The organism is Thalassolituus alkanivorans, assembly GCF_020447205.1.
Classification (GTDB): Bacteria; Pseudomonadota; Gammaproteobacteria; order Pseudomonadales; family Oceanobacteraceae; genus Venatoribacter; species Venatoribacter alkanivorans.
Map to the genome: position 1 here is coordinate 174,731 of NZ_JAJAEL010000037.1, position 57,671 is coordinate 232,401.

The window sequence follows — 57,671 nt, forward strand, 5'->3', positions numbered from 1 at the left end:
TTTCACTCCCACGCGGAGCGTAGGAACGAGAAAAAGCAAAATGCTCGCAACAGAGCGGGCACACCCGGCTCCCACGTTCTACGTGTTAGCCTTTGCGGGCACAGTTGCATTCACACACGGAGTGTAGGAGTTGCATTCCCACGCGGAGCCTGGGAACGAGAAAGAAGGAACGGGAAAAGGTAACATCTGGCTCCCACGCTCTGCGTGGTAGCCCCTGCTTGTACAGTGCATTCATACATGGAGCGTAGGAGTTGCATTCCCACGCGGAGCGTGGGAACGAGAAAGAAGGAACGGGAAAAGGTAACATCTGGCTCCCACGCTCTGCGTGGTAGCCCTTGCGGGTACAGTTACATTCCCACGCGGAGCGTGGGAACGAGAAAGCGGAGCGTTAGCCCTTGCGGGCACAGTGCATTCATACATGGAGCGTAGGAGTTGCATTCCCACGCGGAGCGTGGGAACGAGAAAACGAGAAAAGGGCGGGTATTATCGGAGCATTTTAGTGGCTTACTTTTGATGCATTCAGTACCCAGTCTGGGCACTCGCCTTGTTTATTGTAAGCGGCTGGGGCTTCAAGTAGCAGATTGATAACCTCTTCGACTTTAAAGTCGTGACAGGCTTTGTCCAGGCGATTCAGCAAGTTGTGTGTCTCGGGCCAGGATAGGTGTACTTCGTTTGCCGTCATAATTCGTGGATGATCAGTGCCCTCTACATTGTCGCCAATTAGCAGCTCTTCATAGAGTTTTTCGCCTGGGCGTAAGCCGGTAAATTGCAGCTCTATATCGCCATGAGGGTTCTGGTCGGTCTTTTCGCTCAGGCCAGAGAGGCGAATCATTTTCTTGGCCAGGCTGGTAATTTTTACTGGTTCACCCATATCCAATACGAACACATCACCACCTTTGCCCATGGCACCTGCCTGAATAACCAACTGTGAGGCTTCGGGTATAGTCATAAAATAACGAATAATGTCTGGGTGGGTAACGGTAATCGGGCCGCCATCTTTAATTTGTTTGCGGAACAAAGGCACGACCGAACCGGATGAGCCCAGTACGTTGCCAAAACGCACCATGCAGAACAGAGTGTCGCTCTGGCGGTTTGCCAGTGCCTGCAAAACAAGTTCCGCCATACGCTTAGAAGCCCCCATAACATTGGTGGGGCGAACGGCTTTATCGGTAGAGATTAATACAAAGCGCTCTACGCCGGCAGCTATCGCCGCTTCAGCACAATACCAGGTACCAAATACATTGTTACGCACACCTTCAACCACGTTATGTTCAACCATGGGCACGTGTTTATAAGCTGCGGCGTGGTAGATGGTTTGTACGCAGAAGGTGCGGAAAATGGTTTCCAGACGATTCTGCTTTTGCACTGAGCCGAGAATAGAAACAATGTCAGTAGCTAATTGGTGGGCGCTTTTCAGTTGTTGTAGTTCCTGCTCAATGGCATACAGGCTGTATTCGTTTAATTCAAACAGAATCAGTTGTTTTGGCTGTTGCAATAGGGCCTGTCGGCATAGCTCCGAGCCAATTGAGCCTCCTGCTCCGGTAACTAATACGACTTTATTGAGGATATTGTTTTGCAATAGCTCTGTTCTGGGATTAACGCAATCCCGGCCCAGCAGGTCTTCGATTTCTACTTCACGAACTTCTTCTATGCGTGCTTTACCACTGACGATATCGTTTACTGAGGGAGCGGTAAGAACCTCCAGCTTGCTTTCCGTTAGCTTTTCAATCAGCTGCTTACGTTCAGATATACTGGTTCGGCCGAGAGCCAGTAAAACTTTTCTAATATTATGATGTTCAATGATGTATTCTATGTTGTTGGCATCATAGACTTTGAGTCCATGAATATTCATATTTTGCTTTTTATTGTCGTCATCAATAAAAGCAAAGGGGCGATAGTGGTCGCTGCCCGCTAGTGCTTTGGCTAATGCTACCCCCTGCTGCCCCGCACCATATATCAGAACCGGTTCACATTGGCCTTTGCTTAACTGACCAACAATGCTGCGTATAAATAATCTGGGGGTGCCCAGAAGTGCGAAGGCTGTGAAGAAATAAATAATCAGGCTGGAGCGGGGGACGTTTGCATGCGTGAAGAATGAACTGCTGGCCAGTGCAATGGCAGAAATAGCGATTCCCAGAGCCATGGTCGTAAACGCCTGGCCGGCCATAAAACGGACAACAGCACGATACAGGCCGAGTCTGACAAAGACAGTCAGCGTAAGAAGGGTTGTGATCAGCGCTGCTGAAATAACCGCGTTGTCTATTCTCGGCGTAACGGTTCCATAGCGCAGAGCCAGAGCCAGGTAAATAGCAACAGGAATTGCTATAAGGTCATAGGATACAGAAATGAAACGCTTAGTCGGGCGGGGAGCATTCAGCAGGAAATTAATCATGGGGCTGAAATTCATTTTATGGTGGCTTCCCTGAAGTTTAACAATTTTTACCGCTTCTGTGCTGCAGCGGACTGTAAATTATAACGGTACTTTCAGGGTGCGATAGTCTTTGTCTCATCCTGAGATTATGCGTATGCATTAGGAAGGTAGTCGCTGAAATGGCTCCCCGAGTTGGACTTGAACCAACGACCAATAGATTAACAGTCTACTGCTCTACCGACTGAGCTATCGGGGAACATCAGCAAGTGCGCGCATTATGCTGATGCAGATTTTCTCTGTCAAGCATCTGTTTGATTTTGTTGGCTTTTAATTTTTAGCGTCAATAGTGAGGAGGCTGATTACAGGACGATTAACAACCTCGGAGATGCTTTATCTGTCATAAATTTAAGGTATTCTTGGCAATCAGATTTCGCTTTAGTGCAATGGAGCTCGTATGAACCAGCAATACCCCTCTAATTCTGCGGTTACGACCCCTGTCGTCGGCCCGGACGATGAAATTAATTTGACGGATCTGTTCCGTAATATCTGGCGTCAGCGGGGACTGGTGATCGGAGTTGCCTTGTTCGTGGGATTGGCTGTTGTGGCATTCCATTTTTCCAAGGCGTCTTTTTCTGTATCGCAGCAGGTTGAATACCCCATTGCACTGACTTTCCTGAGTGACGGTAAATATCCGAACGGAACAGTATTCAGTCCCCGTGATGTTATCGCCCCGGCAGTGATCAACGCACTCGCTGCACGGGGCGAAATTGCAGTATCAGCCGACAAATTGGTGAATGCGCTGAACGTATCATATTCTAATTCCCTTTATCAGGAGAGTGAAGACAAGCTGAACGAGTTATTGGCGAACGCCAAAACACCGCAGGAAATACGTACCGCTGCCGATACGGCTTTGACTGAACTGCATGATAAATCCCATGGGTTTCTTACCCTCAGTCTGAATCTTCAGAAGTCTGGGCTTACTGCGACGCAAGGCGCAGAGGTGCTGGCTGATGTGGTGGATACCTGGGCACAGCTGTCGATTGAGCGCGGCTTAACGAATGTCGATATTGACCGGCCTTTGGTTGCTTTCAGTACGGCTGAAGGCATGAATCTGATCGACGTCTACGATGGTGCTACCACCTATCTGGAGGCGCTGCGTTCCGCAGTAGGTAAGTTGTCCAAAATGCCTGGTTCCGGCAGCATGGTTGTCGATGGGCGCACTCTGGATGATGTACGCCGCCAGTTGGTGATGCTGGAGGGTAGTGATATCGGCCCTTTGCGTGAGTTTGCCTATTCAAATTCTTCTGAATTGGCTGCGAAAGATCCGGCAATCATGGTACGTCTGTTTTCCCGTCAGCGTTTGTTGCGTCTGGAGCATGAGCGATTAACGAAGTTAGTTGCATCCTACGATGCCGCACTGAATCAGCTGTCGAGCACCAGCACTCAGGATCTGAATAAAACGGCTGGCAGTAATGAATCTTCCGGGGCGCAGTTTGACCAGTCATTTTTAGACTCCCTGTTGGCGCTGGGTAATAAACTGGGTGGTGTAGAGATGCGTCAGGATTTATTCAAGCGCCGTACGGCTGCGACCGAAGAGTTGCTGGAACTTGAGAAAGAGATTGCGATTCTGGCGGGATCTGATGATAAGACCTATGGCAACCTGGATTCACAGTCAATTTTAAAGGCTGCTTTGGAAGGAGTTGAGACCAATCTGAACACAATCCAGCAGCAGCTCGATAATTTTATCGGAGCTTATCGCGAGCAGACATTGCAAAGTGGTGGGCAATTGTTTGTGGCAGATGCTGCGCCGGTAGTGCGTGGTGGAAGCTTTCAGATGGGGCGGAAAATGGGGCTGCATCTGGCGCTGGGAATTATTCTGGGCGGAATGCTTGGGGTTATGCTGGCATTGATCCGGGCGGCTATGCTGTCTTCACGCGTAAAGGGTTAAGGCTGCACATCCTCAGGTGATGGATACAAAAAGCCCGGCAATCTTGCCGGGCTTTTTTATGCCTGTTATCTGAAGGTCAGTCCTTCGCAATCCGGCTGAAGGTAGCCCCTTTCTGATCGCGATACTTGGCGTTTTCACGCTTGTTATAAGGGCGCAGCGCCGGGCTTGAAAGCATCTCAAACGACATGGCGCAGATCACCATACCCGGACGTAGCGCCAGTGGCAGTTTGCCGTTGTTATAGAACTCCAGCACGATCTGCCCCTGCCAGCCCGGATCAATACGCCCGGCGGTCACATGCACCATCAGGCCGAGGCGGGCGAGGGAGCTGCGGCCGTCCAGCCAGCCAACCAGGTCTTCGGGTACGCTGACCGATTCCAGTGTTGCGCCCAGCACCAGTTCGCCCGGGTGAATAAACAAAGCGTCATCGGCTTCAATCTCGATCTCTTTACTCATAATACGGTTGATATCGCGTTCAAGCTGAATGCGGTCACCGGACAGATCGAGGTGGGTCACTGAGTTGTTGTTGAATACGCGGAAGCGGTGGTCGAGGCGCAGATCTACGCTGATGCCGGCAATGGCATCGCTGGCTGGCTTTGGATCGATAACAATGCTGCCATCGGCAATGCGCTGTTCAATATCGCCGTCGCTGAGTCGCATGCTGTGCTTCCTGTTGAGTAAAAAAGAGGGCGCAGTTTACCTGAAAAGCGCAGCAGCGCGAAGCAGGCGAAATGTTCAGCCCTTGAGGTCGGTAATATCAATCTGATAGCGGGTTTTACCTTTTTCTTTATCGACCAGGCGTACCAGCTGATAGCCGCGATCGATGGCAAACCAGGCAAAGACTTCGCGGCCTTTTTTCTGACGTATCTGTTCAACCTTGATGGTTTTCAGCTTACCTATCCGGGTACTCAGCTGCTCTTCGCCGATAATTCTGAACTGGAAATCTTTAACACGTTTTTTCTCAAATACGGGGTAGCTCAGCTCATGATTGTTGGCTCGGTTCTCAGGGCTGCCTGTGTCTTTTCTGAGGGTAGAAAGATCGAGACTGGCCTGCAGCATATAGGTTAGGTTGTCATGAACCTCGTTTTTCCATGCCTTCGGATAGTCTTTGTTGTTTTCCAGGTCTTTGATCAGCTTCAGTTGTGGGGAAAATAACAGCGTGCGGTCAGCCTCGTTAAACAAGCCGGTGGCACGGTAGCGATATTCCAGCGGTTTTATCTGGCCGTCATCAAAGCTGAATTCGGATGTTTCTTTCAGTGCGGCGGCGCTGGTTTCTGCTTCAAACGTTAACAGCCAGTGGCCACTGGGGAGTTGGCGTAAGTTGCGTTCGGCTTCTACATCAATGCTGAACCAGCCGAGTTTCCACTCTGTTTTATAGCGTGCAGAAAAAGGCTTAAGGGTTGTGACTTCACGATGGCTGGCAGCAGATTTTTCTTTGTCAGCAGTCTCTTCTGCGGCTGTTGCAAAGGAAAAAGTGGGGCAGGTGATCAGGGCGAAGGCCAGCAGGCGGGGAAGCAAAAAGGAAGTCATAAAGGTCAGCCAAGTCCATTTGGCCAACAGTATATCGGAGCAAAATCAGGACGTCAGTTGCAATCCGGTGGCGGGAATCACATTTCCATCCAGACGGGCATTGTTGCCGACCATGGTCAGGCGGCCTTCAACAAACCATTTAACCGCAATCGGATAAATCACGTGTTCCTGAATTTGTACGCGTTTCTGCAGGCTGGCGGCATCGTCGCCGTCGTATACCGGCACCACGGCCTGAATCACGTTAGGTCCGCCATCCAGTTCTTCGGTCACAAAATGCACCGTCACACCATGCTCACTCTCGCCATCATCAAGGGCGCGCTGATGGGTATGCAGGCCCTGATATTTCGGCAGTAATGACGGGTGAATATTCAGCATGCGGCCATGATAATGAGCGACAAAATCCGGCGTCAGAATGCGCATAAATCCGGCCAGCACCACCAGATCGGGAGCGTGCTCGTCGATTTCTGCCATCAGTGCACGGTCGAAGTCTTCACGGCTGCTGAATTCTTTGTGATCCAGTACGGAGGTCGGCAGATCGCGGTCGCGGGCTTTCTGCAGGCCCGCGGCTTCCGGACGGTTACAGATAACCGCAGCGATTTCGGCTTCCATACTGCCACTTTTAATGGCATCGGCAATGGCAACCATATTGCTGCCACTGCCGGAGATCAGAATCACGATACGCGGTACGGCAGGCTTATCGTGGGTGCTGCTGTCGTTCATAGACTGCGGTTACCGGTAAATTCAACCTGTTCGTCAGCCTCACCTTTGGCCTGAACTTCACCAATCAGCCATGCCTGTTCGCCTTCGGCGTTGAGCAGGGCGATAGCGGCATCGGCTTTTTCTTCCGGCAGCGCGACAATCATGCCGACACCACAGTTAAAGGTGCGAAACATTTCTGCGGTTGCCACTTTGCCGTTGCTCTGCAGCCATTCAAAAACCGCAGGCCATTTCCAGCTGTTGGTATCGATAACGGCTTTGCAGTCGTCAGGCAGTACGCGCGGAATGTTTTCCTGGAAACCGCCGCCGGTGACGTGGCACATAGCGTGTACGTCAGAGGCGTTAATCAGCTTCAGTGCGGATTTTACATAAATACGGGTTGGCGCCATCAGCGCATCAGCAACCGGCTGGCCATCCAGATCGGCACTCAGGTCTGCACCGGATACTTCGATAATCTTACGGATCAGCGAGTAACCATTGGAGTGCGGGCCGCTGGACGCCATAGCGATCAGCTTGTCGCCGGCTTTTACTTTGGAGCCGTCGATGATGTCGTCTTTCTCAACGATACCTACGCAGAAACCGGCCAGATCGTAGTCTTCGCCTTCGTACATGCCCGGCATTTCGGCGGTTTCGCCACCGACCAGAGAGGCACCGGCCTGCTCACAGCCATCACCGATACCGCTGACAACTGCGGCGGCTACGTCCACGTTCAGTTTGCCGGTGGCGTAGTAGTCGAGGAAAAACAGCGGCTCAGCGCCGGCAACCACCAGATCGTTCACACACATGGCCACCAGATCGATACCGATGGTGTCGTGCTTTTTCAGATCCATTGCCAGGCGCAGCTTGGTGCCTACACCGTCAGTGCCGGATACCAGAACCGGTTGGCGGTAGCCCTGTGGCAGCTCGAACAGGGCGCCGAAACCACCCAGTCCGGCCATCACTTCCGGGCGGCGGGTACGTTTGGCAACGCCTTTGATGCGTTCGACCAATGCATTTCCGGCGTCGATATCGACACCAGCGTCTTTGTAGCTCAGGGATTGTTGTTCACTCATGCCGTCGTCACTGGGTGGCCCATAGAAAGGCGCGTATTCTAACGATTTGTGCGCCGTCCTGCATCATGGAAATGAGCAAATCTGAGAGTGGCTGAAAGCTGTCTGTATGGTCAGATTTTCGCACAGATGTTGTGAGTAAAGACGGCGGGAGGCGCATTCTTATTTTGCGGCCTGCGGCACAATTTCGGACGCAGTAGTGGTTATGTTGAACATTCGTGGCACAATACCGCCCGATTTGAATCTTCAGCTGTAAGGAACCTGTCTGTGCGTGCAGCCAGTCTGATTTTATTGTTGTTTCTAAGCCTTGGCAGTCATGCGGTGACCGTCTCTGACCTGTATCAGGTACGCGTGCCGGTTGCCGATCAGTCGCAGGACAGCCGCCAGAGCGGTATTCAGGATGCACTGCAGCAGGTGCTGGTGAAGGTCTCCGGCCAGACGGCCAGTGTGCAGAATGAGACAGTACAGGCTGCGGCGGCCAATGCTGACCGCTACGTAAAAAGTTTTCGCTACAGCCGTGACGAAGCCGACGACAGTCTGCTGCTAGAAGTTTTATTTGCCCAGAACCTGATTGATTCTCTGTTAAAAGACGCGCAGCAGCCGGTGTGGGGTAAAAGCCGTCCGCTGGTATTGCTGTGGCAGGGCGTTGAAGATGAATTACAGCGCAAGGCGCTGAATCAGAACAGCGGCGCGTGGCGTGCACGGCTCGAGCGCGCCATGAGTGAACGCGGAATTCCCCTGTTATGGCCAGCGCAGGATCTGGAAGACGAACTGGTGTTGCCGGTGGAGCGCCTGTGGGGCCTGTTTAAAGACGACGTGCAGAAAGCCTCCGCCCGTTACGCCGCCGATGCCTTTATGGCCGGGCGTTTGTCTCCGGGGCGCGATAATGGCTGGCTTTATCAGGGCTTTATTCAGCATAAGGGGGACTGGCTCGACCTGCAGGCCGAAGGCGATGACGTGAATGCGGTGCTGCTGCAGGTGGCCGATCAGGTGGCCGGTTTTCTCTCTGCGCGCTATGCCCTGCGCAGCGATGGTATTGCCGGTGGTCATCAGCTGATGATTCAGGGCGTGCAGAATTTTCGCCAGTATCACGATGTGATCAGTTATCTGAACGCCAATGTGGCGGTGAATTCGGTACGTGTGCTGGCGGTTAATCAGCAGGATTTAACACTGGAGCTGGATCTGGCGGCCGACTGGGCGCAGGTCTGGAGTACTCTGGCCCTGGATAAGCGCCTGCTCGCCACGGAGCAGGAGCAGGTTTTTAGCTGGCAGCCGTAAATGCAGATCATGGATCATCATCAACAACTGACCCTGTCGGTCGCGGTGCGCGATGATGCGCGCTTTGCTAACTATTACGCCGGCCCGAACGAGCAGATCGTGCAATCGCTGCAGCAGCAGTGGACGGTGCATGGCGAGCCTTACCTGTATTTGTGGGGCGCGCCGGGGGTTGGCTGCAGTCATCTGCTGCAGGCTTCCTGCCATTATGCTGAAGGGCTGGGACATCAAAGCGTCTATCTGCCGCTGGACGAACTGGTGGAATACAGCCCGGCGGTTCTTGATGCGATGGAGCAGTTACCGCTGGTTGCGCTGGATAATATTCAGGCCGTTGCAGGTCGCCCGGATTGGGAAGAAGGGCTGTTTCATTTGTTTAACCGTATCCGCGACCGTCAGGGGCACTTACTGATTGCCGCCAGTCAGGCGCCGGGTCATATCGGTGTGGAGCTGCCCGATCTGTCATCCCGTCTCAGCTGGGGCATGGTGTATCAGGTCGAGCCGCTGGAAGATAACGATAAAGTACTGGCTCTGTTGCTGCGCGCCAAGCGCCGTGGTCTGAATATGAGTGATGAAGTGGCGCGCTTTATTCTGACCCGTGGTCCGCGTGATATGCAGGGCCTGTTTGATTTGCTGGAAACCCTCGATCAGGCCTCTTTGTCGGCCCAGCGTAAGCTGACCATTCCTTTTATTAAGGCGGAAATGGGCTGGTAAGCTTTTTTCTCGTTCCTTTCGCGTTATTCCTCGTTCCTACGCTCCGCGTGGGAATGCGACTGTGTCAGCAAGGGCTACCACGCAGAGCGTGGGAGCCAGGTGAACAGCAGATATAAAAAAAACCGCCAGTAGGCGGTTTTTTTATATGCGTGAACCGTGTCGTAAAAGCACTCAGCTGAGTGCTTTTTTGATGCGGTTCAGGGCATCTTCCAGAGTTTTCATGCTGGTCGCGAACGACAGACGCATATAGCCCGGTGAGCCGAAGGCAGAACCCGGAACCAGCGCGACACCGGCTTCCAGCAACAGTTTTTCGGCAAAGTCGACATCGTTATCGATACCGGCTTTATCCATCGCACCTTTGACATTCGGGAAGGCGTAGAAAGCGCCGTCGGCCGGGATGCAGCTGAAGCCCGGAATCTCGTTCAGGGTTTTCACCACGTAGTCGTGACGCTCTTTAAAGGCTTCAACCATTGGCAGAACGCAATCGCGGCCGCCATTCAGTGCCGCTTCTGCCGCTACCTGAGAAATAGAAGTCGGGTTAGAGGTGCTCTGCGACTGTACCTTCTTCATCGCGCCAATCAGCTTGGCCGGACCAGCGGCATAGCCGATACGCCAGCCGGTCATGCTGTACGCCTTGGATACACCGTTCAGCACGATGGTGCGGTCATACAGTTCAGGGCAGACGGTAAGAATGTTTTCGAAGGCAAAATCTGCCCACCAGATGTACTCGTACATATCATCGGTAGCGATCATGATCTGCGGATGCTTTTTCAGAACGGCGCCCAGGGCCTTCAGTTCGTCGGCGGTATAGGCCACACCAGACGGGTTGGACGGGCTGTTCAGCACCACCAGTTTGGTTTTATCGGTGATCGACGCTTCCAGCTGCTCGGCGGTGATTTTAAAGCGGGTGCTTTCATCGGTTTCGATAACCACCGGCACGCCACCGGCAATCACGACCATGTCCGGGTAAGAAACCCAGTATGGCGCCGGAATCACAACTTCATCGCCCGGATTGATGTAGGCCAGAGCCAGGTTAAAGAAGCTCTGCTTGCCGCCGCAGGACACCAGAATCTGGTTGGCTTCGTAGCTCAGGCCATTATCGTTCTGCAGCTTGTTAATAATCGCTTTCTTCAGACCCGGAGTACCGTCCACCGCGGTGTATTTGGTAAAACCGTTGTTAATAGCCTCAACCGCCGCCTGCTTGATATGCTCGGGGGTATCGAAATCCGGCTCACCGGCACCCAGGCCAATAATGTCTTTGCCTGCAGCCTTGAGTTCGGCAGCACGGTTAGTCACGGCCAGTGTTGGGGAGGGCTTGATCTGTTGAACGCGATCAGACAATTGCAGATCCAAAATGTGTATCCTCAATAACGCGATGGTCGGCGGCAGAAACGGGCGTAAAGCGCCAAGTCCTGCCGGTAAAAAAAACCGTATAATGCTACTTGATTTAACCTATAACTGGAATCCTGATGAGCAAGGCATTTGAGCTTTCTGCCAAATATTCTCCCGCCGGTGATCAGCCGGAAGCCATCCGCCAGCTGGTCGGTGGTGTAAATGCCGGTCTGCTGAAGCAAACCCTGCTGGGTGTGACCGGTTCAGGCAAGACCTACACCATGGCCAATGTAATCGCTCAGTGTCAGCGCCCGGCCATTATCATGGCGCATAATAAGACCCTGGCGGCTCAGCTGTACGGTGAGTTTAAAGAGTTTTTCCCCAATAACGCGGTTGAGTATTTCGTTTCTTACTACGACTACTACCAGCCGGAAGCCTATGTGCCATCGTCGGACACCTTTATCGATAAGGATGCTTCGGTTAACGAGCACATTGAGCAGATGCGGCTGTCAGCAACCAAAGCGCTGATGGAGCGCCGCGATGCAGTGATTGTGGCCACCGTATCGGCGATTTATGGTCTGGGTGATCCGGACTCCTATCTGAAAATGATGCTGCACATTGTGCGTGGTGACCGCATTGATCAGCGTACCGTGTTGCGTCGTCTGGCTGAGCTGCAATACACCCGTAACGATATGGATTTTCATCGCGGTACTTACCGGGTGCGTGGTGATGTGATTGATATCTTCCCGGCGGAAAGCGACGACGAAGCGGTACGTGTTGAACTGTTCGACGATGAAGTCGAGCAGATCAGCAGCTTTGACCCGCTGACCGGTGAGGTGCTGAACCGTCTGGCGCGGGTAACTATTTATCCGAAAACCCACTATGTAACGCCACGCCAGCGCATCCTTGATGCGGTCGAAGGCATTAAGGTCGAGCTAGAAGAACGCCTGCAGTATTACCGCGACAATAATTTACTGGTTGAAGCGCAACGGCTGGAACAGCGTACCCGTTACGATATCGAGATGATGCAGGAGCTGGGTTATTGCTCCGGGATTGAAAACTATTCGCGCTATTTATCCGGGCGTGAAGAGGGCGCGCCACCGCCAACGTTGTTTGATTATATTCCCGATGATGCGCTGGTGTTTGTCGATGAATCCCATGTGACGATTCCGCAGATCGGCGGTATGTACCGCGGTGACCGTTCGCGTAAAGAAACCCTGGTGCAGTTTGGTTTCCGTCTGCCATCGGCGCTGGATAACCGGCCGATGCGCTTTGAAGAATGGGAAGCCATTGTGCCGCAGTGCATTTTTGTGTCGGCGACGCCGGGTAATTATGAAAAAGAACATCAGGATGCCGTGGTTGAGCAGGTGGTGCGTCCGACCGGTCTGATCGATCCTGAAATTGAAGTGCGTCCGGCCACCGGCCAGGTGGACGATGTGCTGCATGAATTGCGCGAGCGCGTCGCCAATGGCGAGCGGATTCTGATTACCGTGCTGACCAAACGCATGGCCGAAGACCTGACCGAGTTTTTGCTCGAGCAGGGTATCCGCGTGCGTTATCTGCACTCTGATATTGATACGGTTGAGCGGGTGGAAATTATCCGCGACCTGCGTCTGGGCGAGTTTGACGTGTTGGTGGGTATTAACTTATTGCGTGAAGGTCTGGATATTCCGGAAGTGTCGCTGGTGGCGATTTTCGATGCTGATAAAGAAGGCTTCCTGCGTTCTGAACGCTCGCTTATTCAGACCATCGGCCGGGCTGCGCGCAACCTCAATGGTAAAGCGATTCTCTACGCTGACCGCATGACCGATTCGATGCAGAGAGCCATCGATGAAACCGACCGCCGCCGTGAAAAACAGGTGGCTTTCAATACCGAGCATGGCATTACTCCGGTTGGGGTGACCAAGTCGGTGGAAGACATTCTCGAAGCGGCGCCACCGCCGGGTAAGAAAGGCAAAGGCAAGACCCGTGGGCGTAAAGTGGCTGAAGATCAGGCCGGTTATGCGGCGGATGACTGGCAGGCATTGTCTGCCGCTGAGCTGGTTAAGCGCGTGGCTAAAGTCGAAGATCAGATGTTTAAGGCCGCGAAGGATCTTAATTTTGAAGAAGCGGCGCGTCTGCGTGACTTGCTGCATCAGATGAAAAATAAGGTGATCGAGAACAGCTGAGGCTGTTCTTGTTTCACTGGCGCAGTCTGATAAAAAGCCACGTGCAGAACTGAAGCAAAGTGCAGAAACGAAAAAACCGGCCAGAGGCCGGTTTTTTTAATTCTGGTAGGACTAGCCAGATTCGAACTGGCGACCTCTACCATGTCAAGGTAGCGCTCTAACCAACTGAGCTATAGTCCTGAAGTGGCGCGTATATTAACGATGCCTTTTCATGGGTGCAAGTGCTTTTCGCCATCGGTTAATGAATTTCTGTCTGATAAGTGCTTGAAAAACAATCACCTGCGCAGTGGTTCTGCGTTCGCAAAGGATGGGGTGGCGTTGCCGGTGGTGGGGTTAAGGTTTGCTGATCTGATGTGATGATATGCGGTTACGGCCAAGTTTTTTGGAAAGGTAAAGCTGCTCATCGGCAATGTTCAGCAGGTCAGCCAGCGTCATATCGTCGCAATGCTCACAGCTGCTTATACCAAAGCTTGCCTGAACATTAATGTCCATGCCGTTGATGGGTAACACGTCATCGGTCAGTGCTTGCCGGATGCGCTCTGCCAGGATACGTGCCTGCGGCATATCGGTCTGTGGCAGCAGGATGGCAAATTCTTCGCCACCAATGCGGGCCAGAATATCCGCATTTCTTACGGTGGCTTCGGCCAGCGTCGCAACCCGCTGCAAAACGGCATCACCGGCACTGTGTCCCCAGGTATCATTGATCTGCTTAAAGTGATCCAGATCGAACATAATGATCGAGGTAGGGCGGCTGAAACGCAGGGCTTCTTTAAGAACCTGTTCGCCCAGTTTAAAAAAGGCGCGGCGGTTATTCAGCCGGGTCAGGGCATCAGTGCCGGCCAGATATTCAGCTTCGCGGCGGGCTGCTTCCAGTTCCTGCTCCATACGTTTTCGGTCGGAGATATCGGTCGCAATTTCAATACGTACCAGGCGGCCGTCGACCCAGCGGATGGCTTCATCGCGACACTGATACCAGTGCTTGTTCTGAGTGTTCTGGAATTCCCAGACGTATACCCCCGTTGGCTGTTGATGCTCATCCACCAGTTTGTGATTGGTGCAGAACGCACAGGGGCCTTGCTGATCTTTCTGCAGATATTCCCAGCAGCGTTTGTTACCGGGTTCGCCCCATTTCTGGCGGGCATAATCGTTGATAAACAGCAGCTCATGGGTCGACATGTCGGCGACATAAATCAGCGCATCAAGGCTGTTCAGAACGGTGACAACGGCAGAGTCCTGGGCCGCTTGCTGTACTGCGTCCGGTGGAGTATTTGTGGTTGCGTCAGGGGGCTTAGTCATGTCGGAAATGTTGGCCAGTATATCGGTGAGCTTAGACTGCTCTGCTGGGTGCGGCAATGACTGCTGCGGAATTTCGCTCTGTCTTGATTTGCAGCAATGGCGGGAGGAGGTTATGAATTTTTTTGATGATTTTATCAGTGTTTGTGCTGGTGCGGTTTTCGTTGTTGTTGGTGTATTTTCTGGTGTAGTTGCTGGTGCAGTTAAGGACGCCCGCAGGCGTCCTTAAATATAATTATTTTAACCCGTTGCGGCTGCCGTATTGCTGCTGCGCCCAGTCGGGATGCTTATACAGAATCCGCAGGTCTTTATAGCGCCAGACATCGCGGAACATATCCACCCAGTCGTGCACCTGCAGGTAAAACGGGTTGTAAGGCTTTTCCGGCATACGGGTCACGCCGTACTTAATTTCGCCGGCGTCATCTTCTGCCCGGAAAGTACCGAATATTTTGTCCCAGAATATAAAAATACCGCCGAAGTTGGTATCAATCTGCTTCGGGTTGCTGCCGTGATGTACGCGGTGGTGTGACGGAGTATTCATAAATTTTTCCAGCCAGCCCAGCTTGCGCACCTGCTCGGTGTGCAGGAAAAACTGATAAACAAGATTGCCTTCAATCGCGAGCAGAACCCAGTTTTTATCAAAGCCAATCAGCGCCGCCGGAATCCACCAGAACAGCCAGGAACCGGACAGAGCAAAGGTAAAGTTCTGGCGCAGCGCAGTGGAGAAATTCATATGTTCAGACGAATGATGGGTAACATGCACATTCCAGAACCAGCGCACTTTGTGCATCAGCACATGGTTGACGTAGAAGCAGAAGTCGATAAACACAATCAGCGCCAACACGCTGAAAACTGACAGTTCCGGATTCCATTGCAGGCCATAGTCGTACACCCACAGATAGAACGCCTGAATAAACAAAGCAATGGCGATGCCGTCGACCAGCTTGTAGGAAAAACCGGTGGTCAGGTTGGCGAGGGTTTCGCGCGCATGGTAAATGCCGGTTTTACCCTGACGGCGGGCATACCAGTATTCCGCCAGCATAACGCCAAGAAACAGACCGCCAAAGGCGACGACGAAAAACAGGGCGTGCAGAACATCTTGCATGCGTGACTCCTTATTATTGTTTTAGGCCTCTACTTTAGGGCTTGGCTGGAATGCTGAATTGACATTTACTGTCTTTATTTTGACAATCCCTGCCATCTTGCGGGTGTGGGCGATGTGATGTTGCCGTTGTGCGTATGGATGTTGGGTTGATGAGGACGTTGGGTCGATGGAGAAACAGGTATGACAATGCTGGCGCAGCTGCAGGTCAGTGGTGATCTGGCCGGTCTGGCGCGCTGTTTTCTTGAGCAGGAGGGCGATACCCGCTGCGACCTGTATGCCTATCTGCAGGGCTTTACCGCCGACAGTCGCATCAGCTTCAGCCAGTGGTGGGAGCTGCTTGAGCGTTTGCAGCAGCGTTATCCGCAGCGGCATATCGGTCTGGAACTGGGGTTGCTGGTGCGGCCGGAGTTTGTCGGCGTGCTGGGTTATCTGTTGCTGTCGAGTGAAACGGTGGCTGACGCTCTGCAGGGGTTTCAGCGTTATCAGCGGCTGCTGCACGATGGCGACCGGGCAACGGCCAGCCTGCAGGATGGGTGTCTGCGTCTGAGCTGGAGTACCGACTACGGCCCGTCGTCGCGCTTGTCGGATGAGGTGCTGGTGGTGGGTATGCTCACCTTTATCCGTCAGATGACAGCGCGAGCCGATTTAAGCCCGCAGGCGGTGCATTTTTCGTTTGCCGAGCCGGCCGATACCAAACCTTATCGCCAGACGCTGGGCTGTGAGGTGCTGTTTCAGCAGGCGCAAACCGCCATTCTGATCCGGCCGGAATATCTGGCGCTGCCGGTCAACAACCACAATGCCGGCTTAAAGCAATTGCTGGAGCAGCAGGCCCAGGCATTAATGGATGTGCTGCCGCAGAGCGAAAGTTTTGTGCAGAGCCTGCGTACGGCACTGCTGAAAGCCTTGCAGAGTGGCGAACCAACCTCGCGTACAGTTGCCCGTTTACTGCATCTTTCCGAGCGCACATTATTCCGTCGTCTGGAAGAGCACCAGCTGGCCTTTAAAGAGGTGCTGGCGCAAACGCGCATGCAGCTGGCGAAAGAATATCTGAGTGAAGGCCGCCTGACCCACAGCGAAATTGCATTACTGCTGGGCTATTCCGAGCAGAGTGCCTTCAGCCGGGCGTTTAAGCGTGAAAGCGGATTATCGCCGCGCCAGTGGCTGCACCGGAGCTGAGGTTACCGGCGTAATAAAACCCGCGGTTTACAGCGCGCGGCGTGGTCTGTAGAGTACGTCCTCTTTTTTTATTCATGTGGCCTGTCGTGGGGGCCACCACTGACAAGGATCTGATATGCCTGTTATTACCCTTCCTGATGGTTCCAAACGCGAATTTGCCCAGCCGGTAACACTGCTGCAGGTGGCCGAAGATATTGGCCCTGGCCTGGCAAAAGCAACGGTGTGTGGCCGTATTAATGGCCAGCTGGTGGACGCCTGTGAACTGATCACCGAAGACGCGAATATCACGCTGATCACCGGTCGCGATGAAGAAGGTCTGGAAGTTATCCGCCACTCCTTTGCGCACCTGGTCGGACATGCGGTAAAGCAGCTGTACCCAACAGCAAAAATGGCAATCGGTCCTGTTATCGATAACGGCTTTTATTACGACATCGAGTTTGAACGTCCTTTTACTCCGGAAGACGTAACCGCGATCGAAAAACGTGTTGGTGAGCTGATCAAGAAAGACTACGAAGTCATCAAGAAAATGACGCCGATTAAAGAAGCGCGTCGTGTTTTCGTTGACCGTGGCGAAGACTACAAAGTTGAGCTGATTGACGACCTGATTCAGAAAGGTGAAGAGGCCGTTGGTCTGTATCATCACGAAGAATACATCGACATGTGTCGTGGCCCGCACGTGCCGAATACCCGTGTTATGCGTGTGTTCAAGCTGATGCGTGTTTCCGGTGCTTACTGGCGTGGTGACTCGCAGAACAAACAGCTGCAGCGTATTTACGGTACTGCCTGGAACGACAAAAAAGATCTGAAGGCCTACATCACCCGTATCGAAGAAGCGGAAAAACGCGATCACCGTAAGCTGGCCAAGCAGCTGGATCTGTTCCACCTGCAGGAAGAAGCGCCGGGTATGGTGTTCTGGCACCCGAATGGCTGGACTATGTGGCAGGTACTGGAACAGTACATGCGCAAAGTGCAGCAGGACGCCGGCTATCAGGAAATCAAAACACCGCAGGTCGTTGACCGCTCGCTGTGGGAAAAATCCGGCCACTGGGAACACTATGGCGATGCCATGTTCACCACTGAGTCCGAGAAGCGTACTTACGCGGTTAAACCGATGAACTGCCCGTGTCATATTCAGGTGTTCAATCAGGGGCTGAAGAGCTACCGCGATCTGCCGCTGCGTCTGGCGGAATTCGGTTCCTGTCACCGTAACGAGCCGTCCGGTGCACTGCATGGCATTATGCGTGTGCGTGGCTTTACCCAGGACGATGCGCACATCTTTGTGTCGGAAAAACAGATCCGTCAGGAAGCCTCTGACTTCATCAAGCTGACTCTGGCCGTGTACAAAGACTTCGGCTTCGATGCGGTGGAAATGAAGCTGTCCACCCGTCCGGAAGGCCGTATCGGTGATGATGCACTGTGGGATCAGGCTGAAGCGGCACTGGAAGACGCGCTCAATGATGCGGGTCTGGAATGGGAGCTGCAGCCGGGTGAAGGTGCTTTCTATGGCCCTAAAATTGAATTCTCACTGCGTGATTGCTTAAACCGCGTCTGGCAGTGTGGTACTGTGCAGCTCGATTTCATGCTGCCGGAGCGTCTTGGTGCTCAGTACGTCGATGAAGACGGCGAGCGTAAAACCCCCGTGATGCTGCACCGGGCGATTCTGGGCTCTTTCGAACGCTTTATCGGAATTCTGATCGAGCACTATGCGGGTGCGATGCCGCCATGGCTGGCACCGCAGCAGGTATCGGTTCTCAATATCACCGACAATCAGGGTGAATATTGTCAGAATCTGGCCCAAAACCTGAAATCAAAAGGCTTCCGGGCCGTTGCGGACTTGAGAAACGAGAAGATCGGCTTTAAAATCCGCGAGCACACTTTGCACAAGGTACCCTACCTGTTGGTTGTAGGGGATAAAGAAGTAGAAGCAAACACCGTCGCTGTGCGTACCCGTAAAGGTGAAGACCTGGGTGTAATGAGCATCGATGCCTTTATAGAACTCTTAGAAGGCAGCATTGCACAGCGCGGACGGTTTGGAATGGAGAACTGATCATCAGACGCGATAACAGAAAGGGCGGCCGTCAAGACAATCGAGCTGCCATTAACGATCAAATTCGTGCAACCGAGGTACGTTTGATCGGCGCCGATGGAAGCCAGGTTGGTATCGTCAGTATTGAAGACGCTTTGCGTATGGCGGAAGAAGCAGCCCTGGATCTGGTACAGATTTCAGATGGCGATCCGATCGTATGTAAGGTGATGGACTTCGGTAAGAAGCTTTACGAAGAGAAGAAGCAAAAAGCCGAAGCCAAAAAACGCCAGCATCAGGTCCAGATTAAGGAAATGAAGTTCCGTCCGGGCACTGAAGAAGGTGATTATCAGATTAAATTACGTAATCTGACACGTTTCCTTGAGGGTGGTGATAAAGCGAAAGTGTCTCTGCGCTTCCGCGGTCGTGAGATGGCTCACCAGCATATCGGGATGGAGTTGATGAAACGCATTGAAGAGGACCTGAAGGAACTCGGCACTGTGGAACAACACCCGAAAATGGAAGGCCGTCAAATGGTGATGGTCATCGCCCCGGGTAAGAAGAAGTAGTCTGGTTCCTAAATGAATCACATAACCCCGGCTCAGTGCCGGGTTTATGCGTTCTACCGACTGCTCATTATGGCAGGTGTTATACAGGGTCTTAGTTTCTGTATGCACCATAACCTTTTGGAGTAACACAATGCCTAAAATCAAAACTAAGAGCGGCGCAGCCAAGCGCTTCAAGAAGACCGCGAACGGCTTCAAACACCGTTGTGCGTTCCGTAGTCACATCCTGACCAAAAAGAGCACCAAGCGTAAGCGTCATCTGCGCGGTATGTCTCAGGTTCACGCCTCTGACGTTAAGCTGGTAGCACGCATGCTGCCTAATCTTTAATCGGTATTCAGGAGATAAACTATGGCTCGTGTAAAACGTGGTGTGATCGCTCGTCGTCGTCACAAGAAAATTCTGAAGCAGGCTAAAGGTTATTACGGTGCGCGTAGCCGTGTATTCCGTGTAGCTAAACAAGCTGTGATCAAAGCTGGTCAGTATGCTTACCGCGACCGTCGTCAGCGTAAGCGTCAGTTCCGTCAGCTGTGGATCGCGCGTATCAACGCCGGTGCACGTATTAACGGTCTGTCTTACAGCAAGTTCATCAACGGCCTGAAAAAAGCCGCTGTTGAAATTGACCGTAAAGTACTGGCTGATCTGGCGGTTAACGAAAAAGCAGCGTTTGCGGCTCTGGTTGAAAAAGCCAAGTCCAGCCTGTAATTTCACCGCTTAGCCGGAAAACGGTAATGGTCAGTGTGTAAGCTCTGACCAACGCCTGCGAAATAGGGGATGAGCTTAGGTAATCTAGGTGATTCCCCTATTTTTTTGTCAATCTGACGTCAATTGATGGATAGCAACGATGGAAAACCTTGAGGCCCTGACACAGCAAGCCCTGGCCGCCGTAAGTGAAGCGCAAGATGTAGCGGCGCTGGATCAGGTACGGGTTCAATTTCTGGGCAAAAAAGGGGAAATCACTTCCCTGATGAAAAACCTTGGCAGCGTGGCGCCGGAAGATCGTCCGAAAATGGGTGCGATCATCAACGAAGCCAAAGACCAGGTTGAGAATGCAATCAGCCAGCGTAAACAACTGCTGGAAAGTGCCGCTCTGGATGCCAAGCTGGCCGCTGAAACCATCGACATTACTCTGCCGGGCAGAGCAATGCAGGAAGGCAGTCTGCATCCTGTTACCCGCACCATCGAACGTATCGAATCCTTTTTTGCCGGTGCCGGCTTCCAGGTGATGGAAGGTCCGGAAATCGAAGACGAATTCCATAACTTCGAAGCGCTGAATATTCCGTCGCACCATCCGGCGCGTGCTATGCACGACACCTTTTATTTTGACGCCGGACGTCTGCTGCGTACCCACACCTCGCCGGTACAGGTGCGCACCATGGAAGCCCAGCAACCACCGCTGCGTATTATCTGCCCGGGCCGTGTTTACCGCTGCGATTACGATCAGACCCACTCCCCGATGTTCCACCAGATGGAAGGGTTACTGGTTGATAAAGGCGTCAGCTTCGCCGACCTGAAAGGCATTCTGCAGGAATTTATGGCCGCCTTCTTTGAAAAAGACATCAAGGTGCGCCTGCGTCCGTCGTATTTCCCGTTTACCGAACCCTCTGCCGAAATCGACATTGAATGGGTGATTGAAACCCCGGAAGGCACCAAAACCCGCTGGCTGGAAATTGGCGGCTGCGGCATGGTGCACCCGGAGGTGTTCCGCCATGTAGGCATCGATCCGGAAGAGTACACCGGCTTTGCCTTTGGTATGGGAATGGAGCGTATGGCGATGCTGCGTTACGGCGTTAACGACCTGCGTCTGTTCTTCGAAAATGATCTGCGCTTCCTGCAGCAGTTCCGTTAATCGCTTATTACAGGATTTAGTACAACATGAAATTCAGCGAACAATGGTTACGCGAGTGGGTGCAGCCGGCTGTCAGCACTGAAGAACTGGCCGCCCAGGTAACGATGGCAGGCCTCGAAGTCGACGGCGTAGAAGCCGTTGCCGGTATGTTCTCCGGCGTTGTGGTGGGCCAGGTGGTCAGCCGCGAACAACATCCGGATGCCGACAAGCTCAGCCTGTGTCAGGTGACCGACGGTAATGAAACCTTCCAGATTGTCTGTGGTGCGGCGAACGTCCGTACCGGCCTGAAGATCCCGCTTGCGAAAATCGGCGCGGTGCTTCCTGGCGACTTTAAAATCAAAAAAGCCAAACTGCGCGGTGTCGAATCTTTCGGCATGTTGTGTGCCGAAGCCGAGCTGGGTATGGCCGAAAGCTCCGATGGTCTGATGGAATTACCGGAAGACGCACCGGTTGGCGCCGATTTCCGCGAATATATGAACCTCGACGATACCATCATCGAAGTGGATCTGACCCCGAACCGCGCTGACTGCCTGAGTATGGCCGGTCTGGCACGTGAAGTGGGCGTACTGAACAAAGCCGATCTGACCGAGCTGGTCGTTAACGCTGTCGCGCCTGCTATCGACGATAAACCCGCCATCGAAGTATCGGCAGCCGAGCAGTGCCCGCGTTATCTGGGCCGTATCGTCAAAGGCGTGAACGTAAAAGCCGTTACCCCTTTGTGGATGGTGGAAAAACTGCGTCGTGGCGGTATCCGCTCCATTGATCCGGTAGTTGATGTTACCAACTACGTGATGCTGGAGCTGGGTCAGCCGATGCACGCTTTCGATCTGAAACAGATTGACGGTGGCATCCGTGTACGCATGGCAGAGCAGGGCGAAAAACTGACGCTGCTTGATGGCCAGGACGTTGAACTGAACGCCGATACCCTGGTGATTGCCGACCACGCCAAACCGCTGGCCATTGCCGGCATTATGGGTGGTGAGCACTCCGGTGTGGCGGACGATACTCAGGATCTGCTGCTCGAAGCGGCTTTCTTTGCACCGCTGGCGATTGCCGGCCGTGCCCGTAACTATGGCCTGCATACCGATTCTTCCCACCGCTTTGAGCGTGGTGTCGATTACAACCTGGCGGCCAAAGCCATGGAGCGTGCGACAGCATTGCTGCTGGATATCTGCGGTGGTCAGCCCGGACCTGTGGTGGAAGTGGCAAGTGAAGCGCATCTGCCAAAAGCGCCGACCATTCACCTGCGTCGTGCCCGTGCCGAGCTGATTCTGGGCCTGAAACTTGCCGATAGCGAAATTGAAGACATCCTCACCCGTCTCGGTATGCAGCTGACGGCAACCGACGATGGTTGGGATGTGGTTGCACCAAGCTACCGCTTCGATATGGCGATTGAATCCGACCTTATCGAAGAACTGGCCCGTATCTACGGTTACGAGCGTCTGCCGGTGCGTCTGCCAAGTGCGGCCTCGCCGCTGGCGCGCGTGGCTGAAAACCGCCTGAGCATGGGCGATCTGCGTCGTCATCTGGTGGCGCGCGGTTATCAGGAAGCCATTACCTACAGCTTTGTTGAACCTCAGCTGCAGAAATCCATGGACCCTGACCATGCACCGATTGCACTGCTGAACCCGATTTCGGCGGAAATGTCGGTAATGCGTACCGATCTGCTCGCCGGTCTGGTACAGGCGGTCAGCTACAACCTCAAACGTCAGCAGCCGCGTGTGCGTCTGTTTGAAACCGGCCTGCGCTTTGTGCCACAGGCCGATGGTCAGCTGGATCAGATTCCGACCCTGGCCTTCGCCCTGACCGGTAACCGCCTGCCGCAGTCCTGGGCTGATACCGATGCCGGCGTCGATTTCTTTGATGCCAAAGGCGATGTGGAATCTCTGCTGGCACGTACCGGTCAGCTGAGCCGCTACCGTTTTGTTGCGGCAAGCCATCCTGCACTGCATCCGGGCCAGACCGCTCGCATCGAAAAGCTCGACGCGGACGGTCAGTGGCAGGAAGTTGGCGTAATGGGTGCGCTGCATCCGAGCCTGCAGAAGCCTCTGGGCGTTAAGCAGGCGCTGTATCTGGTGCAGCTGGATCTGGCGGCTGTGCGTGAGATTGCGATTCCGGATTTCTCCGAACTGTCGAAGTTCCCGGAAATGCGCCGCGATCTGGCTCTGGTGGTTGCTCAGGATGTACAGGTTGATCAGGTTTTACAGGCAATCCGTGCGAAAGCAGGGGATTACCTGACAAAGCTCAACCTGTTTGATGTGTATGTCGGCAAAGGCATTGATCCAGATAGAAAAAGTCTGGCTTTGGGGTTGACCTGGCAGCATCCTTCGCGCACATTAACTGATGAAGAAGTGAACGATTCTGTTTCATCAGTACTGGCTCATCTTGAAGAGAGTCTGGGAGCAACGCTAAGGGGTTAGCATGACCGCTTTGACCAAAGCAGAACTGGCAGAAAAACTGTTCGAAGATCTTGGTCTCAACAAGCGCGAGGCGAAAGATATGGTGGATCTCTTTTTTGATGAGATCCGCGATAGCTTAAGCCGTAATGAGCAGGTGAAGTTGTCGGGTTTCGGCAACTTCGACCTGCGTGATAAGCGTCAACGGCCGGGTCGCAATCCAAAAACAGGCGAAGAAATCCCTATCTCCGCCCGTCGCGTTGTGACCTTTAAGCCGGGGCAAAAACTTAAGGTTCGGGTAGAGGCATATGCTGGAACCCAGCCACAATAACGAACTCCCCCCCATTCCCGCCAAGCGCTATTTCACCATTGGTGAAGTGAGTGAATTGTGCGATGTGAAACCTCATGTTCTGCGTTACTGGGAACAGGAATTTCCGCAACTCAGCCCGGTGAAACGCCGTGGCAACCGCCGTTATTACCAGCGTCAGGATGTGATTCTTGTACGTGAAATCCGCGCTTTGCTCTATCACGAAGGCTACACCATCGGTGGTGCCCGCCAGCGTCTGAGTGAAGAGGGTGAATCCAATGCCGTGGCGATGGATCAGGCGCTCATCAAAAACATGATTGCCGAGCTTAAAGAACTGGCCGATTTACTTACCCCGGACAGCCATTCCTGAGCCTCCCGTACCGGCTTGCATTCTAAAAAAATCTTTAACTTTTCAGTGGCTTAAGTATACTTGAACGCGTTCATAAGCGGCTTTTCAGCTTGTTTCTGAACATGTGTCGGGGCGTAGCGCAGCCTGGTAGCGCACTTGCATGGGGTGCAAGGGGTCGCGAGTTCGAATCCCGCCGTCCCGACCAATTTTCAGAATTCCTATAAAAAGGCCAGTCAGCGATGATTGGCCTTTTTTGTTTTTATTGCACTGAACAGCGCTTAATAATAAATCTTTTTTATCCCGCTTTTATTCATCCCTCAGCGCCTCAATCGGACTTAATTTAGCCGCCTGCCACGCCGGGCCCATGCCGGCCATTAAGCCAATCAGGGCGGAAAAAATCAGGGAAATTATCAGGTACAGCGGGCTGGGTTGTATCGGGAAATCCGGCATTATTAAACCAGTGATGGCGAGCAGGGCGAGGGCGCCAAACATGCCGGCGAGGGCGCCAATAACCGATAATAAAACGGCTTCGCCAAGAAACAGGCTGAGCAGTTGCCGGCGGGAAATGCCAATGGCGCGCAGCAGACCAATTTCCGGCGTTCGCTCGCGTACATTGGTGGTCATGATGGTGAAAATGCCGACGCCGCCGACCAGTAATGAGATGGAGCCGAGCGCGGCAACGCCCATGGTCAGCACCGACAGAATGCTGTTCAGGCTTTCCAGCATTTCGTCCTGGGTGACGATGGTAAAGTCTTCCTGGCCGTGGCGCTCAATCAGCCGTTTGCGCACAATGTCGCGCATATTTTCTGAGGTGGTGGCGGCGGAGAACACCACGTCCACTTCCATTAATCCTTCGCGGTTAAACAGCGTGAGTGCGCGGTCGGCGGGAATGTAGACCATGTCGTCGAGGTCAAAGCCGAGCATGCTGCCTTTGGGTTTCATCACACCAATTACGCGGAAGCGCTGACCACCAACGCGGATAAACTGCCCCAGCGCATTGCTGCCTTTAAATAATTCCTGCCAGACCTTATGGCCAAGCACGACAAAGGCGCGCGAATTACCGCCCTGGGCTTCCGGCAGAAAGCGCCCGCTGGCCAGCGGAAAATCCCAGGCCTGCACCATGCTGGGTGTGGTGCCATAGATATCGGTGTTGCGTACCCGTTCACCAAATTCAATCGGGCCGGTGCCCTGTACGCTGGCGACCACATGCTCGGCGTAGGGCAGGTTAATCAGGCTGCGGTAATCTTCCATGGTCAGCAGGCGTACCGAGTTGAGTACTCCGCCCATACCGGAGGTGTCGTTCTTACCCGGACTGACGGCAATAATGCGGGTGCCGAACTGCGAGAAGTTATCCATCACATACATGCGTACGCCTTCGCCCAGCGAGGTCAGCAGGGTCACGGCGGCAATACCGATGGCGATGCCCAACGCGGTGAGCAGGCTTTTCAACGGGTTGTAACGCACTGAGGAAAACACCAGATGTAACCAGTCAGCACTGTGCATTGGGCCTCCTATTTGCCGTTCTGATGTTGCAGGGCGGTTACCGGTGCCATATGAGCGGCGCGGCTGGCGGGAATCCAGGAAAACAGAAAGCCGCAGCCTACGGCGATAGCGCCCGCGGCGGCCGTCGCCCAGAGCGGTGCGGCAAAGGGAATTTCCGGATACTGCATGCGTACCAGCCATAACAGAATTTCTGCCAGCAGGGTGCCAAGCAGGGCGCCAAACAACGACAGCATCACCGCTTCGGTTACGAACAGCTGGCGTACTTCGCGGCTGGACGCCCCCAGCGCTTTCAGCAGGCCGATTTCGGCGGTGCGCTGCGATACGGTAATTAACGTCATATTCATAATCAGTACGCCGGCGACAAACAGGCTGATGGCGCCGATACCGGCAATGGCAAAGGTCAGCACCGAGAGAATGCTGTCGAAGGCTTTCAGCAGGGAGTCGGGAGTAATCAGGGTGACGTCGAGCTGGCCGTCATGGCGCTCGCGCATAATGTCTTCGATCTGGCGGCTTAACACGCCCATGCCCATCGCCGAGCGCACATCAATCATCACCCGGAACACGCCTTCGGTATTAAACAGCTGCATACTGCTGGCCACCGGCATGATCAGCGCTTCGCTCATGTTCATGCCGAGGCCGGTGCCGGTATCGGCCAGAATACCAATCACCCGGCAGCGGTAAGTGTCGATGCCAACCCACTGGCCAAGTGCCGGTTCGGCAGCAAACAGTTCCTGTTTTAATGTGGTGCCGATAACACAGACCGGGCTTGGCTGATCGAGGGGCAGGTCAGGCAGAATCTGGCCGCGCGCCAGCTGAATATGGCGGATATCAAAGAAAGCATTGTTGGTGCCCAGCACCAGAGTTTCGCGGCTGCGTGCGCCGCGTGATATTTCGGCATTACCGACCACCAGGGGCGCAATGCGTTCCACTTCGGGCAGGCGCAACAGGCTCTGGGCATCCTGCAGGGTAATATCGCGGGTGCCTTCGCCGGTCATGGGGGGCATACCGCCGGAGGTTTCTTTGCGCCCCGGCAGCATAATCAGAATATCTTTTCCCAGTACCGAAAACTCGCCCAGCACATACTGGCGCGCGCCTTCACCGAGGCCGGTTAACAGCACTACCGCGAGCACACCAATCGACATCGCAATCAGCTGCATCAGCGTGCGGAAACGCTGGCGCAGCAGGGCGCGGATGCTGAAATTAAGCTGGTCGCGGGTGCGGATCATGGCGCGTCGCTCTGATCTGTACGGCTTTGAGCGTCTGAAGAAGACGTGCGGTCATCGCTTACGATCACGCCATCCACCATGCGGATACGGCGGCTGGCGCGGCGGCCCAGATCGGCGTCGTGGGTAACCACAATTAAGGTAATGCCGTCGGCATTCAGCTCTTCCAGCAGTTGTACAACTTCAGCACCGGATTGGCTATCGAGGTTGCCGGTTGGTTCATCAGCGAGCAGCAGGCGCGGTTTCATAATAATGGCGCGGCCAATGGCCACCCGCTGACGCTGGCCGCCGGATAACTGATTGGGTAAATGCCCGGCGCGACTACCAAGGCCCAGACGCTCAATCACCGGTGCCAGCCGGCGTTTGCGTTCTGCCGGAGCAATACCGGCCAGAATTAACGGCAGCTCGATATTTTCGCTGGCACTTAAACGCGGAATTAAATGGTACGACTGAAAAACAAAGCCGATGTGACTGCGGCGATAAACTGCGCGCTGTTCTTCACTCATGGGCACGGTATCGGCACCGTTCAGCCAGTACTGACCGTTATCCGGTACATCCAGCAGGCCGAGCATATTCAGCAGGGTAGATTTACCGGAACCGGATGGCCCCATCACCGATAAATACTCACCGGCCTGAATGCTCAGGCCAATATTATTCAGCGCGTGTACCGGCTCATCACCGAGCAGGAAGGTTTTATTCACCCCCTGCACGCGGATCAGGGCATCGGCTGCGGGATTTATGCCAGCCGCTTTCATGGCAGCCTCTTTCATGGCTTGGCAGCCTTGTCAGTGTGCAGCGCATCCATGTCATTTAATACACGCACTTCGGCACCATCGACCGCCGCCGGATTATCAAGCGATAGCAACACCGGCTGGTCAGCGTCTAAGCCTTCTTTTACTTCGGTCCAGGTCCAGTTACTCAGGCCCAGAGTCAGCGCTTTTTTCTGCAGGGTTTTACCGTCAGCGGCCAGGGTCAGCACATGATTACCTTCCAGCAACGCTTCGCTGGGTATACGCAGGGTCTGTTCACTGGTGGCGGTAATCACTTCAATATCGGCGCTGTAACCAACCAGCAGCTGCACATCGTCGGGCAGGGCATTTAAGGTGACATCCACATTCACGGTGCGTGCCTGTTTTTCTTTATCTTCCACGTAAGGGGCAATGCGGCTGACCTTGCCGGTAAAGGCCTGATCGCGGAAGGCATCGAGCGTAACCCGTGCATCCATACCGACGCGGATGACTGAGGCGTCCACTTCGTCGATTGGTGCGCGCACATACAGGCAGCGCTCGTCGATCAGATCAATGGCGGGTGGTGTGGCAACACCTGGCGGAGAAGGGGTGGCGTATTCGCCGACTTCGCCATTCACTTCGGCAACAATACCGGCGAACGGCGCGCGCAATTGTGTCTGCGCCAAACGTGCCTGCTGCACCGCCACGCTGGCTTTGGCATTCTGCACCTGGGCTTCATTCTGCTGGCAGCTTAAACGGGTAATTTCGGCACTGGTTTCTACCCGGTCGAGCTGTTCGGCCGAGGCCAACTGCTTTTTGAATAATTCACGCTGGCGTTTTACTTCGCGCTCATCGGCCTGAGCCTGGCGGCAGGCGGAGGCTTTATTTAATTCCGCCATGCGCACCTGTGCCTTGCTTTGCTCCAGCGCGGCTTTTAAATCGTCGTTCCATAATTCCAGCAATAACGCGCCGGCTTCGACTTTATCGCCCTGATCAACGTATAAATGATTCACCTGGCCGCCCAGCGCCAGAGACAGGCGGGAGCGCTGACAGGCCTTAATCGTGCCGGAGCGGGTATTGGACACCAGTGCTTCGACCAGTCCCGGAGCGGCCTGGCTCATGCGTACTTCAATGGGTTTGGCCGGGCGCAGCATAAAAGCAGCAATTAAAGCGGCAAGAACGCCAGCGGATATCAGCAGTTTTTTCACGGTATAACGTCCTGTTGCGGCAGCTGAGGAGTTACCTTAGAGCTTTTTCATATGCTTGCCCAGTGATATAAGTCATAGGATTATTCGTGCTGCTGCAACACAATTCCTTTTTTATCGGGCACCATCAGTTCAGCTCGGGTTCACGCTCTGTCATTGTCATGCCCATATTGTCATGCTCATTGTTACCGTTATTATTTATCACCGATATTCCGCCCGGAGCCCCTATGAAATTACCCCACTGGTTCAGCGTACGCAGCCAAGGCAAAGCGCTGGGGCTCCCTGAGCTGATCGCCATTGCTCTGGGCGGTATGGTGGGTGGTGGCATTTTTACCATTCTCGGTATTTCCGTTGCTCTGATCGGCCCCTATACGCCTCTGGCGATTATGGCCGGCGGTATAATCGCCGCGCTGGCCGCTTATTCTTACGTAAAACTGGGCGTGTACTACCGCGATGAAGGCGCGACCTATGGCTTTTTTAAACGTACCTTTCCCAACTCGCCACTGGCCGCCGCGCTGATTGGCTGGTATGTGATTTTCGGTTATATCAGCACCATTGCCCTCTATGCCTACACCTTTTCTTCCTATGCCTTAAGCGGCACCGGCTTTGCTGGTAATGACGATCTGCGTAAAGCCGTGGCTTGTGGAGTGATTGCACTCTTCACTCTGGTTAATGTCTGGAGTGTGCGCGGCATGGGTAAAATCGAAGACATTATGGTGTACAGCAAACTGGCTTTATTGCTGCTGATTGCCGTGATTTTACTGCTGCACCGCGAAAGCAGCCTGACTGAACTGCTCGTGCATCCGGAGATTGAATTCTCCTGGCTCAATATTCTTACCGTTGCGGCCGTTACCTTTGTGGCTTACGAAGGCTTTCAGCTGGTGATTAATGCGGTAAAAGAAATGGAAAACCCCGATAAAAATATTCCGCGCGCAATTTACAGCGCCATCGTTATTGCCATCATTTTGTACGTGGTAATCGCTGTGGCCGCCATTCTCGCCATTCCTGCCGCCGATATTATCGCCAACGAAGAATACGCACTGGCCGCCGGAGCCGGAAAAATACTCGGCCATATCGGCGCCGATATTGTGGTACTGGGGGCAGTTCTGGCAACCAGCAGTGCCATTAACGGCACCTTATTCGGAGCCTCACGCCAGGTGGCGGTGATTGCCGGTGATGGCTTCTTCCCTAAAAGTCTGGAAAAACGCAGCAATAATATACCGGTGGCGGCCATCGCCATGATGGCGGTATTAGCGATGGCGCTGATTCTGGCCGGTGGCTTAAAAGTAATACTCGAATTCGGCAGCGTTACCTTCTTACTGGTGTCATTGTTAATGGCCATCGCCAACTTCCGCATCCGCAAGCTGACCGACTCATCGCTGTTTATTACCCTGTTATCCATTATTGGTCTGGCTATCGGTGGCGGCCTGATTCTGCATTTTGAATACACCGAAAACCCTGAACAACTGATCTTTATGCTGGTGCTGTATGGCTTGTTAACGCTGGGTGCTCTGGTGTTTGCGCGGGTGAATGCGGTGCGCGGTTATAACAGCAATCCATAGCTGCGATGCCTGTAGAGGAGTGGCTTATTCGCGCTTGCTCGTTTTTCAGGCCGGTGTTAGCTTATTTGATATTCAAATCAACAGTTTGTGGATTTGGCTTGTAAATTTACGTGCAAGGCCTGACTACCGCCGCTAATAAATACGCATGCACGTTAATAGATTGTTATGTGAATGGAGATCTATATTGTCTTCTGTACCCAAGAACAAGGAGGAATTAGAGCTGGCCATAAACTCAGTATTTCCAAAACTAATGGCTGATTATCGCTCCATTCCAGAAAGCAAAGCGCGTAAATCCGCGGTCGAGGGAAACATTAAGGGTACGATGATTAGCGTTAGTGATACGGTTGCTTACTTGATTGGTTGGGGGAAACTTGTTCTTAAATGGCATCACATGAAATCTAAAAGTCAGCATGTGGATTTCCCTGAAACGGGTTATAAATGGAATCAACTGGGTCTACTCGCTGAACATTTTCACGAAGAGTATCGTGACTGGAAATACGATGATCTGCTTGTTGAATTAGAGTCTACGATAAATGAAATACTTTTACTTATTTCAGGTTTAACTGATCATGATCTGTATGGTGTTGCTTGGTATGAACAATGGACTCTTGGTCGCATGATTCAGTTCAATACGTCATCTCCTATGAAAAATATGCGTACAAAAGTTCGGCGTTTCAAGCGAGAATTTTTATAAAAAAGCGTTAAGGACAGATTAAAAATAAATAGAATAACTATTTTAATTCACACTGAGGTTGTCCCCCGCTTTAATGGATGCAGAATAATGAATCCAGTGATTGAATTGTCACTTGGAAACAAATATGAAATCTTAGTCGCTATGAAGCACAATCCCTATGAAACATAAGATTCGCGAGCTTTTGGCTTATATTGAACCGGGAAACGGCGAGGTACTGATTGATCTTGTGAAACTCACCCGTAACGGGCATTCATATTACTTTCAGGACAAGCGCTGGCTGCGGAATCTGCGCTGTATGGGCGGTGATGGCTGTACTTCCGATCAGGGCGAGACAATCAATATTGCCATACTGAACCGCAGATACAGCCCGGCATGGGTTGCCGGTAAAACCATTCGGGTTACTGACAGGGCAAAAGAGCGGTATCAGGTGTGGCTTGAAAGTATGCATCGCTGCGAGTAGCAGATTTCATCTGGCTCCCATGCTCTCGTCTGGCTCCCATGTTCTGCGTGGGAGTCCTTGCGGACACAGTTGCATTCCCACGCGGAGCGTAGGAACGAGAGGGCAGCCATAAAAAAGCCCGCATCAGCGGGCTTTTTTTAACCGTTTATCACCACATCAGATCATCCGGAATCTGATACGCTGCATACGGATCATCTTCATCCATCGCATCGGCGGTGCTTTCTGCAATATAAATAAAGTGATTATCTTTGCGCTGGCGGATTTTCTCAGCAATCTGCAGTGGCAGTACTTCGTATTTTTTCTCGCCCGGTAAATCCAATGCGATAACCGCCAGCTGGCCGCGGCTTAAGCGGTCCCAGATGGCCTGGTCAACGTAAATGGATTTCACTTTTTTGCCATCAACAAACTGATATTTAATATCGGCATATTCGCTTTTAATGGCGTTGGTGGTAACCAGCTGACGCACCTGAGCGGCAATGGCTTTTTGCTGTGCTTCCTGTTCCTTTTTCTGGTTCAGTTCGCGGTCGCGCTCAGCTTTTTCTTTACGCGCAGCGTCGGCTTTGGCCTTGGCTTCGTCGATCTGGTTGTCTTGTCCGGTACGCTGCAGGTGATCCTGCTTTTTCAGTTCTTTGGCGGCTTTTTTCGCTTTTTGCTTGTCGATCAGACCGGCGGCGAGCAGCTGTTCCTGTAATGACTTGGCCATAATAATTCCTCAGCGTTGCCATACACCGGCAGGAATTAAATCTGCCAGCTGGTCGATGGTGTTGTCGCGTTCGTTAACGTCGGCGGCAACCACGGTAACGTGGCCGAGCTTACGCGCCGGGCGCGCTTCTTTGCCATAGGAGTGGCGGAAGGCGTTGCCGATGGTGGCGGCTTTTTCGGCCGGAGTTTCATCGCTGATCACGTTTAGCATGGCAACGGCCGGGTATTTGGCGGTGGTATCGCCCAGGGCGCGGCCGGCAATGGCCAGCATATGGTTGCGGAACTGGCTGGTGGCGGCGCCTTCAATCGACCAGTGGCCGGAGTTGTGTACGCGCGGTGCCACTTCGTTGGCGACCAGGCCGCTTGCGGTGTCGAACAGTTCCAGCGTGATGGTGCCTACATAGTCGAGGCTGTCGGCCAGCTGGCGGATATAGCGCTCGGCCTGTTGCGCTTTTTCGGCACTGAGGTCGGCGGCCGGGAACAGCGAGTAACGCAGAATGCCTTCGTGGTGTACGTTTTCGGTCATCGGCCAGATCACCATATTGCCGTTAACGTCGCGGCTGGCGATGACGGAGGTTTCGCGCTCAAAGCTGACAAAGGCTTCGGCGATCAGTTCACGTCCACCAATGGCGGCCCAGGCTGGTTCGGCATCGGCCGGACTGCGCAGCACATACTGACCTTTACCGTCGTAACCTTCGGTGGTGGTTTTCAGCACGATGGGCAGGCCCAGCTGTTCTACTGCGGCGCGCAGATCGTCGAGTGAATTAACGGCACAGAAATCGGCGGTGTCGATACCGGCGGCACGAAGGGCGATTTTTTCCAGCAGACGGTTCTGGAAGGTTTTCAGTGCTTTCAGGCTGGGATACAGCTTGTCGGCAACGCTTTCCAGACGGGCAACGATGTGTGCCGGGATATTTTCGGTTTCGAACGATACGCGCTCAACGCTGGCGAGAAACGCATCCAGAGCTTCGTCGCTGTGGGCACGCAGATCGTACAGCGATACTTCAATATCGCTGATGTCCTGCACACTGTCAGACAGCATCTGGCCCAGCTGGCCGTTACCTAAAATACCGATTTTCATGCTTCTTCACTCTCAGAAAAGTCGGGCCCGGCAGTACCGGGCCCGGATAGGTCGTTAACGCTTACAGTGCGGTGCGCGGATCGGGTTCAGCCAGCACGCTGTCGGTCTGTTCGGCGCGGAAGGCGTCGATTTTGGCCAGCAGGTCGTTGTCGCTGGTGGCCAGAATCTGGGCGGCCAGCAGACCGGCGTTTTTCGCACCGGCATCACCGATGGCCAGAGTACCAACGGCAACACCACCAGGCATCTGTACGATGGACAACAGCGAATCCAGGCCGCTCAGGGCGCGGGATTTAACCGGCACGCCGAGTACCGGCAACGAGGTCTGGGAGGCACACATGCCCGGCAGGTGAGCAGCGCCACCGGCACCGGCGATGATGACTTTAATGCCGCGGCCCTGAGCGGTTTTGGCGTAATCAAACAGCAGATCCGGGGTGCGGTGGGCAGACACCACTTTTACTTCGTAGGCCACGCCCAGTTTATCCAGCATATCTGCTGCGTGTTGCATGGTGGGCCAGTCGCTCTTAGAGCCCATGATGATACCAACCGCTACGGTCATCGGGTCATCCTCGTTGAATTCAGTCAGGGCAGCCAAAGTGGCGGCCGGTGCAGGAAAGCGGCGCATTCTATCACAAGGTTTACAGCATGATTAAGCGGATACGGGGGCAGGAAAGCGGGGTCAGCGCTTTCAAGCAGATTCAGTTTCTGGATCAGGGTGAACAGGGGGCTGGGGCAGATATGTGGTTGTCAGGTCTGAAAAGCCAGTATTTATGCCTTGTCGGCATTAGTCATGCTCTTGCAGCAGACAAAAAATCTTCTGCTTCTGGCCTGACTGGCTCTTCCTGTAAGGACTAAAACCATTTACTTTGTGTGGATTAGTGGTCTACAGTTGAGTAAATTATAATCAAATTCCGGATGAAGCGGAATGTGGGGCCAGATTGTTGTTGGCATAGCCTGAGGAGTTGAAACGGATGCCAGGTCTTTATGGCCGGGTCAGACAGATGGTGACCCGCCTTAATATGAAAAACGACAGCGAGCTGTATCAGGTGTTGTTTGATACGGCTGCCGCAGGGATTGTCAGTATTAACAGTGAAGGAGATATTCAGGCCTGTAATCCGGCGCTTTGCCGTATTTTCGGTTATGAAGCAGAGGAATTACTGGGCCAGAACATTGCGATGCTGATGCCGGCCCGTCATGGCCAGCGTCATCAGGGATATATCGAGCAGTATCTGCGCGAAGGCCACGCCACCGTAATGGGGCGTGGCCGCGAGTTACCGGGGCTGCGTAAAAACGGTGAGGAGTTTTTGCTGCATCTGTCGGTAAGCGAAATGAATCTGGATGGTTCACCGAGTTTTACTGCGATTGTGCACGATCTGACTGCCTCACTGAGCGGCCACAGCCATGAGCAAGCGCGTGATCAGGTCTGGCTTGGCAGTGTGCTGGATCACACCCCCGCTGCGGTAACGGTTAAGGATATGCAGGGCCGTTATCTGTTGCTTAATCATCGCGCCGAAAGCCTGCTGGGTATCCGTTCCCGTGATGCCGTCGGGCGCAGCGATGCCGAATTGTTTTCGCCACAATGGGCGGTATTACAACAGCGCAGTGATGAGGAAGTGAGCCACGCCGATGGTGCACGGGTATTTATCGAGCCCTTTATCGGTACCCGTCAGGAAGGCGTTGCCGGTAAACATGATAATAACCACGGCAGCAGTACCATCAGTTTTCTGACCAGCAAGAATGTTCTGCGTGATGCGTCCGGTGAAGCCATGGGTATTGTTGCCATCCGCCTGGATATTTCGGCGCTGCCGGTGCTCAGTCACCCGGCAGCAGAGGCTGATGTGCATCTGCTGAACGTGTTACCACAGCCGCTGGCATTATTAACCGCCGATGGTGAAGTGTTGCAGGCCAACGATGCCTACGCCCGCCGTTTTGGCCTGAGTGCGCGCTCGTTGAAAGGCTGTAATGTGCAGTTACTGGAATCGGAGCGCTTTGTTGACTGGTTCCGCCGTTTTCAGTTGCAGGAAGAATTAGCAGCGTCGCGCCATATCGAAGAACCCTGGCAGCTGCAATTACAGACCCATCAGCAAGACGGGCAGAAACTGATATTACTGACCGCCAGTCCGCACAGTGCCACGGTTTCTGCACCGGTATCCGCAATTGCCGGTAACCGCTCTGCGGCCGCAGGTGAACACCTCCAGACACTGACCGATAACGCGCGTTTTATCGCCGGGCTCAGCCATGAGTTGCGCACGCCGTTAAATGCGGTGATTGGTTTCAGTCAGCTGCTGAAGCCGGAACTGCAGACTCCTGAGCAGAATGAAGCCATCGATCTGATTGAGCGTGCCGGTAAACATTTGGTGGCGCTGGTTGATCAGGTGCTGGATCTGGTGAAGCTGGAAGGACATATCCTCGAACCGCAGAACGAAGCGGTCGGCTTGCTGGCATTGCTGGAGGAGTGTCAGGAGCTGGTACGTGCGGATGCGTTTGCCCGCGGTATCCGTATCCGCATGCACAGCGCGGTTGCTGAGCCCTGGGTCTGCGCCGACCGGGTACGCTGTAAGCAGATTGTGCTGAACCTGCTCAGCAATGCGATCAAATATAACTGCGAGGGTGGCAGTGTGGATATCCGCATTGAGCCGGCGGAAAGCGAGCGTGTACGGATCAGTGTACGTGATACCGGCTGTGGCATTGCGGCGGAACATCAGGCCGATATGTTTATGCCGTTTCAGCGTCTGGGCGCCCAGCAAAGCGGGGTTGAGGGCAGTGGTCTGGGTCTGGCAATCAGCCGGGTATTGGCACAGCGTATGAACGGTGTACTGGCATTCAGCAGTGAAGAAGGTGAGGGCAGTTGTTTCTGGCTGGAGCTGCCGCAGGCGGCACCGATGTACTCGTTTAATGCTATTCAGCCTGCTTTCAGCGCTGTGACCTCAGCGAAAAAGCATGGGGAGAGCGATAATCAGCGGCGTGTGCTTTATATCGAAGATAACCCGATTAATGCCCGCTTTGTTGAGCTGGGGCTGAAGCGCCGTGATAACGTCCACGTTGCTATTGCCCGTACCGGCCGCGAAGGGATGGATATGGCGCAGCAGCATGCACCGGACGTTATTCTGCTGGATATGCGTCTGCCGGATATTCATGGTCTGGATGTGCTGAAAAAATTACGCGCTATGCCGGAGTTACGCCATGCGCGTATTTATGGGGTCAGTGCTGATGCTTTGCCGGATCAGATCCGTCAGGCACAGGATGCCGGTGTCGATGGTTATATGACCAAGCCCTTCGACCTGCAGGCGCTGGGCGATATGATTGACAGCCCACAGCAATAATTGCTGTGGGCTGTCGGTGTAAAAGTGCGCTTTACAGGCTGAGCTGGCCGTTATTAATGGCCTGCTCTAATGCCGGTGTTAATGGCTGATAAGGCTCATTTTTATTGCTCAGCACCAGCAGCGGATCGCTGACTTTGGCCAGATGGAAAGCCTCGTCTTTTAATTCCACTTTGCGGTACTTAAAGGTACCGGTAACTTCTTCCTGTGGACGCAGGCGTAAAAATAGCGGGATGGCGTAGGCCGGTAATTTTTCCCGCAGGTGCAGGGTCAGAGCATTCCAGTTGATGTCGGCCCCGGCGCGCAAGGTCAGGGCTGCCATGCCGGCACGGCCATCGGTGTGTGGCACTTCCACGCCATACACCACCGCATGCTCAATATCGGCAAATTCCATCAGAATGGATTCCACCTCAGTGGTGGCCACGTTTTCGCCTTTCCAGCGGAAGGTATCCCCCAGACGGTCAGCAAAAGCGACGTGTTTAAAACCCTGGTTCAGCACCAGATCACCACTGTTAAACCAGCAGTCGCCTTTTTTAAATACATCACGGAACAGTTTTTTCTGGCTCGCTTCGGCGTCGGTATAACCTTCAAACGGCTGCTTATCGTTGACCTCGGTAATTAACAGGCCGGTGCCGCCTTTTTTAACCGGCAGCATAAAGCCTTTTTTATCACGCAGGGGTTCGTCATTTTCAATATCGTAAGCCACGATGTTGTAAGACAGCGGACAGATACCGGCAGTCTGATCCAGATTTAGCGCATTGGTAAATACCAGATTGCATTCGCTGGCGCCGTAAAATTCGTTGATATGTTTAATATTGAAACGCTGCTTGAATTCCATCCAGATATCGGGGCGCAGACCGTTGCCGATAATCACGCGGATATTATGCTGCTGGTCTTTGTCTGAGGGCGCTGTATTCAGCAGGTAACGGCACAATTCGCCGATATAACAAAAACCGGTGGCGCCGTATTCGCGGATTTCATCCCAGAAACGCGAGACACTGAATTTGCGTGAAATCGCAATGCAGGCACCAGCGCCCAATACCGCAGCCATCGATACGGTAAGCGCATTATTATGGTAAAGCGGCAGGCTGACATAGAGTACATCGTCTTTGCGTAATTTCATCGACGCCAGGCCCATGCCCGCCATCGATTTAAACCAGCGGTAATGACTCATCACCGAGGCTTTTGGCAGGCCGGTGGTGCCGGAAGTGAAAATGTAATAGCAGGGCTGATGCATTTTTACCTGTTGTGTACTGGCCGGATTATTTTGTTCCTGTGAGGCGATGACCTGCTCCAGGTTCTGATAATGCCCCGGACATTCGTGCTGACTGTCAGCACCATCCTGCCAGAAATATAATTGCATTTTTAATGCAGCAGGCAGGGCATGTTCTACCGTTGCCATATTGCCCAGCATTTCTTCACCAACAACCAGCAATTTTGGTTTTACCAGATTAATGCTGTGTTCCAGAACTTCACCGCGCTGGGAGGTATTAAACATACTGGCAATGGCACCGAGTTTTACCGTAGCCAGTACGGCCAGCAGGGTTTCCGGGCGGTTTTCCAGCATAACGCCTACGGTATCACCATGGCTGATGCCCTGACTGGCAAAATAGTGGGCCAGCTGATTCACTTTTTCGTTCAGCTGACGGTAGCTGATGCGCTGCTGCTGATAACGGATGGCGATATGATCCGGCTGGCGGGCGGCGTGTTGCTCCAGCAATAAACCAATGGATTTGTTTTTTTCCGGCTTGGTGGTTACCAGGGCGAGTACGCCTTTCAGGGTAACGCCGATATCCGGCAATCCGCTGATGGCGCTGCGGATAATATTAACCAGACTGACAGTGCGCGGCTTCAGTGGCGGCTGGCTCATGCCTTCGGCGGGCAGGCGGGTAGTCGCTGAACGATTCATGAATCTGACCTTGGTGATGTATTTATAGTTATGAAATTGAGAATGACATAAATCCTGTTGGCCGGGCCACAGGATTTATGTCAGGTTTTATCTAGGGCACCTCTGAATAGTGTGCAAATCAGCGCAATTCGGCTGAGCTTTTACCCAATAAACGGCGGGCAATAATCAGTTGCTGAATTTGCTGTGTGCCTTCAAAAATATCGAGAATTTTTGAATCCCGCGCCCATTTCTCCAGTAATTCATCTTCGCTGTAACCAAGAGAACCGAGCAGCTCGACACAGCCTAAGGTAATGGCGTTGGCACTGCGCCCGGCTTTGGCTTTTGACATCGACGCTTCTTTCGAATTGGGCATGCCGTTATCGGCCATCCACGCGGCTTTTAAAGTCAGCAGACGTGCGGCTTCCCAGTCGGCTTCGTAGCGGTACAGTTGCGCTTCGATCTGGCTGCTGTTTTTAATGCTGGTGCGGTAGCCGGCGCTGATGCCGTACTCTTTCAGCAGCTCGCGGGTGCGGTCGAGGGCGGCTTTAGCCACGCCGACGGCCATAGCGGCAACCACCGGGCGGGTGTTGTCGAAGGTTTGCATGACACCGGCAAAGCCCTGATCGACATTAATTTCCGGTGAACCCAGCAGGTTGGCCGCAGGCACACGGCAATCGGTAAAGGTAATGGCGGCGGTGTCGGAAGCTTTAATGCCGAGTTTCTTTTCCAGGCGCACCACTTCCATGCCCGGGGTGCCTTTTTCCACCACAAAGGATTTAATTGCCGCGCGGCCGATATTACGGTCGAGGCTGGCCCAGACCACCACGGCTTCGGCACGCTCACCGGAGGTGACGTAAATCTTTTCGCCGTTCAGCACATAATGATCGCCGTCTTTGATGGCGGTGGTGCGGATGGCAGCCGAATCAGAACCGCAGCCCGGTTCGGTAATCGCCATGGCGGACCATTTTTTGCCGAAACGGGCCAGCTGTTCGTCATTGGCCACTGCGGCAATCGCGGCGTTACCCAATCCCTGGCGTGGCAGGGTTAATGACAGGCCAACATCACCCCAGCACAGTTCCTGCAGCCCCAGTACCGTGGTCATATTGGTGCTGTTAACGATGCCGTCGGCTTTTTTCTTATCCTGTTTGAGTTTTCCGGCACCAGCGCCTTCGCCCAGGGTGCCGTCGTTCATGCCATCCATAATAGCGGCCAGCATATCCAGCTCGACCGGATAAGCGTGTTCGGCGCGGTCATATTTACGCGAGATCGGGCGGAAGACATTTTCGGCAACCTGACGGGCCTGATTGACCAGCGGGCGGAATTTCTTCGGGATTTCGAGATTCATCATGTGCTGTTCTCCTTACAGGTGCAGACCGCTGTTAACACAACCCAGAATGCGCAGGTCGCGGTACCAGCGCTCAGCCGGATGTTCTTTGGTAAAGCCGTGGCCGCCGAGCAGTTGCACGGCATTGGTGCCGATTTCCATGGCCTTGTCGGCACACAGAACGTGGGCCAGATAGGCTTCGCGGTGGAATGGCTGACCCTGTTCGGCCAGTGCGGCCGCACGCCAGGTAAGCAGGCGCATGGATTCCAGTTCGATGGCGATATTGGCGATCATAAAGGCCACTGACTGACGGTGACTGATGGGCTCGCCGAAGGCTTCACGCTCGTTGCAGTAAGGAATCAGGTAATCCAGTGCCGCCTGACAGGTGCCAATGGCCAGGGCGCACCAGTGCAACTGGCCAAGATCGACAAAGGCGCGGTAATCGAAATCACTGTCTTCACCACCCAGCAGGGCATCGACATTTACCTGCACTTTATCCAGTGTCAGGGTGCCGGTGGCGGCGGCGCGCAGACCCATCGCCGGGCTGCGGGTAAAGTTCAGGCCATGGCTGTCGCCGGGCACAATAAAGAGTTGTGGTTTGCCATTCAGCAGTGCGGCAACCAGATACAGATCGGCGTTACCGGCAAAAGGCACCAGAGTTTTCACGCCATTCAGCACATAGCCCTGCTTATTGCTTTTTGCGCTGCAGGTCAGCTTATCGGGGGCGAACAGTGGATGCGGTTCCTGCAGGGCAATGGCGGCGGTTACCGGTTGCTCGGCCAGCCACAGTGGCAACCAGCGTTGCTGTTGTTGCTGTGTGCCCCAGCGAACCAGTGCGTTGGCCACACCTACGGGGGCGAGGGCAGCATAGGCCAGGGTGAAATCTCCCCAGGCCAGTTCTTCGGCAATGATGGCGCTGGTGGTCGGGCTGTAGCTTTGTGCCGCACCACCCAGGGATTCGGGCACCGAGAACAGATTCAGACCCAGGGCCATGGCGTCCTGCAGATAACTGTCGGGCAGTTGCAGGTTTTCGTCGGCGTCGTGGGCCAGACCACGCACAACCTCTTCCGCGTAGGAGCGCACGCTGTCGCGGATCATCTGTTGCTCTTCACTTAAGCTCAGATCAAACAGTGCCTGGGGCTTGCGTTCCGGCAGACGTTCGCCACGGGTGCTGTCCTGCTTTTGTGCACGCTTCTGCATCATCTCGCCGGCAAACTTAAAACCGGCACGGGTGGAAAGGTAAGCGATGCGCTCGGCGGGTTTACGCAGCCCGTATTTTTCTGCCCAACGGCTGCCGGCAAAGCGACTGGCCAGGCCAAGGCCCAGTCCCTGAATATCTTTAGCCATACAATCTGCCCTCAGTGTGGATCGTTGTAATTATTGTTTGGGCCGGACGCTGCGGTGGCGGTATCGCGACGGGGTGTTGCGATGGGGTTTTGCGGGGGAGATGCAGCGCGACCGGCCCTCTGCCTGGCAGAATAAAACACAGGCAGCGTTGGCAGGTTCGCAGTTTGGCGCCGGTGGCGCATTGGCAGAGGTGTCAGTTGCTGCCGGGCAAAGTGGTCATATTGCGGCAGTTCAGCCGGTGGGAGGCGGTTGTGTCAGCCGTTTGCCGCGCGTAAGCAGTGGCCGATGCTCTGCTCACAGGCATCCAGCACCACACGGCCAATCAACTCGCCGGCGGTTGTATGTTTACCGCAAAAGGCAAGGGGACCTTCTGCGCCGGAGTGCGGCGGGCAGATGACGGCGTGACTGTCGGTGCCGGTACCGCTGGCGGGCAGGCTGGATAACGGGCTGAGTAAACCGGCATCGCGGATGGCGGTCACCTTGGCTTCGGTCAGCTGGATCAGGGCTTCAGCCATGGCCGCCGGGGTCAGGGCAAAATGCAGCAGCAGCCAGATGTTAATGGTTCCGGCACCGTTAAAAGCATCGGCCGGATCGCCGCTGCGGCGCAAATTGGAAAGTCCGGCGGTTACCCAGCATTCGGCGCGCAGTTGTTTCAGGCTCAGGCTGCTGTAGCCCAGTGATTGCATGGAGGCGGCGGTCATCATGCCGCAGCAGGGTGCAGGCAGCATAAGCTGTTCAGCCTGTTGCTGCAGGCTTTGTTCTGCCGGCGGCCAGGGGGGCGGCGCATGCTGATCGACACGCAGGTTCAGCAGGCTGTGGGTGCTGGTAAAGCCGCCGTTGAGTACCGCAGAACTCAGCACCGTCCAGGGCTCAGGTAGCGTCAGAGCGATATGAGTGGTGCTGTGTGCAAAGCGGATTCCGCCCTGATTATCCTGTTTAAGCAGGGACATAGGCGGACTCTATTTGGGTCATGGGATGGGACTCGTTATGATAGGCACAATTTTCATTTACAGGATGCCCGCATGCTGACGTTACTGTCACCGGCGAAAACGCTGGATTTTGACACGCCGCCGACCACGGCAAAAGCAACCCAGGCCGATTTTCTGCAACATTCTGCCGAATTGGTGGATGTGCTTAAACAGTATTCTCCGGATGATGTCAGCGCGCTGATGAAACTCAGCCCGGCGCTGTCGGAACTGAACGTGCAACGCTACCACGACTGGCGTCTGCCGTTTAATGCCGACAATGCCAAGGCGGCTATTCTGGCCTTTAAAGGTGACGTCTATACCGGCCTGCAGGCCGACACACTGGATGAGCAGCAGCTGGATTTTGCCCAGAATCATGTACGTATTTTAAGTGGTCTGTATGGTTTACTGCGACCGCTGGATTTAATTCAGCCTTACCGGCTGGAGATGGGCACCAAACTGAATAATGCCCGTGGTAAAGACCTGTACAGCTTCTGGGGTAACACCATTACTGAGGCACTTAACCGTGAGCTGGAACAACAGGGTAAAGATGTGGTCGTTAATCTGGCATCGAATGAATATTTTAAATCGGTGCAGCCGAAAAAACTGAACGCCCGCCTGATTACACCGGTCTTTAAAGACGAAAAAAACGGCCAGTATAAAATCATCAGTTTTTACGCGAAAAAAGCCCGCGGTCTGATGACGGCTTATATTATCCGCAGGCAGCTGCAAAAGGCTGAAGCCCTGCAGGATTTTGATGTGGCAGGTTATCGCTTCAGCGCCGAAGATTCGCGCGGCGATACCTGGGTATTTAAACGAGCAGAGAAGGATATTCCGAATGCGTAAGTTAGTAATCGCCAGCCTGTTAACTGGCACTATGGCGGCGGGTCTGAGTGGTTGTGTACTGGCACCACAAACCATTGCCCTGAATGAAAGCGTCAGTGTACCCGGCGGCATGCCGGCTATTCAGCGTGATGCCCTGGTGCGGGTAGTGGATGAGCGCGGACAAGGCGCCGATGTGCTGGGACACCGCGGTGGCCGGGCACCGGAAAATTCTCCGCTGCTGTCAGAAAAACCATTAAGCGATGTGTTAACGGCACGCATGCAGGAGTCGCTGAAATCTTTGGGTTTTGGCTCTGCCAGCCCGGTTGATCCGGTGCGTGTACAGCTGACGGTTGAAGAGTTTTCTTATCAGTGTAATGAAGGCGCGATCGTAAACGAATGCGGCATGAAAATGCGCTTTATGATTACCGTTATGGATAACGGAAAAACCTTCACCAAGCCATACAGCGCCAACGAAACCCGCTCTCTGGCGGCGTCACCAGCGGTGGAATATAACCAGAAATGGGTGAACGAGGTTCTGGATAAACTGTGGCAGCACATGTTTAACGATAAAGAACTGCAGCAGGCACTGAATGTGACGGTGCAGGGCTGATTTTTTACAGCATGACTGATGCATAAAAAAAGCCCGGAATATTCCGGGCTTTTTTTATGGCTGAAAATAACGTCAGACGGTTATTTCGCTTCGCGCTGGGCGGTCAGGCTGGCTGTCTGGATATTCATATAATCCACCAGAATATGTCCGGCTTCGATCAGCAGGGCATCGTCTTCTTCCGGTTTTTTATCGTCTTTTTTCTCCGCGTCAGCAGCATTATCGCTTTCTTCATCGTCGATGCTGGTTAACTGCGGCATGCCTTTGGCTTTGCGGCGTTCGTTTTCCAGCTTCAGGCGTTTGTCATCGTTGGCTTTGCGTTCCTGCTCGCGCACTTTTTCGTTCAGTGATACCTGAGTCTGCTGACGCAGTTCGGTAATCAGTGCTTTTTGCTCGCGCAGAAAACGGAAATCCGGATTGTGTTCGATGCGGGTCTGGTGCAGCTGGCGTAACGCCGGCAGGGTCGCCGCGATGCCTTTATTGCTGTTGTACTCTGCCGGACGGATGGTGTCCCACGGCAGGGCTTCTTCCAGCGCGCTTTCGCCGATTTTTTCTTTATCGAACAGCGACGGGAACAGAATATCCGGGATAACGCCCTGGTGCTGGGTACTGTCACCGGATACCCGGTAGAACTTGGCCTGGGTAATTTTCAGCTGGCCGGAGCGCAGCGGACGCAGGCTCTGAACCGTCCCTTTACCGAAGGTCTGGCCACCGACAATTAAACCGCGGCCATAATCCTGAATAGCACCGGCAAAAATTTCTGAGGCCGACGCACTGAGGCGGTTAACCAGAACGGTTATTGGCCCGTCGTACAGCACGGAAGGGTCCTGGTCGGGTAACACTTCAACCCGGCCGTGGGTGCTGCGTACCTGTACTACCGGGCCCTGCGGAATAAACAGGCCGGTCAGGGTAATGGCTTCTTCCAGCGAACCGCCGCCGTTATTGCGCAGGTCAATGATCAGGCCATCGATGCCTTCTTCTTTCAGTTCGTTAATCAGCACGGTGACGTCACGGGTCGTGCTCTTATAGTCCGGCTTGTTTTCCATACGACCCTGAAAGTCGATATAGAAGGTCGGAATATCGATCACACCGATTTTATGGGTTACGTCGCCATCTTTAACCTCGATAACGTCTTTCTGGGCGGATTGCTCTTCCAGTTTGACCTCATCACGCACGATGGAAATGATTTTGCTGTCGGTGCCGGATGAGTTCGCCGGCAGAATTTCCAGCCGCACGGTGGTGCTTTTCGGACCACGGATCAGCTCGACCACTTCATCCAGACGCCAGCCGATCACATCAACGATATCGCCTTCGGCCTGACCAACGCCGATGATTTTATCGGCAGGCTGCAGGTTGCCGGCTTTGGCGGCCGGGCCGGCCGGCACCAGACGTACCACCTTGGTGTGCTCGTCTTCAGTTTGCAGCACGGCGCCAATGCCTTGTAAGGACAGGCTCATATTGATATTGAAGTTCTCGGTGTTGCGCGGCGAGAAGTACTGGGTGTGCGGATCGAAGGCGCGGGTAACGGCATTCATAAAGGTCTGATAGGCGTCTTCAGATTGTGACTGATGGACACGGTTCAGCTGGTTCTGGTAGCGCTTGCTCAACAACTCAATAATGGCGTCTTTTTCTTTGCCGGCCATTTTCAGATTGAGGATGGAGTTTTTCAGACGCTTGCGCCACAGGTCGTCGAGTTCGGCGCTGGTGGTCGCCCATGGCGCTTTTTCGCGGTCGAGATCGAGCCGCTCGTCAGTATCGAAGTGGTAGTCGGCGGCTTTGCTGTGCAGTTCGTTGAGCAGAAACGACAGACGCTCAGATACGCGCTGCTGAAAGCGGTTAAAGATGATGAAGGCCGGGCGCATATCACCGCGGTTCAGGGCTTCGTCCAGACTGTAACGGTATTGCTCAAATTCTTTGACGTCGGCAGCCAGCAGATAGCTGCGGGTGCTGTCGATATCGTCGAGCAGGATATCGAGCACCCGTGATGACAGTTTGTCATCCAGACGCTGATGCTCGTAATGGCCGCGCAGCAGGTTGTTCATGATCTGCTGGGTGATCATGGCGTGATCACGGGTTGGCTCAAGGGGTTTGAAGGCGGTGCCGGGGGCAATTTCCGGGATGGTGGCCTGGCTCAGCTGGGCCGTGAGCAGCGCTGTAAGGGTCAGCGCAATTTTCAATGTGCGGAAGCAAATGGAAAGCATAGTCGTTGCCAGATTTCCTTGTTGTTATCTGTTTGTACTGTGCGCCGGGCGCCGTTATCATGCCGGCGCTTTGTCAGGGTAAAGCCTGTACGCACGTACCGTTACGGTGTCTGGCCTTTGTTTTTGCCTGTTTCTCAGGCGGGCCGAACATTCGTTTGGGTGCCATTGGTGTAAAGCACAGAGAGCTGGCGTAAGACGCATGGCTCATCTGAACACCCCGGCTGCTGCGGTATAGTAGACCGCATTGGAATCGCAGTTGCCAGAATAATTCCCCGGATTTTGCTGCATTGGCAGCAAAACAGACGATCAGGAGGCTGTTTTGGCCAGAGTACAACTCGAATTACCCGATGAATTTACCTTCAGTACAACGCTGGATGTGCGGGTAACGGAAATTAATTACGGCAATCATGTGGGTAACGACCGCATGGTGTCTTTGTTACACGAAGCCCGGCTGCGCTTTTTACGCGAACATGGTTTTGGTGAATTTAATATTGGTGGCCTGGGGTTAATGGTGTCGGATCTGGTGGTGTGCTTTACCGCAGAATCCTTTGTCGGCGATATTCTGACCTTCCATGTCGGCGTGACCGACTTCAATAAATACGGTTGCGACTTTATTTACCGGGTCGAAAATCAGGCTCAGGACAAACAGGTGGTGAAAGCCAAAACCGGTATCGTCTTTTTTGATTATGACGAGCGTAAGATCGCTCAGGTACCGCGGGTTTTTTACGAGCGCTGCGCACCCCAGCTGCTGCCTCAGGAATAATCTGGCGGCATTCACTGCATAAAAAAACGGGCCTCTGATAAGGCCCGTTTTTTTATGTGCTTACAGCAGTGCTCAGTTGCTCTGACTCGGATCGTCAAAATAGGCGGTAATAAAATCGAGGAAAGCACGGCTTTTGTTTGCCAGATAACGGTTCTGTGGAAAGACCACTTTGATGCTGCGTACCGGAATATCCACTTCCGGAAACAGGCGCACCAGTTCACCGACCTCCAGGTGCCGCTCGGCAATATAGGTTGGCAGGGCGGTGATACCCATACCCGCCAGGCAGGCCTCGTATACCAGATCGATATCATTCACAGCCAGCTTGCGTTCAACACTGGACAGACTGAAACCATGATCTTTCTCGAACTGACGCAGCCAGTTGATGCGGGCGTATTCGGCGTTGGCGACAATCAGAATGCGATGGTTGTTGAGGTCTTCCAGTTTTTCCGGTGTGCCCCAGCGCTCCAGATACTCTTTTGATGCGCAGATCACGATATTTTGCTCGGCCACTGGTTTGGCAATCAGGCGGGAATCTTCCAGTGAACCCAGGCGCAGGGCGAAGTCATAGCCTTCTTTCACAATGTCGAGCGGGCGGTCGGAAATATGCAGATCGAAGCTGATGTCCGGATACTTCTGGGAGAAATCAGTGAACATGCGCGCCAGTTCACGGCGGCCGAAGTTCGACATCGCGGTGATACGCAGACGGCCGCGTGGCGTGACGTCAAAGTCGGTGACCAGCTTTTCGGCTTCCGTGATCGACTCAAGAATATTCTCGCAGTGCTGGTAGAACATCTGCCCCGCTTCGGTCGGGCTGACGGAGCGGGTGGTGCGGTTCAGCAGACGTACGCCAAGGCGCTCTTCCAGACCGCTGATCTGCTTACTGACGGCAGATGGGGTCACTCCCAGTGAATCGGCCGCCGAGGTAAAGTTGCGCGAGCGCACAACAGAGACAAAGGTTTGCAATGAGTCGATACGGGACATAATTAATGATTCATTCTGAGTAATCCATTAGAACAGCCAGTATATTTAATTCTGAGGAAATAATAAGCCTGTTTTGATCATAAATTAGACTTATATCTAAGAGAATGACGCCTTATACCTGTGCCGGGAATTCTCCGCTTACCGTCACAACGCTGCAGAAATCAGGTTTCAGTGCTGCTTTGGCGCATAGTCAGGCGATACCGGTCCTGAACTTCGTCAGCTTTTAGCGCCGCTTTTCGGCGCATACAGGTTCAGTAAGCCTGCCAGTACGATCAGAATGGCCCCGGCCCAGGTCGTCCACGGCGGAATCTCCCCCCAGAACCACCAGCCCATCAGGGCTCCATAAATAACCGCACTGTAAACGTAAACACCGACCTTGCCGGTAGGCGCGATGCGGTAGGCGCGGGTCAGCGCCAGCTGGCCGCTGGTAGCGACCACGCCAAGCGCCAGTAACCACAGCCAGGTACTGTCAGGAACCGGCTGCCAGTTGAGCAGGGCGCCGGGGGCTGAAACCAGTGCGGCGGTCAGGCCAAAATAAAACACAATACGCTGGCTGGATTCGGTAGCCGACATGCGGCGGATGGTGACCTTGGCCAGTGCGGCCAGAAAAGCACCGAGCAGACCGACCAGCAGCGCTGTGTTGTAGCTGTCGCCATTACTCAGCATGGCCGGGTGTTCAGCACCGGGCTGCAGGATGACACTGACCCCGGCAAAGCCGATCAGTAGCGCCAGCCAACTGTGGCGCCCGGCGGGTTCTTTCAGCCACCAGAGTGCCAGTAATGGCATAAACAGCGGCGCCGAAAGCTTCACCAGAAAGGCTTCGGTGAGCGGCAGATGAGCCAGCGCCCAGAAGTAACAGTACATGGCGCTGACACCAACAAGACCGCGCAGCAAATGCCAGTGCCAGACCCGGGTTTTCAGTTCACTTAAGCCGGTACGCAGCAATAAAGGGGCGAGTACGATCAGACCGGCGATATTACGGAAGAACACAATCTGCTCGGTCGACAGCACGTCCGACAGGTCTTTGACCAGCGCGCCCATTAATGCCAGCAGGGCTTCACCCAGCAGCAGGAATAATGCACCGCGGCGCAGGGCGTCGGTCATTGCAGGGGCTGTCATGGCAAGTGTGTATCCCGGACTTTAAAAGAAGCGCTGCGTCACTATATAGATGAAGGTGACGGCTAAGGCGGCGATTATACGCAATCGTACGGCAGGCGGTGGGATTTGTGTGTGATCGGCCGCTTGCATGCGCTGCATCAAGATGAATTTCTATTAGTTTTACTAAATTTAATCTTGAAGGTGTTGAAAAAAATTAATCTGGTCGCATCTAAGCGGTAATGAATCAACTCTGCTCGGGTCTGCCCTGAGCGTCTATTTAGGAGATTGGAATATGCGTATGGATCGGTTGACCACCAGTCTGCAGAACGCTCTGGCCGAGAGCCAGAGTCTGGCGCTGGGGCAGGATCATAATCAGATTGATACCGTCCACTTACTGTTGGCATTGCTCGAACAGCCAAGCAGCTCGGTTAAGGATGTAGTGCGCCGTTGTGGCGCCAATGTCGTTGAGCTTGGCCGTGCCCTGCGTGCGTTGCTGGACGAGCAGCCCAAAGTCAGCAGTCCGGACGGCAATATTCAGCTGGCGCCGGAGCTGGGCCGTCTGCTCAATCTGGCGGATAAAGAAGCGCAGAAACGCGGTGACCAGTATGTGTCGAGCGAAGTCTTTCTGCTGGTGGCGCTGGACGATAAAAACAGCACAGGTAAGGCACTGGCCGCGGCTGGTCTGAATAAAGACGGCGTTAATAAAGCCATTAACGAACTGCGTGGCGGTGAAAGTGTGCAGGACGCCAATGCCGAAGATAACCGTCAGTCACTGGATAAATACTGCATCGACCTGACCGAGCGTGCCGAAGCGGGCAAGCTGGATCCGGTGATCGGCCGTGATGATGAAATCCGCCGTACCATTCAGGTGCTGCAGCGCCGTACCAAAAACAACCCGGTGTTAATCGGACCTCCGGGCGTGGGTAAAACCGCCGTGGTGGAAGGTCTGGCGCAGCGTATCGTCAATGGTGAAGTGCCGGAAAACCTGAAGCATAAGCGCATTCTGTCGCTGGATATGGGCTCTCTGGTGGCCGGTGCCAAATACCGTGGTGAATTTGAAGAGCGCTTAAAAGCCGTTTTAAAAGACGTCACCAAGGCCGAAGGCAGCATCATTCTGTTTGTCGATGAATTGCATACCATGGTCGGCGCCGGTAAGGGCGATGGCGCTATGGATGCCGGCAATATGCTTAAGCCTGCTCTGGCGCGGGGTGAACTGCACTGCGTGGGTGCGACCACACTTGATGAATACCGCGAATTTATTGAAAAAGACGCGGCGCTGGAGCGTCGTTTCCAGAAAGTGATTGTCGATGAGCCCAGCGTGGAAGACTCCATTGCGATTCTGCGCGGTTTAAAAGAACGCTACGAAGTGCACCACGGTGTGCAGATTACCGACAGTGCGATTATTGCCGCGGCCAAGCTGTCGCAGCGTTATATTCCGGATCGTCGTCTGCCGGACAAAGCCATCGATTTGGTGGATGAGGCGGCATCGGTTATCCGTATGGAAATCGACTCCAAACCACAGGAAATGGACAAGCTTGAACGACGCCTGATTCAGCTGAAAATCGAGCGTGAAGCACTGCGTAAAGAAAAAGACGAAGCGGCGAAAAAACGTCTGAGCGATCTCAACGAAGAGATCAATAAAGCCGGACGTGCTTACGTCGAGCTGGAAGAGGTCTGGAAGAAAGAAAAAGCCCTGCTTGAAGGTGCCAGCAAATCGAAAGAGCAGCTGGAACAGGCCAGAATCGAGATGGAAGCGGCGCGTCGTGCCGGCGATCTGCAGCGTATGTCGGAACTGCAGTACGGCCGTATTCCGGAGCTGGAAAAGCAGCTGGCCACAGCCGCCGAGGCAGAAACCTCCGGTAAGCAGGAATTTACCCTGCTGCGCAATAAAGTGACCGAAGACGAAATTGCCGAAGTGGTGTCGAAGTGGACCGGTGTGCCGGTGACCAAGATGCTGGAAGGCGAGCGTGAAAAACTGCTGCGTATGGAGGAGGTACTGCACGATTCGGTAGTCGGGCAGGATCAGGCCATTGCTGCAGTATCGAACGCGGTGCGCCGTTCCCGTGCCGGGTTGTCTGATCCGAACCGGCCGAATGGTTCATTCCTGTTCTTAGGGCCAACCGGTGTCGGTAAAACCGAACTCTGTAAGGCGCTGGCGACCTTCCTGTTCGACAGCAGAGACGCCATGGTGCGCATCGATATGTCGGAATATATGGAGAAACACTCCGTGGCCCGCTTAATCGGTGCGCCTCCGGGTTATGTTGGTTACGAAGAGGGTGGCCTGCTGACTGAAGCCGTGCGGCGTAAACCTTATTCGGTGATTTTGCTCGATGAAGTGGAAAAGGCGCATCCGGATGTGTTCAACATTCTGCTGCAGGTGCTGGATGATGGTCAGCTGACCGACGGTCAGGGACGCCGGGTCGACTTTAAAAACACCGTACTGGTGATGACCTCGAACCTGGGCTCGGATGTGATCCAGACCATGTTTGCCGATAAGCCGTACGAGGAAATGCGCGATGCGGTGATGGATATTGTCGGCAGCCACTTCCGTCCGGAATTTATTAACCGGATTGACGAGGCGGTGGTGTTCCATCCGCTGCTGAAAGATCAGATCCGCGGCATTGCGGATATTCAGCTGGATCTGTTGCGCGGCCGTCTGAAAGAACGCGATCTGGCGTTTGAGATGAGCGACGCGGCCATCAGCAAGCTGGTGGATGTGGGTTACGACCCGGTGTTTGGCGCACGGCCTTTAAAGCGTGCGATTCAGCGCTGGATCGAAAACCCACTGGCGCAGGATATTCTGGCGGGTAAATTCCTGCCGGGTACCACCATCGTTGCCGATGTCGACAACGATCAGCTGGTTTTCCGTGCGGGGTAAGCTCCGCGCCGCTTAAACCGGCTGAGTGCCACTGACAAAACCCCCGTTGCAGTCTCTGTGGCGGGGGTTTTGTGTATACTGGCGTCTTTATCTATCTGTGATCGTTACGGAGGACGGATTGTGATGCGTCGTTTATTAAAACCCTCCCTGTTTGTGGCTGGCCTGACGATGGTGCTGACTGCCTGCACCACGGTGATGCCGCTCAGCCTGCCACTCAGTACCATGGATCAGTGTGCAGCCCCTGAAGGTGTCAGCCTGCGTTTTAATGCCCTGACCATTGCTCTGGGTGAGCGTCCGCACGCCGGTTATGGTATCGATCTGGTGGGGCAGCAGCAGGATGACGGCGATTACCAGCTGATCTTCCGTGAGCGCTATCCCGACCCGGACAGGAAATACGCTCAGGTGATTACCGCACCTTGTCTGCAGGTTATTCTGCCGGCGGGCTGGCAGCATCTGACGGTGACCGATCAGGTCAGTGGCCGTGAATGGACATTTACTCCGCAAGACGCTCTTCAAAGTCCGACTCCGCTGAAGAAACAGGCGCCCGTGAAAGTCCCATGATTATTCTTGGCATTGACCCGGGATCACGCATTACCGGTTTTGGTGTGATCCGCCGTACGGGCCAGAAAATTGAATACGTCGTCAGTGGTTGTATCCGCACCGGCGAGGGCGAATTACCCGGTCGTCTGAAAAAAATTTACGACGGCGTCAGCGAATTAATCAGTACCTACCAGCCAGAGCAATTTGCCATCGAGCAGGTGTTTATGGGCAAGAATGCCGACTCCGCATTAAAACTGGGTCAGGCCCGTGGGGTGGCCATTGTGGCGGCGGTACAGCAGGGCTTGCCGGTAGCAGAATATGCCCCGCGCACCATTAAACAGGCGGTTGTCGGTAAAGGTAGCGCGGCGAAAGAGCAGGTTCAGCATATGGTGCAGTACCTGTTAAAACTGCCGGGTATACCGCAGGCGGATGCCGCCGATGCGCTGGCCATTGCCATCTGCCATGCCCATACCAGCGCCAGCCTGATGGCTCAGGCCGGAGTGAAAGGCGTGACCCGCGGACGTATGCGTTAGCGTCTCTGCCACTACCTTCCATTGAGCCGCCTCGGCCATGCTGGTAGGCTAGGCCGCTTTCCAGTTATGCAGTCAGAATGCAATCATGATCGGACGATTACAGGGCGTTATTCTTGAGAAGCAGGCTCCGGAGCTGCTTCTTGACGTCAACGGCGTGGGCTATGAGATTCAGGCGCCGATTTCCACCTTTGCCATGCTTGGCAAAACCGGCACCCAGGCGGTGCTCTATACCCACCTTGCCATCCGCGAAGATGCGCATCAGTTATATGGCTTCAGTGATAAGAGTCAGCGCACGCTGTTCCGCACCCTGATTAAAGTCAGCGGTGTCGGGCCTAAACTGGCGCTGGCGATTTTATCCGGTATGGATGTCAACGCCTTTGCCGTCTGTGTGCATAACGAAGACGTCACGGCGCTGACCAAACTTCCCGGTGTTGGCAAGAAAACCGCCGAACGTTTAATTGTTGAAATGCGCGATCGTCTGACCGAATGGCAGGCGCCGGCGCCATTGTGGGCGGCCGCAGATAATGCCGAAAAAGCCTCACAGGATAATCTGCTGCGCGAAGCGGAAAGTGCACTGGTCGCGCTGGGCTATAAGCCACAGGACGCGGCGAAAATGCTGAATAAAGTCAGTGCAGGTGTCGACAGCGCGGAAGAAATGATCCGCCTGGCACTGCGCAGCACTCTGGGTTCTAAATAAGGTGATCCATGATCGAAACTGACCGCTTTATCAGCCCTCAGCCGCAACCGGCCGAAGAACATCAGGACCGGGCTATCCGTCCCAAATCGCTGAACGAATACATCGGTCAGCCCCATGTGCGTGAGCAGATGGAAATTTTTATCGGCGCGGCACGGGCCCGTAACGAAGCGCTGGATCATACGCTGGTATTCGGCCCGCCGGGTCTGGGTAAAACCACGCTGGCGAATATTATTGCCGAAGAAATGGGCGTGGCGATTAAGTCGACCTCCGGCCCGGTGCTGGAAAAAGCCGGCGATCTGGCAGCATTGCTGACCAATCTCGAAGAAGGCGACGTTCTCTTTATTGATGAAATTCACCGTCTGAGTCCGGCGGTGGAAGAAGTGCTGTATCCGGCCATGGAAGATTATCAGTTGGATATTATGGTGGGCGAAGGACCGGCGGCCCGTTCGATTAAAATCAATCTGCCACCCTTTACCCTGGTCGGCGCGACCACCCGCGCAGGTCTGCTGACCTCGCCACTGCGCGATCGCTTCGGCATTGTGCAGCGGCTGGAGTTTTATAATATCGCCGATCTGACCCATATTGTGTCGCGCTCCGGGCGTCTGATGCAGCTGGAGGTGGATGACAGTGGCGCCAAAGAAATTGCCCGCCGTGCACGCGGCACGCCGCGTATTGCCAACCGTCTGTTGCGCCGTGTACGTGATTACGCTCAGGTGAAAGGCGATGGCACGGTTAACCATGCCTGTGCCGATGCGGCGCTGAATATGCTCAATGTCGATGTGCAGGGCTTCGATCATATGGACCGCCGCCTGCTTCTGACCCTGCTGGAAAAATACGACGGTGGCCCGGTTGGCGTTGACAGTCTGGCGGCTTCCATTGGTGAAGAACGTGACACCATTGAAGACGTGCTGGAGCCTTACTTAATGCAGCAGGGGTACATTACCCGTACACCACGCGGACGCATGGCGACCAAACTGGCCTATCTGCATTTTGGTCTGGATTTACCGGTTCGTTTTAATCAGGATGCGCAATAACATGGCATTTACCTGGCCGCTGCGGGTGTATATCGAAGACACCGATGCCGGTGGCATTGTGTATTACGCCAATTATTTCCGCTTTCTGGAACGCGCGCGCAGCGAGTGGTTACGCGCACTGGGCTACGGTCAGGAACAATTACGTCATCAGAATGTGTTATTTGTGGTGCGTGAGGTACAGGCCAAATACCTGAGTCCGGCACGACTGGATGATGAACTTCTGGTGTCGGTGGCCGTCGAACACAGCCGCAAAGCCAGTCTGGTTCTGAGTCAGAAGGTCTGGCGCAAACCGGCAGCAGAAAGAGCGGAAGCGGTTGAGCCGCATGAATATCTGGTAGAGGCGCAAATAACCATCGCCTGTATCAGCGATACCGGACGTCCGCAGGCGGTACCCGCGGACATTCTTAAACGGATGACGGCAGGGGCCGCTTATCCGTCCGAACATAATGATGAATGTCAGGAGACGTTGTGAACGAGTCTGTTTCTATTTTTTCGCTGATTATCAACGCCAGCTTTGTTGTGCAGCTGGTGATGCTGATGTTGCTGGCGGCTTCGGTAATGAGCTGGGTTGTAATCGTACAGCGTACCCGTTTGTTATCCGCCAGCCGTGAGCAGCTGCACGATTTTGAAGAGCGTTTCTGGTCGGGTGTGGATCTCAACGATCTGTACCGTGAGTGTCAGCAGAAAGCGGTGCCCAGTGCGGTTGAAAATGTCTTTATGGCCGGTCTGAAAGAATTCGGAAAAATGCGCCAGCAAAATACCAATGACCCGGATGCGGTGATGGCCGGTGTGCAGCGGGCGATGCGTATTGCCATTACCCGCGAATCTGAATTGCTGGATACCCATCTGCCATTTCTGGCAACCGTCGGTTCTACCAGCCCGTATATCGGTCTGTTCGGCACCGTGTGGGGCATCATGCATTCCTTCCAGGGGCTGGCCAGTGTTAAGCAGGCGACTATTGCCACCGTTGCTCCTGGTATTTCTGAAGCGCTGGTAGCCACGGCGATGGGTCTTCTTGCGGCCATTCCGGCGGTGATTTTTTACAACCGTTTCGCCAGCCGCGTCGATCAGACAGTAACCGGCATGCATACCTTTGCCGATGAGTTCTCGTCATTGCTGTACCGTCAGGCGCATAAAATTCAGCAGGCAGTCAAAGCCGAAGAGAAAAAGGCGGCGGAGAAAAAATAATGGAACCTATGGCTCCTCCTGCGGCCAAGCGCCGGCCGATGGCCGAAATTAATGTGGTGCCCTACATCGATGTGATGCTGGTGCTGCTGATTATTTTTATGGTGACAGCACCGATGTTGGTGCAGAGCGTACCGGTTAACCTGCCGGATGTGGACGCGACACCGACCGAAATTGAGCCGGATGACAGCACCATTATCGTGTCGGTTAATGAACGCGGTATTTATTTTATCGAGCGCGATGAAGGTCAGCCCACCGCCATGACGCTGGGCGAAATTCAGGAATATGCGCAGAAAATTATTGGCGCTGTACCTGAAACCCGTCTGATGATCCGCGGTGATGAAGCCGTACCCTACGGCAAAGTGGTCGCGCTGATGGGCGGGCTGCAGAGTGTTGGTATTAATAATGTTGGCCTGATTACTGAAGCGCCGGACCCGGAGGCTCGCCGCTGATATGAGCTGGCTGAATCCGGAACGGTACTCGCTGCCGGTCGTATTGTCTGTGGGGCTGCATATTCTGGTGGCCTCGCTATTTCTGCTTGAATGGCCAACAGAGCACCGCGTGCCTGAACCTGTGCCACCCCATGTAGTGGCCACGGTCGTGCAGGTGGAAAGTGCGGCTGAAAAGCAGCGCAAACAACAGGCAGAGAAACAGAAAAAGCGTCAGGAGCTTGCCGCCAAACGGGAAGCGGAGCGTAAGAAAAAACTGGCTGAACAGAAAAAGCGCGAAGCTGAACAAAAGAAAAAACAGGCTGCTGCGAAAAAACGCGAACAGGAAAAAGCGTTAAAAGAAAAAGCACTGGCAGAAAAGCAGGCAAAAGACAAAGCAGCAAAAGAAAAGGCCAGTAAAGAAAAAGCCGCCGAGCAGGCAAAACAGAAAGCTGCTCAGGAGCAGGCATTGCTGGAGCAGATGGCACAGGAAGAAGCTGCCGCAGAATTGAAAGAACAACAGGAAGCTAAAATTCAGGCTGAACGCGCTGCTGCTCTGACACTGGAGTTTACCGATCAGATTAAAGCCCGGGTGGAATCGGTATGGCGATACCCTCCGGCGGTGACGGCCAGTCAGGAAGTGGAAGTACGGATTACTCTGGTACCAACCGGGCAGGTGATTCAGGTTCAGATTACCAAAGGCAGTGGTAATGCGGCGCTTGACCGTTCCGTTGAACAGGCCGTTTATAAAGCCTCGCCACTGCCGGTACCAAAAGATGTGCGGGTATTTGAAGAGAACTTCCGCAGCTTTTTAATGAAATTCAGACCGGAGAATGCAACGTGGTAAAGCACAGTTTGATTGTCCTGATGTGGCTGTTTGCCAGCCTGAGTCAGGCCGAGTTATTAATTGAAGTCACTCAGGGGAAGCAGAGCGCGATTCCGGTTGCCGTAGTGCCTTTCAGCTGGAACGGCAGCAGTGCTCTGCCGGAAGATGTCAGTGCTATTGTGACCAACGATCTGGCCAGCAGTGGTTATTTCCGCACGCTGGCTACCAGCAATATGATTACTCAGCCGCATCAGTTAAGTGAGGTCATCTACGCTGACTGGTCACGCCTGAAACAGGATTTTGTCGTCATCGGCAGCGTGGAGTTGCAGGCTGATGGTTATGCAGTGCAGTTCCATGTGATGGATGTACATCAGCAGGTGGAAATTCTGCGTCACCGGGTAAAAGGTAAAGCATCCCAGTTACGGGATCTGGCGCATTACATCAGCGATTACATCTTTAAAAAGCTGACGGGTGTACCGGGTGTGTTTTCCACCAAACTGATTTATGTAACCACCAACCGCGAACGCAGCCGGTTTAACCTGAACTATGCCGACGCGGATGGTGCGCGGGAACAGCTGATCTACAGCTCAAAGCATCCGATTATTTCTCCGGCCTGGTCACCGGATGCGAAGAAAGTGGCCTATGTGTCTTTTGAAAATGGTCGCAGTGAGATTTTCTTCCAGGAGCTGGCTACCGGTAAGCGTGAGCGGGTAGTGGCTTTTGATGGCTCCAACAGTGCGCCGGCTTTTTCTCCGGATGGAACCCAGCTGGCGTTTGTGTTGTCAAAGCTCGGCAATCCAGACATTTATGTGATGGATCTTGCAACCCGGAAAATCGAGCGTATGACCAATCACTATGCCATTGATACTGAACCTCAGTGGGATGTTGACGGCCGTCATCTGTTTTTCACCTCGA

General features: G+C 53.9%; 52 protein-coding genes and 3 tRNA genes (1 of these 55 cut by a window edge). 31 read left to right on the plus strand and 24 right to left on the minus strand.

The genetic code is table 11. The annotated features are described in order from the left end of the window. Positions 1-496 precede the first annotated feature (496 nt). A complete protein-coding gene (locus LGT44_RS13745) occupies positions 497-2,392 on the minus strand; it encodes a polysaccharide biosynthesis protein (protein ID WP_230331470.1) in 1,896 nt (631 codons plus the stop codon). 159 nt (positions 2,393-2,551) lie between these two features. Continuing rightward, positions 2,552-2,627 (minus strand) — tRNA-Asn (locus LGT44_RS13750). A 198-nt stretch (positions 2,628-2,825) separates the two neighbouring features. Here LGT44_RS13750 and LGT44_RS13755 point away from each other — a divergent pair. After that, positions 2,826-4,319, plus strand: coding sequence for a hypothetical protein (locus tag LGT44_RS13755; protein WP_230331469.1), 1,494 nt, complete (start codon positions 2,826-2,828; stop codon positions 4,317-4,319). 76 nt (positions 4,320-4,395) lie between these two features. Here the strand turns inward: LGT44_RS13755 and dcd are convergent, their stop codons facing one another. From dcd to purM, 4 genes are all read right to left on the minus strand, one after another. Further along, positions 4,396-4,977 carry a dCTP deaminase gene (gene dcd, locus LGT44_RS13760; RefSeq protein ID WP_230331468.1) on the minus strand — a complete coding sequence of 194 codons (582 nt, stop codon included), beginning with the start codon at positions 4,975-4,977 and terminating at the stop codon, positions 4,396-4,398. A gap of 75 nt (positions 4,978-5,052) precedes the next feature. Further along, entirely contained in the window at positions 5,053-5,847 is a 795-nt protein-coding gene (locus LGT44_RS13765; protein ID WP_230331467.1) for a DUF3108 domain-containing protein, read from the minus strand. Between the two features lie 45 nt (positions 5,848-5,892). Further along, positions 5,893-6,567 (minus strand): phosphoribosylglycinamide formyltransferase, encoded by a 675-nt coding sequence (gene purN, locus LGT44_RS13770; RefSeq protein WP_145470274.1) that lies wholly within the window; start codon positions 6,565-6,567, stop codon positions 5,893-5,895. Continuing rightward, positions 6,564-7,616: a phosphoribosylformylglycinamidine cyclo-ligase gene (gene purM / locus LGT44_RS13775; protein ID WP_145470276.1), complete on the minus strand. Its 1,053-nt coding sequence runs from the start codon at positions 7,614-7,616 to the stop codon at positions 6,564-6,566. The genes purN and purM overlap by 4 nt, the downstream gene beginning before the upstream one ends. Positions 7,617-7,880: 264 nt before the next feature. On the opposite strand from purM, the gene LGT44_RS13780 reads away from it, so the two are divergent. Together LGT44_RS13780 and hda are read left to right on the plus strand one after the other, a co-directional pair. After that, positions 7,881-8,891 carry a DUF2066 domain-containing protein gene (locus tag LGT44_RS13780; RefSeq protein ID WP_230331466.1) on the plus strand — a complete coding sequence of 337 codons (1,011 nt, stop codon included), beginning with the start codon at positions 7,881-7,883 and terminating at the stop codon, positions 8,889-8,891. Further along, positions 8,892-9,599, plus strand: coding sequence for a DnaA regulatory inactivator Hda (gene hda, locus LGT44_RS13785; RefSeq protein ID WP_230331465.1), 708 nt, complete (start codon positions 8,892-8,894; stop codon positions 9,597-9,599). Positions 9,600-9,770: 171 nt separating this feature from the next. Here the strand turns inward: hda and LGT44_RS13790 are convergent, their stop codons facing one another. After that, positions 9,771-10,955 (minus strand): pyridoxal phosphate-dependent aminotransferase, encoded by a 1,185-nt coding sequence (locus LGT44_RS13790; protein ID WP_328296354.1) that lies wholly within the window; start codon positions 10,953-10,955, stop codon positions 9,771-9,773. A gap of 113 nt (positions 10,956-11,068) precedes the next feature. Between LGT44_RS13790 and uvrB the strand changes: the two genes are divergently transcribed. Beyond that, on the plus strand, positions 11,069-13,099 hold the full coding sequence (gene uvrB, locus LGT44_RS13795) for an excinuclease ABC subunit UvrB (RefSeq protein ID WP_230331464.1): 2,031 nt from the start codon (positions 11,069-11,071) through the stop codon (positions 13,097-13,099). A 103-nt stretch (positions 13,100-13,202) separates the two neighbouring features. Here the strand turns inward: uvrB and LGT44_RS13800 are convergent. From LGT44_RS13800 to LGT44_RS13810, 3 genes are all read right to left on the minus strand, one after another. Next, a tRNA-Val gene (locus LGT44_RS13800) sits at positions 13,203-13,279 on the minus strand. Positions 13,280-13,432: 153 nt separating this feature from the next. After that, complete coding sequence (locus LGT44_RS13805; protein ID WP_230331463.1) at positions 13,433-14,395, minus strand: GGDEF domain-containing protein; 963 nt, start codon at positions 14,393-14,395, stop codon at positions 13,433-13,435. A gap of 232 nt (positions 14,396-14,627) precedes the next feature. Then, positions 14,628-15,497: a sterol desaturase family protein gene (locus LGT44_RS13810; protein ID WP_230331462.1), complete on the minus strand. Its 870-nt coding sequence runs from the start codon at positions 15,495-15,497 to the stop codon at positions 14,628-14,630. A 180-nt stretch (positions 15,498-15,677) separates the two neighbouring features. Here LGT44_RS13810 and LGT44_RS13815 point away from each other — a divergent pair, with 180 nt between their 5' ends. The 10 genes from LGT44_RS13815 to LGT44_RS13860 all read left to right on the plus strand — a co-directional run bounded on the left by LGT44_RS13815 (position 15,678) and on the right by LGT44_RS13860 (position 24,366). After that, positions 15,678-16,673 carry an AraC family transcriptional regulator gene (locus tag LGT44_RS13815; RefSeq protein ID WP_230331461.1) on the plus strand — a complete coding sequence of 332 codons (996 nt, stop codon included), beginning with the start codon at positions 15,678-15,680 and terminating at the stop codon, positions 16,671-16,673. A gap of 115 nt (positions 16,674-16,788) precedes the next feature. Beyond that, a complete protein-coding gene (thrS, locus tag LGT44_RS13820; RefSeq protein WP_145470285.1) occupies positions 16,789-18,720 on the plus strand; it encodes a threonine--tRNA ligase in 1,932 nt (643 codons plus the stop codon). A 2-nt stretch (positions 18,721-18,722) separates the two neighbouring features. After that, on the plus strand, positions 18,723-19,265 hold the full coding sequence (infC, locus tag LGT44_RS13825; protein WP_371736697.1) for a translation initiation factor IF-3: 543 nt from the start codon (positions 18,723-18,725) through the stop codon (positions 19,263-19,265). Positions 19,266-19,395: 130 nt separating this feature from the next. Beyond that, positions 19,396-19,590, plus strand: a complete 195-nt coding sequence (rpmI, locus tag LGT44_RS13830) for a 50S ribosomal protein L35 (protein ID WP_145470287.1) — start codon at positions 19,396-19,398, stop codon at positions 19,588-19,590. A gap of 21 nt (positions 19,591-19,611) precedes the next feature. After that, a complete protein-coding gene (gene rplT / locus LGT44_RS13835; RefSeq protein WP_230331460.1) occupies positions 19,612-19,965 on the plus strand; it encodes a 50S ribosomal protein L20 in 354 nt (117 codons plus the stop codon). Positions 19,966-20,104: 139 nt separating this feature from the next. Then, positions 20,105-21,109: a phenylalanine--tRNA ligase subunit alpha gene (gene pheS / locus LGT44_RS13840; RefSeq protein WP_145470290.1), complete on the plus strand. Its 1,005-nt coding sequence runs from the start codon at positions 20,105-20,107 to the stop codon at positions 21,107-21,109. Positions 21,110-21,135: 26 nt separating this feature from the next. Next, complete coding sequence (gene pheT, locus LGT44_RS13845; RefSeq protein WP_230331459.1) at positions 21,136-23,529, plus strand: phenylalanine--tRNA ligase subunit beta; 2,394 nt, start codon at positions 21,136-21,138, stop codon at positions 23,527-23,529. 1 nt (position 23,530) lies between these two features. Continuing rightward, positions 23,531-23,836, plus strand: a complete 306-nt coding sequence (gene ihfA, locus LGT44_RS13850; RefSeq protein ID WP_015487305.1) for an integration host factor subunit alpha — start codon at positions 23,531-23,533, stop codon at positions 23,834-23,836. Beyond that, positions 23,814-24,182 carry a MerR family transcriptional regulator gene (locus LGT44_RS13855; RefSeq protein WP_145470294.1) on the plus strand — a complete coding sequence of 123 codons (369 nt, stop codon included), beginning with the start codon at positions 23,814-23,816 and terminating at the stop codon, positions 24,180-24,182. The genes ihfA and LGT44_RS13855 overlap by 23 nt, the downstream gene beginning before the upstream one ends. A gap of 107 nt (positions 24,183-24,289) precedes the next feature. After that, positions 24,290-24,366 (plus strand) — tRNA-Pro (locus LGT44_RS13860). Between the two features lie 101 nt (positions 24,367-24,467). Here the strand turns inward: LGT44_RS13860 and LGT44_RS13865 are convergent. Genes LGT44_RS13865 through LGT44_RS13880 form a run of 4 tightly spaced genes read right to left on the minus strand, consistent with a single transcriptional unit; the run spans position 24,468 to position 28,823 of the window. Next, the gene (locus tag LGT44_RS13865; protein WP_230331458.1) at positions 24,468-25,664 is read right to left on the minus strand and encodes an ABC transporter permease; all 1,197 of its coding nucleotides are present in this window, start codon (positions 25,662-25,664) and stop codon (positions 24,468-24,470) included. Between the two features lie 8 nt (positions 25,665-25,672). After that, entirely contained in the window at positions 25,673-26,890 is a 1,218-nt protein-coding gene (locus LGT44_RS13870; RefSeq protein WP_222428599.1) for an ABC transporter permease, read from the minus strand. Further along, positions 26,887-27,657: an ABC transporter ATP-binding protein gene (locus tag LGT44_RS13875; RefSeq protein WP_230331457.1), complete on the minus strand. Its 771-nt coding sequence runs from the start codon at positions 27,655-27,657 to the stop codon at positions 26,887-26,889. The genes LGT44_RS13870 and LGT44_RS13875 overlap by 4 nt, the downstream gene beginning before the upstream one ends. After that, complete coding sequence (locus tag LGT44_RS13880) at positions 27,654-28,823, minus strand: efflux RND transporter periplasmic adaptor subunit (protein ID WP_230331456.1); 1,170 nt, start codon at positions 28,821-28,823, stop codon at positions 27,654-27,656. The genes LGT44_RS13875 and LGT44_RS13880 overlap by 4 nt, the downstream gene beginning before the upstream one ends. 224 nt (positions 28,824-29,047) lie before the next feature. Here LGT44_RS13880 and LGT44_RS13885 point away from each other — a divergent pair, with 224 nt between their 5' ends. From LGT44_RS13885 to LGT44_RS13895, 3 genes are all read left to right on the plus strand, one after another. Continuing rightward, positions 29,048-30,382 carry an APC family permease gene (locus LGT44_RS13885; RefSeq protein WP_230331455.1) on the plus strand — a complete coding sequence of 445 codons (1,335 nt, stop codon included), beginning with the start codon at positions 29,048-29,050 and terminating at the stop codon, positions 30,380-30,382. Positions 30,383-30,566: 184 nt separating this feature from the next. Then, a complete protein-coding gene (locus LGT44_RS13890; protein WP_230331454.1) occupies positions 30,567-31,076 on the plus strand; it encodes a ClbS/DfsB family four-helix bundle protein in 510 nt (169 codons plus the stop codon). 157 nt (positions 31,077-31,233) lie between these two features. After that, a complete protein-coding gene (locus LGT44_RS13895) occupies positions 31,234-31,536 on the plus strand; it encodes a hypothetical protein (RefSeq protein WP_230331453.1) in 303 nt (100 codons plus the stop codon). A 148-nt stretch (positions 31,537-31,684) separates the two neighbouring features. Here LGT44_RS13895 and LGT44_RS13900 read toward each other — a convergent pair whose 3' ends face one another. The 3 genes from LGT44_RS13900 to purE form a co-directional block, all read right to left on the minus strand. Further along, complete coding sequence (locus LGT44_RS13900; RefSeq protein ID WP_230331452.1) at positions 31,685-32,239, minus strand: DUF2058 domain-containing protein; 555 nt, start codon at positions 32,237-32,239, stop codon at positions 31,685-31,687. Positions 32,240-32,248: 9 nt separating this feature from the next. Then, positions 32,249-33,319 carry a 5-(carboxyamino)imidazole ribonucleotide synthase gene (locus LGT44_RS13905; RefSeq protein WP_230331451.1) on the minus strand — a complete coding sequence of 357 codons (1,071 nt, stop codon included), beginning with the start codon at positions 33,317-33,319 and terminating at the stop codon, positions 32,249-32,251. A 61-nt stretch (positions 33,320-33,380) separates the two neighbouring features. Further along, entirely contained in the window at positions 33,381-33,875 is a 495-nt protein-coding gene (gene purE / locus LGT44_RS13910) for a 5-(carboxyamino)imidazole ribonucleotide mutase (protein ID WP_145470314.1), read from the minus strand. A 412-nt stretch (positions 33,876-34,287) separates the two neighbouring features. Between purE and LGT44_RS13915 the strand changes: the two genes are divergently transcribed. Beyond that, positions 34,288-36,639, plus strand: coding sequence for a PAS domain S-box protein (locus tag LGT44_RS13915; protein WP_230331450.1), 2,352 nt, complete (start codon positions 34,288-34,290; stop codon positions 36,637-36,639). A gap of 31 nt (positions 36,640-36,670) precedes the next feature. Here the strand turns inward: LGT44_RS13915 and LGT44_RS13920 are convergent, their stop codons facing one another. The 4 genes from LGT44_RS13920 to LGT44_RS13935 all read right to left on the minus strand — a co-directional run bounded on the left by LGT44_RS13920 (position 36,671) and on the right by LGT44_RS13935 (position 42,145). Beyond that, positions 36,671-38,545 (minus strand): long-chain-acyl-CoA synthetase, encoded by a 1,875-nt coding sequence (locus LGT44_RS13920; RefSeq protein WP_230331449.1) that lies wholly within the window; start codon positions 38,543-38,545, stop codon positions 36,671-36,673. A gap of 118 nt (positions 38,546-38,663) precedes the next feature. Further along, positions 38,664-39,869 carry an acyl-CoA dehydrogenase family protein gene (locus LGT44_RS13925; RefSeq protein ID WP_230331472.1) on the minus strand — a complete coding sequence of 402 codons (1,206 nt, stop codon included), beginning with the start codon at positions 39,867-39,869 and terminating at the stop codon, positions 38,664-38,666. A gap of 15 nt (positions 39,870-39,884) precedes the next feature. Further along, positions 39,885-41,195, minus strand: coding sequence for an acyl-CoA dehydrogenase family protein (locus LGT44_RS13930; protein WP_145470320.1), 1,311 nt, complete (start codon positions 41,193-41,195; stop codon positions 39,885-39,887). Between the two features lie 254 nt (positions 41,196-41,449). Beyond that, positions 41,450-42,145: an adenosylcobinamide amidohydrolase gene (locus LGT44_RS13935; protein WP_230331448.1), complete on the minus strand. Its 696-nt coding sequence runs from the start codon at positions 42,143-42,145 to the stop codon at positions 41,450-41,452. A 72-nt stretch (positions 42,146-42,217) separates the two neighbouring features. Here LGT44_RS13935 and yaaA point away from each other — a divergent pair, with 72 nt between their 5' ends. Both yaaA and LGT44_RS13945 read left to right on the plus strand, forming a co-directional pair. Continuing rightward, complete coding sequence (yaaA, locus tag LGT44_RS13940; protein ID WP_145470324.1) at positions 42,218-43,006, plus strand: peroxide stress protein YaaA; 789 nt, start codon at positions 42,218-42,220, stop codon at positions 43,004-43,006. After that, on the plus strand, positions 42,999-43,595 hold the full coding sequence (locus LGT44_RS13945) for a YajG family lipoprotein (RefSeq protein WP_186436005.1): 597 nt from the start codon (positions 42,999-43,001) through the stop codon (positions 43,593-43,595). Before yaaA ends, LGT44_RS13945 begins: the two co-directional genes overlap by 8 nt. Before the next feature lie 80 nt (positions 43,596-43,675). Here the strand turns inward: LGT44_RS13945 and LGT44_RS13950 are convergent, their stop codons facing one another. Next, complete coding sequence (locus LGT44_RS13950) at positions 43,676-45,793, minus strand: carboxy terminal-processing peptidase (protein ID WP_230331447.1); 2,118 nt, start codon at positions 45,791-45,793, stop codon at positions 43,676-43,678. 319 nt (positions 45,794-46,112) lie between these two features. Between LGT44_RS13950 and LGT44_RS13955 the strand changes: the two genes are divergently transcribed. Further along, the gene (locus LGT44_RS13955) at positions 46,113-46,556 is read left to right on the plus strand and encodes an acyl-CoA thioesterase (protein WP_145470330.1); all 444 of its coding nucleotides are present in this window, start codon (positions 46,113-46,115) and stop codon (positions 46,554-46,556) included. 72 nt (positions 46,557-46,628) lie between these two features. Here LGT44_RS13955 and LGT44_RS13960 read toward each other — a convergent pair whose 3' ends face one another. Both LGT44_RS13960 and LGT44_RS13965 read right to left on the minus strand, forming a co-directional pair. Beyond that, complete coding sequence (locus tag LGT44_RS13960) at positions 46,629-47,537, minus strand: LysR family transcriptional regulator (protein WP_145470332.1); 909 nt, start codon at positions 47,535-47,537, stop codon at positions 46,629-46,631. A gap of 216 nt (positions 47,538-47,753) precedes the next feature. Further along, the gene (locus tag LGT44_RS13965; RefSeq protein ID WP_230331446.1) at positions 47,754-48,656 is read right to left on the minus strand and encodes a DMT family transporter; all 903 of its coding nucleotides are present in this window, start codon (positions 48,654-48,656) and stop codon (positions 47,754-47,756) included. Positions 48,657-48,927: 271 nt separating this feature from the next. Here LGT44_RS13965 and clpB point away from each other — a divergent pair, with 271 nt between their 5' ends. The 10 genes from clpB to tolB all read left to right on the plus strand — a co-directional run. Continuing rightward, the gene (gene clpB, locus LGT44_RS13970) at positions 48,928-51,513 is read left to right on the plus strand and encodes an ATP-dependent chaperone ClpB (RefSeq protein WP_230331445.1); all 2,586 of its coding nucleotides are present in this window, start codon (positions 48,928-48,930) and stop codon (positions 51,511-51,513) included. Between the two features lie 123 nt (positions 51,514-51,636). Next, on the plus strand, positions 51,637-52,074 hold the full coding sequence (locus LGT44_RS13975; protein WP_230331444.1) for a protease complex subunit PrcB family protein: 438 nt from the start codon (positions 51,637-51,639) through the stop codon (positions 52,072-52,074). Then, a complete protein-coding gene (gene ruvC / locus LGT44_RS13980) occupies positions 52,071-52,586 on the plus strand; it encodes a crossover junction endodeoxyribonuclease RuvC (RefSeq protein WP_225690724.1) in 516 nt (171 codons plus the stop codon). Before LGT44_RS13975 ends, ruvC begins: the two co-directional genes overlap by 4 nt. Positions 52,587-52,671: 85 nt before the next feature. Continuing rightward, complete coding sequence (gene ruvA / locus LGT44_RS13985; RefSeq protein ID WP_145470340.1) at positions 52,672-53,283, plus strand: Holliday junction branch migration protein RuvA; 612 nt, start codon at positions 52,672-52,674, stop codon at positions 53,281-53,283. Positions 53,284-53,291: 8 nt separating this feature from the next. Continuing rightward, entirely contained in the window at positions 53,292-54,317 is a 1,026-nt protein-coding gene (gene ruvB / locus LGT44_RS13990; protein ID WP_230331443.1) for a Holliday junction branch migration DNA helicase RuvB, read from the plus strand. A 1-nt stretch (position 54,318) separates the two neighbouring features. Then, positions 54,319-54,789 (plus strand): tol-pal system-associated acyl-CoA thioesterase, encoded by a 471-nt coding sequence (gene ybgC / locus LGT44_RS13995; RefSeq protein WP_230331442.1) that lies wholly within the window; start codon positions 54,319-54,321, stop codon positions 54,787-54,789. Next, entirely contained in the window at positions 54,786-55,505 is a 720-nt protein-coding gene (gene tolQ / locus LGT44_RS14000; RefSeq protein ID WP_222428601.1) for a protein TolQ, read from the plus strand. Before ybgC ends, tolQ begins: the two co-directional genes overlap by 4 nt. Next, entirely contained in the window at positions 55,505-55,954 is a 450-nt protein-coding gene (gene tolR, locus LGT44_RS14005) for a protein TolR (protein WP_225690720.1), read from the plus strand. Before tolQ ends, tolR begins: the two co-directional genes overlap by 1 nt. A gap of 1 nt (position 55,955) precedes the next feature. Continuing rightward, positions 55,956-56,777, plus strand: coding sequence for a cell envelope integrity protein TolA (gene tolA / locus LGT44_RS14010; protein WP_145470350.1), 822 nt, complete (start codon positions 55,956-55,958; stop codon positions 56,775-56,777). After that, positions 56,771-57,671, plus strand: the 5' portion of a protein-coding gene (gene tolB / locus LGT44_RS14015; RefSeq protein ID WP_145470352.1) for a Tol-Pal system beta propeller repeat protein TolB. Its footprint extends 380 nt past the window's final position; 901 of the gene's 1,281 nt are visible here — the first part of the coding sequence; its start codon is at positions 56,771-56,773; its stop codon lies off the right edge, out of view. Before tolA ends, tolB begins: the two co-directional genes overlap by 7 nt.

Coding starts and splice junctions, on each gene's coding strand:
- LGT44_RS13745 (WP_230331470.1), bottom strand. CDS start 2,392: ATGATTAATTTCCTGCTGAATGCTCCCCGCCCGACTAAGCGTTTCATT.
- LGT44_RS13755 (WP_230331469.1), top strand. CDS start 2,826: ATGAACCAGCAATACCCCTCTAATTCTGCGGTTACGACCCCTGTCGTC.
- dcd (WP_230331468.1), bottom strand. CDS start 4,977: ATGCGACTCAGCGACGGCGATATTGAACAGCGCATTGCCGATGGCAGC.
- LGT44_RS13765 (WP_230331467.1), bottom strand. CDS start 5,847: ATGACTTCCTTTTTGCTTCCCCGCCTGCTGGCCTTCGCCCTGATCACC.
- purN (WP_145470274.1), bottom strand. CDS start 6,567: ATGAACGACAGCAGCACCCACGATAAGCCTGCCGTACCGCGTATCGTG.
- purM (WP_145470276.1), bottom strand. CDS start 7,616: ATGAGTGAACAACAATCCCTGAGCTACAAAGACGCTGGTGTCGATATC.
- hda (WP_230331465.1), top strand. CDS start 8,892: ATGCAGATCATGGATCATCATCAACAACTGACCCTGTCGGTCGCGGTG.
- uvrB (WP_230331464.1), top strand. CDS start 11,069: ATGAGCAAGGCATTTGAGCTTTCTGCCAAATATTCTCCCGCCGGTGAT.
- LGT44_RS13805 (WP_230331463.1), bottom strand. CDS start 14,395: ATGACTAAGCCCCCTGACGCAACCACAAATACTCCACCGGACGCAGTA.
- LGT44_RS13810 (WP_230331462.1), bottom strand. CDS start 15,497: ATGCAAGATGTTCTGCACGCCCTGTTTTTCGTCGTCGCCTTTGGCGGT.
- LGT44_RS13815 (WP_230331461.1), top strand. CDS start 15,678: ATGACAATGCTGGCGCAGCTGCAGGTCAGTGGTGATCTGGCCGGTCTG.
- thrS (WP_145470285.1), top strand. CDS start 16,789: ATGCCTGTTATTACCCTTCCTGATGGTTCCAAACGCGAATTTGCCCAG.
- rpmI (WP_145470287.1), top strand. CDS start 19,396: ATGCCTAAAATCAAAACTAAGAGCGGCGCAGCCAAGCGCTTCAAGAAG.
- rplT (WP_230331460.1), top strand. CDS start 19,612: ATGGCTCGTGTAAAACGTGGTGTGATCGCTCGTCGTCGTCACAAGAAA.
- pheS (WP_145470290.1), top strand. CDS start 20,105: ATGGAAAACCTTGAGGCCCTGACACAGCAAGCCCTGGCCGCCGTAAGT.
- pheT (WP_230331459.1), top strand. CDS start 21,136: ATGAAATTCAGCGAACAATGGTTACGCGAGTGGGTGCAGCCGGCTGTC.
- ihfA (WP_015487305.1), top strand. CDS start 23,531: ATGACCGCTTTGACCAAAGCAGAACTGGCAGAAAAACTGTTCGAAGAT.
- LGT44_RS13855 (WP_145470294.1), top strand. CDS start 23,814: ATGCTGGAACCCAGCCACAATAACGAACTCCCCCCCATTCCCGCCAAG.
- LGT44_RS13865 (WP_230331458.1), bottom strand. CDS start 25,664: ATGCACAGTGCTGACTGGTTACATCTGGTGTTTTCCTCAGTGCGTTAC.
- LGT44_RS13870 (WP_222428599.1), bottom strand. CDS start 26,890: ATGATCCGCACCCGCGACCAGCTTAATTTCAGCATCCGCGCCCTGCTG.
- LGT44_RS13875 (WP_230331457.1), bottom strand. CDS start 27,657: ATGAAAGAGGCTGCCATGAAAGCGGCTGGCATAAATCCCGCAGCCGAT.
- LGT44_RS13885 (WP_230331455.1), top strand. CDS start 29,048: ATGAAATTACCCCACTGGTTCAGCGTACGCAGCCAAGGCAAAGCGCTG.
- LGT44_RS13895 (WP_230331453.1), top strand. CDS start 31,234: ATGAAACATAAGATTCGCGAGCTTTTGGCTTATATTGAACCGGGAAAC.
- LGT44_RS13900 (WP_230331452.1), bottom strand. CDS start 32,239: ATGGCCAAGTCATTACAGGAACAGCTGCTCGCCGCCGGTCTGATCGAC.
- LGT44_RS13905 (WP_230331451.1), bottom strand. CDS start 33,319: ATGAAAATCGGTATTTTAGGTAACGGCCAGCTGGGCCAGATGCTGTCT.
- purE (WP_145470314.1), bottom strand. CDS start 33,875: ATGACCGTAGCGGTTGGTATCATCATGGGCTCTAAGAGCGACTGGCCC.
- LGT44_RS13915 (WP_230331450.1), top strand. CDS start 34,288: ATGCCAGGTCTTTATGGCCGGGTCAGACAGATGGTGACCCGCCTTAAT.
- LGT44_RS13920 (WP_230331449.1), bottom strand. CDS start 38,545: ATGAATCGTTCAGCGACTACCCGCCTGCCCGCCGAAGGCATGAGCCAG.
- LGT44_RS13925 (WP_230331472.1), bottom strand. CDS start 39,869: ATGAATCTCGAAATCCCGAAGAAATTCCGCCCGCTGGTCAATCAGGCC.
- LGT44_RS13930 (WP_145470320.1), bottom strand. CDS start 41,195: ATGGCTAAAGATATTCAGGGACTGGGCCTTGGCCTGGCCAGTCGCTTT.
- LGT44_RS13935 (WP_230331448.1), bottom strand. CDS start 42,145: ATGTCCCTGCTTAAACAGGATAATCAGGGCGGAATCCGCTTTGCACAC.
- yaaA (WP_145470324.1), top strand. CDS start 42,218: ATGCTGACGTTACTGTCACCGGCGAAAACGCTGGATTTTGACACGCCG.
- LGT44_RS13945 (WP_186436005.1), top strand. CDS start 42,999: ATGCGTAAGTTAGTAATCGCCAGCCTGTTAACTGGCACTATGGCGGCG.
- LGT44_RS13950 (WP_230331447.1), bottom strand. CDS start 45,793: ATGCTTTCCATTTGCTTCCGCACATTGAAAATTGCGCTGACCCTTACA.
- LGT44_RS13960 (WP_145470332.1), bottom strand. CDS start 47,537: ATGTCCCGTATCGACTCATTGCAAACCTTTGTCTCTGTTGTGCGCTCG.
- LGT44_RS13965 (WP_230331446.1), bottom strand. CDS start 48,656: ATGACAGCCCCTGCAATGACCGACGCCCTGCGCCGCGGTGCATTATTC.
- clpB (WP_230331445.1), top strand. CDS start 48,928: ATGCGTATGGATCGGTTGACCACCAGTCTGCAGAACGCTCTGGCCGAG.
- LGT44_RS13975 (WP_230331444.1), top strand. CDS start 51,637: ATGCGTCGTTTATTAAAACCCTCCCTGTTTGTGGCTGGCCTGACGATG.
- ruvC (WP_225690724.1), top strand. CDS start 52,071: ATGATTATTCTTGGCATTGACCCGGGATCACGCATTACCGGTTTTGGT.
- ruvA (WP_145470340.1), top strand. CDS start 52,672: ATGATCGGACGATTACAGGGCGTTATTCTTGAGAAGCAGGCTCCGGAG.
- ruvB (WP_230331443.1), top strand. CDS start 53,292: ATGATCGAAACTGACCGCTTTATCAGCCCTCAGCCGCAACCGGCCGAA.
- ybgC (WP_230331442.1), top strand. CDS start 54,319: ATGGCATTTACCTGGCCGCTGCGGGTGTATATCGAAGACACCGATGCC.
- tolR (WP_225690720.1), top strand. CDS start 55,505: ATGGAACCTATGGCTCCTCCTGCGGCCAAGCGCCGGCCGATGGCCGAA.
- tolA (WP_145470350.1), top strand. CDS start 55,956: ATGAGCTGGCTGAATCCGGAACGGTACTCGCTGCCGGTCGTATTGTCT.